Raw genomic sequence first — 57,671 nt, forward strand, 5'->3', positions numbered from 1 at the left:
GCAGCTCAATTGAGCTGCTTTTATTTTTTAGCCAAGTAACGGAAACCTACAAACGTAGACCTTTACTGTCGTTATCATAAAAACGAAGGTCTTCTTATCGAGACCGGTTCGCATGAGTCTAATAAAGGCTTAGTTCACATAGCCTTCATTAGCTTTCACTGTAAGTGGGTGATAGCCCGGTTTCGCTTCTTCAAATGCGCGTTTACCAAACGCCTTGCCTTCAGGTGTTTTTGATAGCTCACGATAAAGGGGCTTAACAAGCTTATTGCGCCCTATCGACACCAAGTAGCTATACAAACGATCATAGGCAGGCTGATAGTTATTCTCTACTGCGATCATCAACCAGCTATGAGCAATTTCGTTGTTTTTAGTCGAGGTGAGTGAAAACGCTGAATCTAGCTCAGCCAGCTGTGCGCTGCTTAGCGATTCGGGCATGTTGTTTAGAAAATATAGCCACTCGTGTACAGTCCACTGCGCGGTTTCAATATCCGCCGCTTTCACGTCGCCAGAAAGCCAAGCGCTTCGTGTGTCATCGATTTTAGTGAACGCATCAGATTCTGGCTGTGGCGCTCCCTCGGGAATGCCTGGTTCAAAAATCCACGTTTGGATGCGCTCCGCGTCTAGCTTATCTGGATACTGCTTTAACAAGGTATCATCTAAATAAGCAATAAACGTGTCGGTAGTAATGCTCTTAAAAGCAAAGTCTTTAAAGTACTGCATTAAGAAAGCATCAAAGTTTTCTCGGCCAATCTTTTGTTCAATTTCACGTAAGAACAGTGCGCCTTTTTCATAAGGAATATTTGAGAAAACATCGTCCGGATTGCGACCACGAAGGTCGATAGCCAGGATCTCATCATTTTCCTCTAATGCAGCAACATCATTCTCCAGGTCTTGATAACCGAGCACCGCTTCTTTTTTAAAACGATCGTGACCGTAGATCATTTCCATAATTCGGTAAGTTAAGTAGGTTGTGAAGCCCTCGTTTAGCCACAGATCACGCCATGTAGCGTTTGTTACCGTGTTACCAGACCAGCTGTGCGCCAGTTCATGAGCAATCAATGAAACCAAGCTTTTATCACCAGCAATGACCGTTGGGGTGATAAACGACAAACGAGGGTTTTCCATACCGCCAAACGGGAATGACGGCGGTAGAATTAATAGATCGTAACGGTCCCACTGGTAAGGTCCATAGGTCTCTTCTGTTACTTCTAACATCGCCTCAGTGTCTTCAAATTCTTTTGCTGCACTTTCAAGTAGCGCAGGCTCAGCATACACACCGGTACGCTCACCCATGGCTTTAAATTCTAAATCACCTATAGCCAGCGCAATAAGATACGAAGGGATAGGCTGTGGCATGGTGAACTCATATTCACCATCGCGCTCGGTGGTAGGATCGTTTGACGCACTCATTACCGCCAACAGCGCTTCTGGTGTCTTAATGGTCGCGTCATAGGTTACGCGTACTTGCGGTGAGTCTTGAAGCGGAATGAAGCTTCGCGCGTGAACCGCTTGCGCTTGGGTAAACAGGAACGGGTGCTTTTTACCTGCAGTTTGCGCTGGCGTTAACCATTGTACGCCAGACGCTTCAGGTGAGGTTGAATACGCAACCGTTACTGCGTTTGCGGAACTAGGTAACGTAATCGTAAGAGGTGTACCTAAATCAGGGTCAACCTCTCCCATTTCAAAAGGAACACTTTCACCGTCTACGGTAACACTTTGAATGTCCAATGCTCGCGTATCTAACACCAATGTGTTGTTGTCGGGCTTTTCACGCTTTACATCAAGCGTTACGTCGCCAACAAGCTGCTTGGTCTCAAAGTTTGCAGTTAGGTTTAGGCTGAGATGGGTAACCCGAATCTCATTAGGGTTCGCGAAGGAGTGATAATCTACCCCAGAGGCAATAGCCGCGTCAGCTTGGCTTGCTACTGCAACATTTTGTGCTTCAGTGTCTGAAGTCGAGCCTACGCTGACGGCTTGATCTTTGTCTGTCTTGGCTGCGTCTACATTGCTGTTGTCGCTGCATGCGAACAAAACAGGCGCGCATACGAATGTAGCCAGTAATCCGTATTTTTTCATATAACTTCCTAAAGGATGATTGATACGACCTCAGTGTATCAATCTGTTATATGACTGGCGACTCTAATTCGAAGAGCTGTGTTGTAACTGCGCTATATTTCGAAAAGCAGTAAGGGTTAACGTGAATAAGTGCAGGACAGCTACGCCATCTGACGAAGGCGTAGCTATCCGACGAGGGCATTAACTATCTGCGTTAACCGCTGACTCGTTTGCCGTTTAATTAAGCAAGGCTAATATCTACTTCAATGTTACCGCGGGTCGCATTTGAGTATGGGCATACTTGATGTGCAGTTTCCACCAAGCCTTGCGCTTGTGCTTTGTCCATATCGCCCAAATCTACCGTCAGTTTTACTGCAATAGCAAAGCCTTGTTCAATAGTTCCAATTGCAACGTTGCCAGTTACACTAATGTCATCGGCCAGCTTAATTTTTTGCGATGCAGCCACATGCTTAAGTGCACCGATAAAGCACGCCGAATATCCCGCTGCGAACATTTGTTCAGGGTTCGTCCCTTCTCCACCTGCACCGCCCAACTCTCTAGGTGTAGAGAGTTTAAGGTCTAGCTTACCATCACTTGATTTCGCTGTTCCTTCACGACCACCCGTTGCTGTTGCACTTCCGGTATAAACGACTTGTTGAAGTTTATGCATAGTTACTCTCCTCATAGGTTTATTTAAACAACTACTTTGCATGCAAAATAAATTATCACCAAACCAACTTGTAGATCAAGTGATTTGTATGCAAAATATTATTATTAAGAAAAAGCCGTATCGATAAGGGTTAAGCGTCATGTCAGAATTATTGAAGTTGGAAAATCAGCTTTGCCACCGTTTTTATACGCTGTCGAATGCATTCACTCGTGCTTACCGCCCCCTTCTTAAAGCGCTGGATATCACCTATCCTCAATATGTGACTTTAATGGCGCTTTGGGAAGATGACGACATTACTATTGCCGAGCTTTTAGACAGAACGGCCATAGACGGTGGTGCTATGTCGCTGATTCTCAAAAAGCTACAAGACAAAGGCTTTTTAGTTGTCACTAAAGATAAAGCCGACAAACGCGTTAAGCGCGTTCAACTCACTGAAACGGGCAAGAAGAAGAAAGCCATAGCAGAAGACGTGCCTGCGCAAATGCTCTGTAAGCTTAATGGCATGACTGCAGATGAAAGCCGTACGTTAAAAGTCCTACTGGACAAATTAGGCGGCTGTTTCGAGAATGCAGATTTAAACCAGTCCGGATAGATAATCACCACTCAGCCCTACATTCCCACGCTTTGCTAGGAAACTTGCCAGCGCCTTGTGAGTGGGCAATTATCTATGCGTATTGGTATTTTAACCTCTTTTTGTAATCTGATTGTCATCAGATTTTTGACGTTTTCTGTTATTATTTTCGCATTGAGCGAACAAGTGTGCGCTATAATTGTCCTAATGGACGTAGTAGGGAAAATGCTGAACTGCGCGCTTCAATTGAAAGCGCTAGTCGCTGAAATGCTCGCATTTCTTATCGAGAAAGTGCGACAAGAGGCTTTAAGGGCATTTACTACCCATTATTCTTAGAAATAAAAAAAACAGGAGCTGTGATGATCCAAGAACAGATTCAGACACAGGCTGTGCCGCAATCAAAAAGCATTCCTGCAAAAGCCTACTCTGTACTGGAAGAGTGGCTGAACAGTATTAGTCATGGGGTTGGCTTTATTGCTGCTATCGTGGGTTTAGTATTTATGTTGTATCGAGCGGAAGATACGCTCGCGTTAACTACTGCAGCTATTTATGGCTCTACACTCATTCTGGTGTTTTTAAGCTCAACCCTTTATCACGCCATTTACCATCAAAAGGCAAAGGGATGGCTTAAGCTATTTGACCACAGCGCGATATACTTATTGATAGCAGGTACTTACACACCATTGTTACTGGTTTCGATTGGTGGCGTGTTGGGTATTACTATGACCGCGATTATCTGGAGCTTGGCAATTGGCGGCGTGGCGTTTAAGCTCGTCGCGCAGCACCGTTTCCCAAAGGTATCCGTGATGACTTATTTGCTGATGGGATGGATTGCACTGGGTCTTATCTACCCTCTTTATGTCGCCCTTCCCGGTGCTGGCCTATGGTTATTGGTAGCAGGCGGGCTGTGTTTCAGTGTAGGCGTGTGCTTTTACGTGGCAAAAAAGGTAAAGTACACTCATGCAATTTGGCACATGTTCGTGATTGGCGGATGTAGCTGCCACTATTTTTCAATTTATTATTTTGTCGTTTAACAAAAGGCCCAAATTAAGCTGCTATGCCAAAACCATGTAAAAACTTATGCTAACAAACAAGCAAGACGCTGAGAAAAAGGAAGACAGCCCAACAGTAGAGCCGAATATCGCGTGGTTTTCTCTACGCGCAGGGCATATATGCCTGGGTAAAAAACCTGTTGAAAGTGATTTTGAACGCCTTAAGTCACTGGGTGTTACCCATATTGCAACGGTTCAGACCAGTGAAGAACATGCACCAGTTATACGCGACAATTCTGTCGCAGCTGGGCTAGAGTGGCTTTGGGTTCCTTTTTTACACCCGTCGTCAGAGTCCCCCACCGAAGACGTACACCTTCACCAATACCTTCATGAACTATCTCAAATGTTGACCGAAGGAGCGAAGATATACTTACATTGCGATGGCTCACAGCACCGCTGTAGCCTTTTGTTCTATGCACTTTGCCACTATTGCCGTGTTCCATCTAATAGCGCTTACAATGCGCTGCACAGCTTTGGCGCTAGTGCGGCAAATAACCTTAAGAGATCCGAACTCACATGGGCAGCAGAATTAGGGCATATTGCACCTAAAATGTAGGCCAATAAAAAGCGCGCCTTCGTTATCAACGTTCATTAACGAAGGCGCGCGTGCTGTTTTGACAAAGCAAAGCGCTCATAAGTGCGCCGAGCTTATTTATTTAAAACTGATAAATATTAGCGTTGGTGAGAAGTTTATTCGCGTCTATTTTTTCTTGAACACAGCGCACTATATCAGCACGAGTAAATACATAAATTCGGTCTTTGCGCTCGCGACTCTCGTCCATCTCAAAATCTTTCAGCACCATGCTGATATGTTCATTTTCCGGAAGACCGCGTAAGCCTGACCCAAATCTGCATAAGGTCTCGCTCATGCCTGACTCAAAACCGGCCAGAAACGTTTTGTAAGCTTGCTGCTGCTGCGCTTTACGCGCCTCCATTTGTTTAGTCTGCTCTTTTTCAATTGCTTTAAGTTCATCCTTCATGCTTTTTTCTTTCGCTTCTAATTGCTTAAGCTGCTCTCCAGACTGCTCTTTTTGCGCGAGTAATTCTTTTTTTCGCGCCTCGTCAGCGTGACGCAATTCAAAGGTAATATCTCGCAGTTCACGCTCTACTTCTCTTGCTTCCCAGGCAAGTTCACGCTGCATGTTGCGCAAGTCGCGTAAGCGACTATTGTTGTCAGCAAACGCCTGAGAAAAACGATGGCTGGTTTCTTCTGCGTAAGCTTCCCACTCTCTGGCTGCTTCAAACACAATGTCATCTACATCACTAAACGAATTTGCAGACGGAACTGGTGGTGCAGGCGGTGCAGGTGGTACGGTGGCAACTAATCCTTCTACCAGCGTTTCTATCTCTCGTACCCAGTTTCCGCTTTGGCCTCTTACTGAAAAAGTAAATACCGCCCCCTGCCCAGCAAGATAGCTGGTTTCAATTTGACTCACTCTCCAAGAATCAGTTGCGGCATTTTGTCGTAAGGACGTTTTGAGTACCCCAGACATTATTTCTAATTCATTCGATAGCGTGTCATATTTTTGCGCACTTTGTGCGTTCGCAAGACCACCAGCAGCAGAGCAAAGTAGTAAAGCAGTTAATAAACGTTTCATAATTTCACCTAATTACATTAATCATCTAGCGACGACTGTGGATTGTTTGTTTCATACGGCATGGTTAATGGCACTTCAGAACGCCTGTTAGGTAAACTTACCGCGCTGTACCCTATTTCAATGTCATCAATTTCATCCTGTAGACGCGTAAATTGGCGTGCATAGAATCTTTGATCGTCAATACGCTGCTCGTTGATAAATTTAATAAGCTCGGCAAAGTCGTGTTTGCGCTCTTCTCTACTCGACGCTAATAAGTACTTAGTAAGCTCTGCACTGCTTTGTTGCTGCTGTGTAGATAGCGCCTGAGCGTATTCTTTGAATAGTGTTTGGTTTGCTTGTTGATAGAAATCACGTTGCTCACCTAAAGCTTTAGCAACTTCCTGCGTAACGCGCTGCTCAACCATTTCATCCACTGTGTTGGCGCTTTTGTTTGAAAACGTAAGCGCTATACCGTTATCGCTATACGACAGCTTTGCGCCTGTGAGTACGGCTAACAGCGCACAGGCCGACATGGCCATGGCACACGCTGGCAAGCTAAACCAAGACGACAGCGAACGTGGTTCATCTTTCTTAAAAAAGGTCTGTTCTTTGTCCCACTGGGGAAGTGCCGGAGCAACGAAGCTTGCTCTTGCGCTGTTCAAACGGGCGCTATTTTCTACCGCCTGCGCAAATTCAGCATCTGCTTCGCACAACGCGTTAAACTGCTTTTCTTGCTCGCTATCAAGCGAGTTGTCCAGATAAGCTGAGAATAAGGCTTCTTTGTCATATAAGGTCATTATTCCAACTCCAACTTCAATTTTGCTAAGGCAGCGTAAAGTCGCGACTTAGCGGTATTTACTGAGATATCCATTTGCTGTGCAATTTCTTCGAACGTGAAGTGGCCGAAGAATTTCAATTCCACCACAGCTTTTTGGCCTAAAGGTAAAGTCTGCATAGCCTGCGTTAACGCTCTACTCTCTCGGTCGCTATAAAGCTGCATTTCTGGGCATGGTGCACCGCAAGGCGGCGCCTGTATGTCGTCAATGTCTGAATGCGGCTTTCGCTTGCGATACAGCTCAACACAGCGGCAGTGGGCAATGCGATAGAGCCAACTTTTAAAACTGCCCTCACCTTTAAAACAGGCAAGACTGCGAAACACAGAGATAAAAATCTCCTGCATTAAATCTGCTGCATCATGGCTATTCCCTGTCATTCGAATACCGTATTGATACATAGCGGTTTCGTAGCGAGATATAAGCGTAAACCACGCTTTTTTATTACCCTTTAATGCCTGTTCCACGAGTTTTTCATCTCGTTTATTAAACACGCCGTTCCCCGTTTTTACGCTCTGTTTTTTTACTTAACCATTAAGTCGATAGGCTTTGCAAAAAAGTTTGTTTAATTGATAAATAAATTGTCATTTAGGGAATAACGCCAATGAAACTGTGCTTTAAGCGATAGATGAAGAACTTCTTTGGGGTTGGTGCACAAGACAATAATTGATGTCAGCAATAAAAAAGCGGCTGAACCTACAGGCTCAACCGCTTTAGCTAAATATGAAAGGTAGCGCGCTCAGCGCCAAGCTTATTTTAACGTGGGAATAGGCAGCAGTGGCGAGATAATTTCACCAATACGACGAAACAGCTGCATACGCGTCGTGCCTGAACGCCATACTAAGCCAATCTCACGAAATCCCTGCTCTTCAGCGGGGAAGCTCTTAAGACCTGTGTGCTCAAGAATAGACTGGTTTATCGCAAGTTCAGGTAAAAAGGTGTAGCCCATTTTGCTATTCGCTAATTGCACCAAGGTATACAAGCTGCTAGCCGCTACGCTGCTAATTTGGTCGCTGTGCTGAAGATTGCACGCACTTACCGCATGCCCGGTCATACAGTGCTCTTGCTGTAGTAAGAAAATACTCTTTTTCGGCAAGGTTGAAATGTCGACAGGATTAGGTAGTTGCTCAGCAATATCTTTGTGCGCAATAAGATGGAACGGGTCATGCCCTAAGACCATCTGTTTACACCCTGGTGTTTCCATTGGCAACGCTAGAATAAGTAAGTCTAATCTGCCGTCGGTCAATTGCTGTAGCAACTTCTCCGTCGTGTCTTCCTGCATTTCCAAGTTGATCTCGGGTAAAAATGCAGAAAACGCTCCCATCATTCCTTCAAAAAGAAACGGCGCAATGGTTGGAATAACACCTAATTTTAAGGTGCCTCGCTGCCAATTGCCTGCGTTTTGCGCATACTCAACCAGCTCTCCCGCTTCCTGAAGTAGCACTTTACTGCGTTCAACGATATCTAGTCCCAACGATGTAAACACAAAGGTTTTATGTTCACGCTCAAGAAGCTGGCTTCCGAAGTGCTCTTCAAGGTTCTGAATGGCCGTACTCAATGTTGACTGACTTACGTTACAGCGCTGTGCAGCACGGTGAAAATGTTGCTCTTGATGTAGCGTCACCAAATAGTGCAGGTGCTTAAGATTAGGCCATTTCATGGGCATCTCACAATTATTTAAAAAGGGATTAAAAAATATTGGATTAATCTAACATAAAGATTAAATAGCGCCTAGGGTTGATACCCATGGTTAACGAGAGCGATCTTCTATTATTCACAGCTGTACATATACAACATCCTAAAAAAGAGGTAGATAATTCTGTTTATTGTGCAATCTATAAGAAGCTTTTGAGAATTTGACATTTCCCGCTGGAAAGCCCCAATAAGTAGCGTTAGGATTAAATTAAAGCGTTATACGCAACATATTTTTACAGCGAAGTAAGACCCGCTCTTGTATCATTCAGTCAATAGAGCGATTAACTATTGAGGGCAGTATGAAAGGACATTATAAGAACATTTTATGTGTATTAAGCGACTCTCATCGTCAAGATGATACGGTAGCCCAAGCACTCCATATCGCCAAAGCGCACCAAGCCTCGCTTACCATTATGCTTTCGCTAGAATCTTTGCCGCCCAACGCCAGTATGGTCATGGAGTCTTTCTCTTATGTTGATTCTCAGCAAACCATGGAAACCCAAGCCCAGCATTGGTTAAAAGAACAAGCGGAAAGCTGGGGAAAACACTATCCTGTGTCTACCGCGGTAACGGTAGGTCAGCCGCTTATTGACGTTGTGCGTTATGTAAAAAAGAACAATATCGATCTAGTAATTAAACGGGCAGAAGAGAGCTTTCTAGATAAGTTATTCGGAAGCTTAGATATGCGTTTATTCCGCAAATGCCCTTGCCCGGTTTGGATCATTAACCACAAGCCTCGCAGTCAGTACAAAAACGTAGTTGCAGCACTGGATTTGAACTATCACTATCCTCAGCATGAAGTGTCTATTAGGCGCGATCTTAATCGCGACATTTTGCGTCACGCAAGCCAAATAGCCTTGCTAGAATTTGCACAGCTGCACATTGTCCACGTTTTCGATGCGGTTCCTGAAAACATAGCAAGAGACGGGTTTATATCGGTTGATAACGACAGAATGGAAACCGATCTTGCAAAAATCCATGCCGAGCGTGAATCGGAACTAGACAAATTGCTTGAAGAACTAGGCAATGAATTGGATGACAATGTATTAGAGTATTTGAAACCTCAGAAGCACATTGTTCACGGTTACCCTCGAAGAGAAATTGCAGCCACAACCACATCCCTTGATACCGACATTATTGTTATGGGCACAGTGGCACGTTTAGGTGTGCCTGGCTACATCATGGGCGACACCGCAGAAGAAACTATCCATCAGCTTAAGTGTGCCATTGTGGGTGTTAAACCCCGTGGCTTCGAAACGCCTATCTCTATTGATTAGGTTATTAACTCAACAAACAAAAAGGCCGTGCTTCACTTCAAGCACGGCCTTTTTTAATTCTTTTCGCTTAATACGAACGTTTGTAAGCGCTGTGTTTTACGCTACGCCAAACGACGCTTTAAGAATGTAGAAGAAAATAATCGAGAGGATTGCGCCTGCAGGCAACGTAACAATCCACGATACGACGATATTTCTCACAATGCCTAGGTTAAGCGCTGATACACCACGCGCCAGACCTACACCTAGTACCGCTCCTACAAGCGTTTGGGTAGTCGAAATAGGTAAACCCGTACCTGATGCGATAACTACCGTACACGCTGCAGCGAGTTCTGCTGCAAAACCGCGGCTTGGTGTTAAGTGTGTAATACCTTGACCAATGGTCTTGATAACGCGATGTCCAAATAGCGCAAGACCCGCAACAATACCTAAACCACCAAGAGGAAGGATCCAAGGTGCAAGCGTAGTGCTAGAGTTAATTTCGCCGCCACTACTTACTACGCTAACTACCGCAGCCAATGGTCCAATAGCGTTAGCTACATCATTTGAACCGTGGGCAAACGCCATACAACAGGCTGTTACTACCATTAGAAGTGCGAATACTTTCTCAACGTTAGCCGCCTGTAGGTCTGCATCTTCAGAACCGCTGAACTTCATACGGCCGATAAACCATTTACCCAAGAAGCCCAACGCTACGGCAATAGCAATCGCCAGCACATATCCGTTAACAGCGCTTAGCTCTAAACCAACGTGCTTAAGGCCTTTCTTGATAGTAACAAGCGACATCACAAAGCCCGCTAATGCCATATAGAACGGCACATAACGCTTAGCATTTGCAAACGGAGAGGCAGTTTGGAAGATGAGCTTGTGCGCGCTCATGAAAATAAGATAAGCAATGATGCCTGAAATAGCTGGGGTTACTACCCAACTACCAACAATACCACCCACTTTGTCCCATGCTACTGCGTCCATGCTGACGCCAGTGGCAGTAAAACCGATGATTGCACCGATAATTGAGTGAGTGGTAGATACAGGCCACCCCAACCATGACGCTACCGCAAGCCAGATTCCAGCTGCAAGTAGTGATGAGATCATGCCTAATACAAGGTATTCAGGTATGTCTATAAAATAGGTTGAGTCGATAATCCCTTTTCGAATGGTAGACGTTACTTCGCCACCTGCTAGGTAGGCGCCAGCAAACTCAAATATCATTGCAATGATAATGGCTTGTTTTATGGTTAAAGCTTTAGAACCTACTGACGTACCCATTGCGTTGGCAACGTCATTCGCTCCAATACCCCATGCCATGACGAAACCAACGCCGGCGGCAAGGATTATAAGAATTAGGCCATAACTTTCAAAAAATTCCACGGATAATCGCTCCCGATCTAAACGCGATTTAGGCTGGACGCTACTTGAGTAAGTAGCATGATCTCTTCACCACAAAGGCTAGAGAATGAAGTTAAAGACAAATTGTGTTTTATCATAAGGTTCGATTAAATTTTGCACGATCTGTTCTTGGCTGCGGCGCATGATAACGTAATCATGTTAGAAGCCATAGCGAAAATCACTGAAAAACGATAAAAGTATGCGGAATTATTTGAATGCGATGATAAATCCACCAAATATTTCAGTTTTATGACAAATAAATTTCGCATGTATCCATATTTGAATATCAATACGCAAAGTCGCACTGACCATTTGGACAGGATTATGTCAAATCTTCCAATTTTTGTTGCATATTTTCCAACGGTGTATGCCTAACATCGGTACCCCGAGTAAGATAAACCACATACTCACACACATTCTTACATCTATCGCCAATGCGCTCTAACGAGCGCATTGCCCACAAAACATCCAACCAATCCTGCATGTCGTCGGTGCTTTTCTGCATTTCGGAGGTGGTATACGACAGCAGACGCTTGTATTCACTATCAATGCGGTTGTCTTGGTCGTACACCTCTAATGCCGCAGCCTCATCCTGACGAGCAAAAGCGTCGAATGTGCCGCGCATCATGGCGGCCACGCGCTCGCCAATGAGTAACATGCTGCTCTTAATGGTATCTGAGCTCGGCAACTTATTGCGCGTTACTAGTTTGGCTATACGCTCGATTTCATCGCCCATTCGCTCTATATCGGTAATGGCTTTGGAAATGGTCATAATTAAACGCAGATCGCTGGCGGTAGGATGACGTTTTGCAATAATGCGCAAGCACTCTTCGTCAATTTGAATTTCCATGGAGTTAATTTTTAAGTCGTTCAACACCACTTTTTCAGCCAGAGCGGCATGATTGTGCTTTACCGCTTTTAACGTATCCACCAGCTGCTGTTCAACTTCGCCCGCCATGGTTAATACCGAGTTACGCAAGTTTTCCAACTCGATATTAAACGTACCCGAAATATGCGTGTTTAAGGCTACCTGTCGCATGGTGTTTTCTCCTCGCGGCGTAAGCATAACGAATAACGACAATCAATCGTGCCGCTACCTGTGGCAGAACTATCGTGACAAACCGCTACATCTTGCCAAATTGAAGCATTACGGCGCAAACCCATGTTAGAACACACACCTACTGCTACGTTATCCATATCGCCCCGTTATGTAGTCTTCGGTTTGCTTCTTCTCTGGCATAGTAAACAGCGTATCGCTGTCTGCATATTCTATCAGCCTGCCCTGATGGAAAAAGGCGGTGTAGTCGCTTACCCTAGCCGCTTGCTGCATGTTGTGCGTCACGATAATAATGGTGCATTGTTTTTTTAATGCATCCATCAGTTCTTCGATAAAAAGTGTGGTTAGAGGGTCAAGGGCCGAGGTGGGTTCATCAAGAAGTAGAATGTCAGGCTTCAACGCTAGTGCTCTTGCAATCACCAAACGCTGCTGCTGACCGCCAGATAAAACATGAGCGGATTCAAATAAACGATCTTTAACCTCGTCCCACAGCGCCGCCTGTTTCAGTGCGCTTTCCACCGCGTCGTCTAAGTGTCGACGAATTTTAACGCCTTGAAGCTTAAGCCCGTAGCACACGTTCTCATAAATGCTCATAGGAAAGGGGTTGGGTCGCTGAAAAACCATGCCCACGTTCGTTCTTAGGCGTGACACATTTACTTTGCGGCTATTGATGTTTTGCCCATCAATAATAATTTCACCATCGTATTTGCAACCGTCATACAAATCGTTAAGGCGATTGAAACAGCTAATGAGTGTAGATTTACCACAACCACTTTGACCAATTAACGCTGTGATTTTGTTTTTTGGGATCCGCATGCTGATGTCGTTTAACACATGCTTGTTGCCAAACCACAGGTTGAGGTTTTTAACCTCTACCGCAGTTTGTTCTTCACCAATGTCGTTAACGTTCAGCGTATTGTGTTCAAACAACTTCAACATGTTACAAAACCTGTATTATCCTTTGAGATAGCGTTTGCGCAGGCGCGCTCTAAGTACAACTGCCAGAATATTTAATACAAACACCACCACGAGTAAAAGCAAGCAAGCGGCAAACATCATGCTTGCGCTCTTTCCATCAGTTTGGCTGTGAAACGCTCCGTCATAAATAAGCACGCCCAAATGCATAAACTGCCTATCAAGATGGAGATAAGGAAACTCTCCATCTATAGGCAAGGTTGGCGCAAACTTGACCGCCCCCACTAACATAAGTGGCGCTACTTCACCTGCCGCCCTCGCAATCGCCAAAATTACGCCAGTCATAATACCCGGAGACGCAATAGGCAATACGGTACGCACTATAGTCTCAATTTTGGTAGCTCCTAATGCGTAACTGCCCGCTTTCAATCCTTCCGGCACCCTGCGCAAACCTTCTTCAGTCGCCACAATCACCACAGGTAATGTCAAAATTGCCATGGTTAAGGCAGCCCAGAAAACGCCAGGGCTTCCCATTGTGGGTGCTGGCAGTGTGTCACTAAACAATAGCTCATCAATACTGCCGCCCAAGGTATAAACAAAGAAACCAAGGCCGAATACGCCGTAAACAATAGAAGGTACACCTGCCATGTTGCTTACACTGACACGAATAATGGTGGTAAGCGCCGTGTTAGGTGCATATTCGCTCAAGTAAATAGCGGCTAATACACCAAAGGGCGTTACGATGATGGTCATTAAAAATACCATGAGTACAGTGCCAAACAACGCAGGGAAGACGCCACCTGAGGTATTCGCTTGTTTAGGCGAATCGGTGAGAAAAACACCGATTTCCGAAAACGCCACCTGCCACTTTTCCCATGTACTTAGACGACTGACAAAATCCACATCTTGAATACTAGATATGGGAATAACAAACGGCGTTTCGTCAGCAAAACTTACCAATAAGGTATACTCGGCTCGTGTTGCTTCTAACGCTTCCACACGCTTTTGGTATTCGTTAAACGATGCCACTAAACGCTCTCTTGCTGGCGCGTCGGCAACAACATTACGTTTATCAAATTGAGATAGCGCTTCGTGAATAGGTGCAAGGTGTTGCGTATTTAAATCTTCAATTTGCGCGCTTATTTGAGCCACTTCCTCTAGCACAATATCAATGTTACCAAGAGGTTGAGGCGGTTTAGATGGCACGACGATGTATTCAGGAATTGCCAACACACGCCTGCCGTCTAACAGTTTTATTTCTGCGCTTTGGCTTGCAAGTAGAGAAGTCTCTATTTCCTCTCGAGATAACTGGATTTGAAAGCCATAAGGATGCTGAGCATCTGAGAACTTAAGTGTCACATCCTCATTTGTTGATTCATCAAATAGGTTCGCAAGCACCGAAAACCTTGTGCCGTCTTGATGCGTACCGGTAACCGTATAGATGGGCTCTGGCCAAAAATATGCCGTACCTCGAAAACTAATAAGTATAAGAACGCTAACTAGCGCAATAAGCAGCAGGCTGGTGAAAAAAGCCGTTAAGCTAATGACTAACGATTGACGCTGTACCGCACTTAACCCAAACGTTGTTCGATTAACCATAGTACGCCCTACTTCTTATACGCTGTCGCAATAGCTCTGCCATGGTGTTTACCAAGAAGGTAAACAGAAACAAAATACACGCGGTGAAAAATAGAATTTGATAGTGCGCCGATGATACATCTGCTTCTGGAAGTTCGATTGCCAAGTTAGCAGTAAGTGCTCGCAAACCTTCTATCAAGCCCCAGCTGGAGATTGGCGTATTCCCCGTCACCATAAGGACTATCATGGTTTCACCAAACGCGCGGCCGAAACCTAGCATAATCGCGGCAACAATACCCGGTAGTGCAACGTGAAGAACAACATGAAGTAAGGTCTGTAATCGTGTGGCGCCTAAAGCAAAAGAGGCGTGTTTTAAATCATTTGGAACGCCGTTTATGGCATCTTCAGCAAGGGAATAGATACTAGGTGATATGGCCACACCTAACGCTAACGCTACCACTATAGTCGTTTTCCCGATGGGACTATCGGACTCGGCCGCAAGCATTGTAAACCCGTCTACCCCCATTATCGAGAAAATAAGCGAAGGCGCATACTCCACGCTAATAAAACCTAAAAGGAACACTCCGCTTATAGCAAATAGTAGCTCTGCTCCGTGTCTTAGCTTCTTTGGTAAGTATTCCGCAACAGGGCGCTGTACCAGAGCAACGACAATAAGCACAAAAGGGATAACGATTAGGAAAAAGGCAAAGGAAAATAAAAACTGCTCAGCTTTTGGCGATAACCAAATGGCTGCGATGAAGCCAATAAGTACACTGGGAATCGCTTCGAGCAATTCGATAGCCGGCTTAATAACGTTGCGAAGGCGGCTTTTAGCAAAAAACGCGGTGTAAATTGCGGCACCGATAGCAACCGGAATAGCAATAAGCAGCGCTAAAAGAGAGGCTTTAATACTGCCTATTAATAGCGGTGTTAAGCTAAACTTTGCCTCTTGAAAATCAGAGGCACTGGTGGTTTGCCATACGGTTTCTTCCGTTTCATACCCTTCGTAATGCTGCGGTTCAAACAGAGAGGCCCATGTAGTAACGCCGCTTAAGTGCCTGCCTTCCCATACTGATAAGGTGCTATCTGAATAGCCATAAAGCTTATTGCCGTACCAAATGATATTCTCAGCAGAACGCTCTATCTGTTGTGATGCCACTACATCGCCCGATACACGGTTTACCAACAACACTCTTGCTTTATCGGTCAGCACAGCCACCAAGTTCATACTGGCATGTTCTGCCACATCCTTAACGTTCTCTCCTGGTAGCGCTACTTGGTAGGTTTGTTCAAAGGTAAGGCCTTTATCGCTTTTGCTCAGCACCCAGCGAGTAAGTACCTGTGTATTGCTGTTCATTAGGAAAAAGGTGCGGTCTTTAGCAAGTGGAAATACAATCTTCTCATCTAATGACGCTGTGATGTTTCCTGCTATTGGCAGTAGTGACGCACCTTCATCCGTGAGCCTATTTAGGAAAAGGGCATCATCCACTTGGAGTAACACGCTCTGACTGCCGGGTAACAATACGAGTCTGTCTATATTATGAAACCGTTTATCCACCACCTGTGTAGGACGAAACCGATTTACCCAACGGATAAACACTTTATTGTCTTGAACGATAGAAACCACTGCCCATTTTGAAGACAGTGCAATGCTCCAGTCACTGCGTCTCTCCCACTCATCTTTGGGAAGCGCGAACGTAATGCTGTTCGACAACGCCGCTTGCGGCGTACTTGTGGCAATATCCTCTGCGCTACCGTCGGTCATATTGAACGATCTAACCGGTAAAACTCTCACTTGGGCGTTGGGAGAAACGTCTACGATATAGTTCTCTCCCATCACACTGTGGGAAGACAGTCTATGCTCACAAGGGCGGATGTAATCGTGATTACTTACCAGAGCATCGCCTTTAAGCAACTTTAAACCTAATCTACAGTCAGACTTTCTAACCAGCAGCGGCTGGCTATTGATGATGTCACCGGCGCTGATAATTTCTTCGTTGTCTTGGGTTTTAAAGCTTGAAAGGTGTTGTAAGCTAGGGGTGTATGCCAAAGGCAGAGCTTGGCTTATTAAGTGGGTGATAAGAATAACTAACGTCAACAAAACAAGGCCGCCAAAGCCCGTCACGACATAGCGTGACCACCTGTCGCTGCGCTGGCGCTTTTTGTTTGTGCTGTTGCTGTCGAAAGTCATGCGGCTGTTTAGTAATTCTTATTTTCGAAATTCTTCATTTTTAAGAAGAATAACCCTAAATTGCACTGGTGAGCAGTGTAAGTTTTGTTATGCTAATAGCAAGTGAAAGTTTAAAGCATTACCTTCGCGCAACCTACTCTGCGCCTATGGTATTACCCAACAGGAAGACGATCAAAGTTTTTCTCTACACGCCCAATAAGGAGCATCGTATGCAATCATTGGTTATAAGCATTATGGGTAAAGACAAGCCGGGTTTAGTAGACGCACTGGCTAAATGTGTATACAAACATGAGGGCAACTGGCAAGGGTCGAGCTTTGCGCATATGGCGGGAATGTTCACCGGTTTTGTAGAAGTACATGTTGCCGATGAGAACAAACAGGGCTTAATCGATGCGCTAGACGCCATTAAAGATTTGTCGGTGCAATCTGTAGCGGTAGCTAGCAGTGAAAATAACAACACCACCAAATTGACGGTTGATGTAATGGGCAATGACAAAACCGGTATTGTCCAAGAGCTTACCTCTGTTTTAAACCAGTTCAATTTGAATATTCTCACCTTTGCTTCACACTGTGAAAGCGCGCCTAACTGGGGCAGCCTGATTTTCAAAGCAAAAGCAGAAATTGCGGTGCCAGAAGATTTTGACGACGGCGCACTGCAAGATTCACTGGAGTCGTTGGCTAACGATTTGGTGGTGGATATTACCGCGAAGCGATAAAAACAAGGGCGTATTTGTGGTGCCATACACTATCCGCGCATCACAATTACGAACTCATCATATTGAAAGTTAATGGAATAACCACAACGCAATGCGTGCGCACTTGCACCAGAATACGTGTTGTCACAGTAGTGTCACTGACTGATGGCAGTCTTTGACCATTTTTATGAACGTGAATTGAGACATTATGGATAACGACGTTTTATATTATCCCAAAGAATTAAGCTGGCTTGCGTTTAACGAACGCGTATTGCAAGAAGCCGCAGATAAAAACAATCCCGCCGTGGAGCGAATTCGTTTTCTTGGTATTTACTCAAATAACCTAGATGAGTTTTATCGCGTGCGCGCCGCTGACGTGAAACGACAAATTACCATTGCGCAAAATGACGGCAATGAAGAGGAAGCTGAACGCCAAACCGCTCTTATGGCGCTTATTCAGAAAAAGGTAGTCCAGCTTTCTGAAAAGTTCGACCAAATTCATAAGGATGTGGTTAAGTCCCTAGCTCGCTACAACATACATATTCTTCGAAAAGACGATTTAGACGATTATCAAAAGCAGTGGGTACGCAACTTCTTCGTTAACAAAGCACTGCGTCACATTGCACCTATTTTAATAGATAAGAAGACCGACCTACTTAGCCGTTTGAACGGTACGTCGGTGTATTTATATGTGGCGCTTAGAAGAAAGGACCGCAATCCTAAATTTGCGGTTATTCAGGTTCCTACCTCTGAAATGTCGCGCTTTATGCTGATCCCACCGCAAAAAAGCCGCAAGAAAAAGAGCATTATTATGCTCGATGACATGATTCAGCTGTGTATCGAAGACATTTTCCGCGGTTTCGTGAAGTTCGACGAAATTGAAGCATTCTCGTTTAAAATGACGCGTGATGCGGAATATTCTATCAACGAAGAGATTGACGAAAGCTTCGTTGAAAAGATGTCTGAAAGTATGAAGCAGCGCCTTATCGCAGAGCCTGTGCGTGTTATCTACGACACGAACATGCCAGAGGACATGAAATCTGACTTGCGCAAGCGACTTAAGATAACCAAGCTAGATACCATGCACGCTGCTGGGCACTATCGTAACTTTAAAGACTTTATTGGCTTCCCTAATGTGGGTCGGGAATATTTAGAGCATACGCCGCTGCCTGCTATCGACAGCAAGGCATTCTCTAAGTACAACACCGTTTTCGATGCCATTACTGCGCGAGACATACTACTGTACTACCCGTACCACCGCTTCCTACACTTCACCGAGTTTTTGCGTCAGGCGGCTTTCGACCCGAATGTTAAGACCATACGTATTAATATTTATCGTGTTGCCAGTAATTCACGCATTGTAAACTCGTTGATTGACGCAGTAGACAACGGCAAAAAAGTAACCGTTGTGGTAGAACTTCGCGCCCGTTTTGACGAAGAGGCAAATATCGAATGGTCTAAGCGCATGACTGATGCAGGTATACGCGTTGTACTTGGCGTGCCTACTCTTAAAATTCACTCTAAACTTTGTATTGTGACCCGTGAAGAACGGGGCAGTTTGGTGAACTATGCGCATTTCGGTACGGGTAACTTCAACGAGAAAACAGCAAAGATTTATACCGACTACAGCTTATTCACCCGTAATCAAGAACTCGCCGATGAAGGCGTGGCGGTATTCGATCTTATTCAATACCCTTACCGACGCTACAAGTTCCAGCATCTTCAAATATCGCCATTAAACGCCAGAACGAAAATTCAGTCGTTAATTCGTCAAGAAATTCAGCATTTGAACCAAGGCCAAAAGGCACAAATCACTTTCAAAATTAACAACCTTGTTGATAAAGAACTTATTGATGATTTGTACCGGGCTAGCCAGGCAGGAGTTAAGATCCGCGGTATAGTGCGCGGTATGTGCTCACTTAATCCTGGGATAAAAGGAATAAGCGAAAACATCGAAATTATCTCTATTGTTGATAGATTTCTCGAACACCCTCGCGTGATGATTTTTGAAGGTGGCGGCGATAGAAAAGTGTATATCTCTTCTGCCGACTGGATGACCCGTAACATGGACAACCGCATTGAAGTAGGTTGTCCAGTGTATGATAAAGGTCTTCAGCAGCGCATTGTTGATATAATGGAGCTACAATTTAAAGATACCCTGAAGGCTCGAGTGATTGACAAGGATCAGAGCAACAAGTACGTTCGCAGGGGAAATCGTAAAAAACTTCGTTCTCAGATAGAAATTTATGACTATTTGAAGAAGCTAGAAGACACTTTGTAGGATAGAAAATTAGTACATGACCCAGCACGAATCAGTTTTTAATGACGTGGAAACCCGCGAAGTCAATAAAGTCGCAGCACTAGACATTGGCTCAAATAGTTTTCACTTAGTAGTAGCACGCATTGTTGCTGGGTCTGTGCAGATTCTGCATAGAGTTAAACAAAAAGTTCGCTTGGCCGAAGGTCTTAACGACGACGATATCTTGTCTGATGAAGCGATGGAGCGTGGGCTTGCTATGCTAAAAGTAGTAGCAGAGAGCCTGAAAGGTTTTGAGCCCGACTCCGTGAGAATTGTCGCCACCCATACGTTGCGCAGAGCGCGTAACGCCCGCGATTTTATCAGCGCAGCAAAAGATATCCTTCCCTACCCTATCGAAGTCATTTCTGGTGTAGAAGAAGCGCGACTTATTTATTCAGGCGTTGCACATACTAACCACTCCGACGGCCAACAGCTGGTTATTGATATAGGCGGTGGCTCTACTGAGTTCGTTATTGGCGAAGGTTTTACTCCTTTACTTTGCCGCAGCCTTCAAATGGGCTGCGTAAGCTATACCAAACGGTTTTTCCCTGACGGTGAGCTAAAGCCAAAAGCCTTTGATCGTGCTATCACGGCTGCACAGCAAGAGCTTGAGTTAATAGACAATAAATATCGCAGACTGGGCTGGGTCCAGTGTATCGGTACGTCGGGTACCATTCGTTCGCTGTTTACACTTTGTCAGCAAGACAGACCCAATGGCCACGATATTCCGGTGACACTTAAAAGTTTGCGCAATTTAATGAAGCAATTCATAAGCGCAGGGCATATAGACAAATTAAGCTACCCAGATTTAAGTGAAGATCGTCGTGTGGTTATTGCCGGCGGCCTCGCTATTCTTATCGCCGTTTTCAAAGCGCTAGAGATTGAAGGCTTGGTGTACTCGCCTGCCGCCTTGCGCGAAGGCGTGCTTTATCAGATGGAAGATGAGCTTCATCACGCTGATATTCGCGGCAGAACCGCGAGTAGTTTGGCAACGCGCTACGATGTAGATACGTCCCAAGCCACTATGGTGCTTAATACAACCCTTTCACTTTTCAACGATGTTGAAAAAGCATGGAAACTTAAAGGGCGTGACTTTAAAAGCATGCTCGGCTGGGCAGCTTTACTTCACGAAGTCGGCATGCAAATTAACTCTCGAGGCATACAAAAACACAGCGCCTATATTCTTGGTAATGTGGACATGCCTGGGTTTACGCAGGAACAACAATTACTGCTAGCTACGCTCGTGCGATTCCATAGAAAGAAAATTCGAACCAATGAATTGCCCGCATTTAATCTTTTCGATGAGCAGTCGGTTAAGCATTTAATCGCGTTACTGCGTTTGGGTGTACTGCTTAATATTAAACGCCAAGAGGGTTTTGTACCTGACCTCGTTGTTAATGTAGAAAAGAACGAACTGACCATTACCTTCCCCGATGGCTGGTTAGATGAAAAACCTATTATCTCAGCTGACCTGCTACGAGAAAGCCACTACTGGAAAGCGCTTGATTTAAAACTCACAGTTGTTCCTGATATCGAGCAATTACATCCCGCGGTAGAATAAGCAAATACCGACTATCAGCACCTCAAATTGAACATTTTATAGGCAAATATCAGTATTATTTGCCTATAAAACCGGTATACTACGCATTAGCATTACCTTATCTAAAACCTCCAATTGATGTTATTTTTTATAGGTTCTTAACAGTAGTTATGTTTCGTAGTATCTGGATTTTTTTGTTGCTGATTGTAAGTTCATTTGCCTTCGCATCGTCCAACCATGTCTACTTTCTAACCGAGGTCACCCCACCCAATTACTGGATTAATGAGGATGGAAAAGCACAAGGCGTCAACGTAGACCTCGCAAACGCACTAGAACCTCTGCTGCCATTTAGCAGTTCGTTGGAACACATGCCGTGGGCCCGTGCAGTACAAGAAACCCTCGATAATCCCAATCTGGTACTTCTATCTTTATTGAAAACACCGAACAGGGAAGATGAATTTGAGTGGATTTCATCAGTGAATCATATGCAGGCCTCGCTGATCCGCTTAAGGCAGAAAGAGACAGCACACGTCAATTCCTTAGACGACGCAAAGCAGTTCCGAGTAGGCTCAATACGCGGCTATGGTTCAGCCTCTTTTTTGCAGCAAGAAGGGTTTGAAGAAAATAGAAACCTCGCTTTGGTTGCTGAGCCAGCACTACTGTGGAAGCTTTTGTATATGGGGCGCATCGACTTTGCATTAGCCAATTTTGAGACAGGAAAGTATGAAATCAGCGACGCAGGCTTTAACCCTAACGACGCAACGAGCGAATATGTTATCGAAGCATTGGGTGCTGATCTTTTTGTTGCCACTGGCCTTAAGACTGAGCAAGACAAAGTAAGCTCACTTAAACACGCGCTATCGATTTTAAAAGCGAATGGCGAATATGCTCGAATACTAAAAAAATGGGGCCTTGAACCGATTGAGTCGGCGCATTAGCCCCAATTAGTTTCAGCACACTAATTATTGAGCTTCAACTTGCGTACTTTGTGACTGCACGCTGTCGTATTTTTTAAACCACGCCAAGATATTTTCAACTTTACCAATCATTCTAGATGGCTTAGAAGCGATCCCGTGGGGCGATCCAGGTACTTTTACCAGCACGCTATCAACCTTTTGAATCTTTAACGCTTGATAGAACTGCTCGGTCTCAGACATTGGCGTGCGCTTGTCCTCCACTCCCGTGATCAGCATGGTGGGGGTCGTTACATTGCCTACTAGCGATAGCGGTGAGCGCTTCCAGTAGTGCTCTACATTATCCCAAGGCATACCCGGAAATTGGAAAGGGATTTGATATAGACCTGAATCGGCAGTCAGCACTTTCGATAACCAGTTGATAACGGGTTTAGCGACTACGGCTGCTTTAAATCGGTTAGTAAGGCCAATGGCATAGGCTGATGCAATGCCGCCTGCTGAACCACCAGTAATAAACAGTCGCTCTGGATCAGCGATGCCTTTTTCAATAAGCGCATCTACGCCCGACATATGGTCTGAGAAGTCATATTCCGAACTGTATTTCCCTTGAAGTAGCAATGCAAAGCGTTCTCCATAACCTGTACTACCTCTGTGATTATCATAAAACACCACGTAGCCCTCTGCAGCCATGCGCTGCAGCTCGGCCGTGAAGACTGGGCCATAAGCGAGATTAGGTCCGCCGTGAATTTCTAAGATAAGCGGATACGTTTTCGAACTGTCATAGTTTGGCGGCAGAATGTACCACCCCTGGATTTCTTCGCCATCAATAGAAGACGGATAGACAATTTCTTTTACTTCGCCAAGTTGCTTATGACCAAGAACGTCTTCATTGAGCGCTGTAAGCTGTCGCTCGTTTCGCGTAGTGACATACAGATCAGCGGGGCGATCGGTACGTCCTTTGGTGTAAGCCACTACATCACCGACAGCGTGATAAGTGCCAAATACGTAAGGTCGTCCTAACGTTGTACCGCCCAGCCCCTTAGCTACGGCTTTTACGTTGCCCGATAGCGATACTACATCTACCTGCGCTAAACCGCGAACCGACTGCTGAAAATAAACGTGCTTATTATCTTTCCAGTGAAAGTTAGACACTGAATTATCAACGTCTTTTGTTAAGTTTTTGGCATCTGTACCGTCACTTTTCATCACGTACAAATAGCTATTTTTATACATCACCTTTTCGTCATCTCGACGAGCGTAAGCTATGTACTTTCCATCAGGCGACACCACAGGCGATGATTCGAGGCCTTTGTCGTTGGTAAGTTGCTCGATATTTCCCATCATATCCACAGAGAAGATATCCCCCTCTACAGGCTCATATTCCCAATTGTCACTGCGGTTGGCAGAGAAATAGATTTTGTCGCTATCAGGAGAGAAACTTAAGCGCCCATTGTGGTGATAATTACCTGAAGTAAGCTGTCGTGCTGTGCCCCCATCGGAAGGAACAACGAAAACATGGGTGTAAGCGGGTTCAAGAATACCGCGACCATCTGCTTGATAGCGAGCTTTGGTAATATATTGAAAGCTAGGAGACCACTTTGCTCCGTCAGGCTTTTTAGGCATCTTAACGTCTAGTGGCTTTTCCTTGGCATCTACGCTCATGGTAAAGGCAATATGCTTACCGTCTGGTGACCATGTGATGTTGCTAGGGCTTGAGGTGACATTCGTAACGAGTGCCGTTTGCCCTGTATCCATCCAACGCACATACAGTTGTGGTTTACCTTCTTCATTAGAAAGGTAAGCCAATCGGCTACCGTCTGGAGACCAGCGAATAGAATAATAATTTTTTTTCGAAGAAAGTAAGGGACGGTTTGATTTACCATCTACCGAGGCTAGCCAAACATTGGCGCGGCTGCTGTCTGACATGATGTCGTTTGAACGACGTACATACGCGATATGTTTACCGTTTGGAGACACCTGAACTTCACTCACGTATTCCAGATTAAAAATATCTTCCGATTTAAAATAGTGTTCAGACTCGGTAGTAAAAGATTCGGTTTCATTGCTCGCAAGCACTGTGGCTGGCATAGCTAGCGCGCCTACGCTAAATAGCGCAGCCCACATCGCATACCGTTTTTTGACTGACGGGTACCTGTGATTTCTAGTAAAAGACATATCTCACCTTAATTATTCGTTTTTATCCGATCATTTTTATGGGGTGATCACTTTGCCGTGATGCATTTAACTTTCCCATACTACTGAATTAATTCTGGCAATGAAGATTAAACGTCGAGCGACATCATCTAGGCGATTAAGCGCATAAGCCTGCCTTTGAACTTAGCCGAATGATTAGTTGCGTGCTGACAGTTAGGTGCTAAGTTTTAAGTAAGGCTTGAAGGTATTCCCCATGAATAATCCGCACGGCGAATTTGAATGTAGCGTAAGCGGTCAACTGCTGCTTTTCTCAGCAAGGGGCCCGTGGAACGATGAAACCATGCGAAATGGCGTGGTTAAATTGTCTTCCGACATTTCGAAATTTGAACAAGGCACCAAGTGGGCACAAGTAAGCTGTCTTTACGGTGAAAGCCTGATGCCCCCTTCCACCTTTGATATTTTTGTAAAGCAAACCCAGGTAAGAAAAACCCGCGGCCTGTCGTTTCTTGCCGTTGTGATACTAGATACCGATATTATGCTTACAACTAAGCATCAAATTTCTCAGTGCTACGACGCTGCCGAGGTTCCTTATGGCTTCTACGATACGGTAGAAAATGCATTGCAAGCGATGACAGATATGGGCTATGAATTTGATAGTGAAGAAGCTGAACGCTTTTTTAACCGTTTTAACTTTACGCAGTAAAAGCGAGGACAAAGATGCATTTTGCTAGTATCGAAAGTTAAGATAAGAATTCGACACCAGTTTCTGACAAAGGCAAATATAAAAGGAGAGCTAAAGCTCTCCTTATTGTTTTAAGACTGCCATCCGCCTCCGAGTGCCTGATACAAATCGACCAGCGCGGCCATTTGCTGCTGACGGGTTTCTATAAACTCGCTACGCGCTTCCAGTGCTTCTCGCTGTGCAAGCAGCACCTCTAAATATTCACCATGAGCTGACGAAAAAAGCCTATTGGCAATATCAATCGACTGTTCCAGTGAAGCAATTTGATGTCGCCTTGCTTCAGCACTTTTCTCCAAATTATCAAGCTTCGATAAACTGTTTGTTACTTCAGCTACCGCCGTTAAAACGGTCAGTTCATATTCGTAAGCCGCTTCAATTTTTTCGGCGCTGGCATTTTGATAAACCGCCTCAATCGCCCTGCGGTTTATTAATGGCGCAAAAACATCACCAGATAAAGAATATGCCAATGACTCAGGCACATTAAACAAGTAGCGACTATCAAACGCCGATAAACCTACCCCTGCTTTTAGCTCAAAAGAAGGGTAGAAGTTGGCTTTAGCCACATCGATATTTAACTCTGCTGCCTGGAGCGTGAGTGCAGCTTGTTTTATATCAGGGCGATTGTCTAATAGCGCAGAGGGTACACCCACCTGCGGGCTAATGATTTCAGCACTAAGTAACACATCACTGTTTCTTTTAATAGGTTGTGGAGTGCGCCCCAACAACAGATTAAGCGTGTTCTCTTTCTCTAGGATTTCCTGCTCAATCAAGTAACGCTCGCTCTCGTTTTTCTTCACTTCCGCGTTAAAGCGCGCAACGGGTAGCGATGACGCCCGCCCGTATTCTTTCAACGCATTAATAGTGTGAATAACATTGCGCTGTAGCGAAATGGTTGAGTCGAGGTTCTCTAGCTTGTTATCTAACGCCAGTAGTTCATAGTAAGTACGCGCAACTTCAGATACTAACTGGGTAACGAAAAAGTTCTTACTTTCAACCGACGCCAAGTATTCGAGTGAAGCTACTTTGGAGGCATCTCTTAACTTATGCCAAACGTCAATTTCCCACGACGCATTAAGGCCTAGCTTTAAGTTTGCCAGCGGGTCGGGAAATTCTTTATCCTCCTTGATATTTAACTGTTCTTCTACTGCGCCTTCCCGGGTATATTCGCCAACCTTTTCGGTTTCAGCGGCTCCCCCCGCAGAGAGTCGAGGCAAATATTCCCCTTCCCGTGCGTACACTTCATTCGACGCCATATTAATGCGTTGAATTAATATAGACACCTCTTGGTTGTTCTTAACCGCCGTATCCACCAGCGCAGAAAGCGTAGGGTCGTTAAACCACTCACTCCATTGAATATTTGCTTGTGTACTCTGTTTAATCCCTTGACCAGCCTGAGTATCCACTTGCGAAACTTTCGCGTTAAACTGCTCTGGCAAATCTAGATTAGGGTTTCGCGTTTCAATGGTAGGGATGGCACATGCCTGTACTAACAACGCACTACTAAGCGCTAACCACAGCGGCTTATAAGTAAATCGCTTTTTATTTATCATCGCTTAGCACCTCATCGTTATAGTGGTAAGTTTCAGTAAGAGGGACATGATCTTCGTTTTTGATTAATGACTTACCTTCTTCAAGTTTGGCGAACAAGTAGTAAAGCCCAGGAATAACCAGCACACCAAAAATAGTGCCGAACAAAGTACCGCCTAAGGCAGAAGCACCAATAGTTCTATTTCCCACTGCGCCTGCCCCCGTTGCAATAACAAGCGGAATTAGCCCTGCTACAAACGAGAACGATGTCATTAAGATTGGACGGAAGCGCTGTTTGGCCGCTTCAACAGCTGCGTCAGCAATCGATAAGCCCTGCTGATTTTTTTGCACTGCGTATTCCACAATAAGCACGGCATTTTTGCCGAGTAACCCAACCAGCATAACTAAGCCAAGCTGCGCATAAACGTCGTTGGCCAGCCCCATTCCTTTTAGAAACAGGAATGAGCCGAGAATACCGGTAGGTAGTGAAAGAATGACTGCAAAAGGTAGAAGCAGACTTTCGTATTGTGATGCCAGCACGATATATACAAACAACAATACTACGGCAAAGATAACGATGGCTTCATTGCCTCGTTTAGCCTCGTCAAATGACAGGCCTTCCCAACCTATGTCATATCCTTTTGGCAGGGTTGCAGCCGCGACTTCCTCAACTGCTTTTATCGCTTGCGCCGAGGTATACCCTGCTGCAGGCTCTGCACGAATTGCTGCCGAGGTATAAAGGTTGTAGCGTGTAATTTCATTAGGGCCTTGGGTTTTAATCAGCTTCATAAAGGCCGAGTAAGGCACCATTTCACCCTCTTCGTTTTTCACGTAGTAATCCAATAGGTCACTGGGATAACGACGATATTCCGGTGCACTTTGTGTGTACACTTTGAAGAAGTTATTAAAGCGCGTGAAGCCTTGCTCATAAGTACTACCAATAAGAATATTCAAATTCTCCATGGCCGCGCCAATAGATACCCCTTTCTGCATTGCAGCTTGGTTATCTATCTCAATTTTGTATTGAGGATAATCGGCCGCGTAAAACGTGAATAAACCTTTTAGCTCATCACGTTTACCGAGTTCTTCCATGAAGGCTTTGTTGATTTGGTCGAACTCTTGATAGTCGGTAGTGTTGGTTTTATCGAGTAAACGAAATGATAACCCCGACGACGCGCCATAACCCGGCACAACAGGCGGTTCGAAATACTCAATCACTGCACCTAAGTGGTGTGTCTTGGCTTCCAGTTCTTCAATGATGTCACGTACCGACTGTTCGCGATTAGCCCAATCTTCAAGGTTAATCAAGCAGGTGCCTGCATTTGAACCTCGACCTTCCGTAAGGATTTCATAGCCAGCAAGCGAGGACACCGAGGAGACGCCTTCAACGTCCAGCGCCAAGCTTTGCAGCTCTCGCGCTACTGTATTCGTCGCTTCAAGGGTACTACCTGGCGGTGTTTGAATAATGGCATAGATTTGCCCTTGGTCTTCACCGGGAATAAAGCCGGTAGGTAATGCCTGATTAACGCCAAAGGTACTTACCACAAAGCCCGCAAGCAGCACTAAAGTAACACTGCGGCGTGTAACGATAGCTTTGATAATGCCTGTATAACGACCGGTTAACTTATTGAAATAATGGTTAAACCCATCAATAAACTTGCTTAATGGCGTTGCTTTTCTTGTGTGTGAATGAGGGTTTTTAAGCAACATTGCACACAGCACTGGCGTTAATGAAAGCGCCACAATACACGAGATGATAATTGACGATGACATGGTAATAGAGAACTGGCGATAGAAGACACCTACCGGGCCCGTCATAAAAATAAGGGGCACAAAAACCGCCGTCATCACCAGTGTAATCGCGATAATAGCTCCCCCCATTTCGCCCAGTACTTGTTGGGTCGCCATATAAGGGGTTAGGCTGCTGCTCTCTTCCATTTTCGCGTGAACGGCCTCCACGATAACAATAGCGTTATCTACCACAATCCCTATAGCTAGTACCAATGCGAACAGAGTAATAAGGTTTATGTTCACCCCTGTGGCCTGCATGCAGAAAAACGTCCCTACCAGTGAAACCGGCACAGCCAGAAGCGGGATCAATGTGGAGCGCCAGTCACCCAGAAAGATGAACACCACCAAGGAAACCAAAATAAAGGCTTCAAACAAGGTATGCAGCACTTGTTCAATAGAGGCATCTAGAAACTTGGAAACATCGTAGTTGATTTCGTACTTCATGCCTTCTGGAAACGTTTTTTCTAGTTCAGCCATAGTGGCTTTCACCTGAGAAATCACCTCGTTGGCACTGCTTCCATAGTTCTGCTTTAGCACTATCGCAGCGGAAGGATACCCGTCTTTGTTTGAGTAAATATCGAAGAATTCACTACTTAACTCAACATCAGCAATGTCACCTAATTTGAGCAAGCGACCGTCGGAGTCGGCGCGAATAATGATATTTTTATATTCTTCAGGCTCGTCATAACGTCCTTCATAAATAAGTACGTATTCCTTTGATTGAGCGGTAATGCCTGAGCTTCTGCCAAGTCGTCCCGGGCGTCCAATCAAGCTTTGCTCGTCTATCGATTCCATGATCTCATCCACGGAAACATTGTAGGCACGCATGCGATCAGGCTTTAGCCAAATTCGCATGGCGTACTGACGGCTTCCCAATATTTTTGCACTGGCAATACCGTTTACCCGCTGTATTTCCGGTATGAGGTTGATATTGGAGTAGTTGTACAGAAACTTTTCATCAGCCGTTTCATCCGTGCTATAAACGTTTATGTACATCAACATGCTGGGCTGAACCCGCTCTAGTACCACCCCTTCTAACTGCACGAGCTGGGGCAGACGGTTCATGATCTGATCAAGCCGCGTTTTTACATTAATTAGCGCTTGATTCGGATCCACATCTAAATCGAAGATAACTTGAATAGTGGCTTCACCCGCGCTCGTCGCATCAGACACTATGTATTTCATGCCCGGCACACCGTTGATTGAACGCTCAATGGTAACCAGCGATGATTTCACTAGCACATCAGCACTTGAACCGGGATATGCCAGAGAAATAAGCACCCGCGGCGGAGCAATATCCGGAAACTGTGACGTGGGTAGGCTAAAAACCGACAACACGCCCAAAAATATAATCATCAGCGATAGCATGATGGCCATCACTGGACGTTTAATAAAAACTCCAAACATAGCGCCCCCTTATTCTGCGTGCAGTGACAGTTCAGCTAATGTGTCGCTGGCTGAAATAAGTTCAGGCTCTATCTCATCCCCGTTCGAGACTCTTCGCAGTCCTTCAATCAAAATAGTGTCGTCCGGCGCTAATCCGTCTGAAACCAGATAGATGTTAGGGAGTTCTGCAGCGATGTTAATGTGGCGGGTTGCTAACTTGTTCTCGCTATCCAGCACATACACAAAGCTTTGATCGAGAATTTCGAACGTGGCCTTCTGAGGAATAACCAGCGCATCTGGATAGGCAATATCCACCATGACATTTCCGGTCTGCCCATGTCTTAGCAGCTGGTCTGGGTTAGGGAAAGACGCACGCATTTCTATGGTACCGGTATGATTATCAAAATCGGCTTCAATGGCATCTATCACGCCTTGGTGCTCGTAAATACTGCCATCGGCAAGCTTTAATCGCACTGGCGTTTGTTTGTTTGACGGGTTGTTTTGCGCGTATTTCAAATACTCAGATTCAGGTACATTGAAATACACCCACATGGTGCTGATATCAGATAGCGTGGTAAGCAACTCACCCTCATCAAGCAGACTTCCCGTTCGAGCTTCCAGACGGTCCATTTTGCCGGTGAACGGTGCTTTAACGTCAGTAAACGCTAGGTGGGTCTTCGCCAGTTCAACTTCTGCCTGTGCTTTTTGAAGCTGCGCTTCAATCACGGCGAGTTCGTTAGGAGAAACAATGTTTTGCTCAACAAGCGACTTTGTATTTTTGTACTCCATCTCGACCGCTTTAGCCTCGGCTTCAGCGCGGTGTAGTTCAGCTTCATACACGTTCGGCATTATTTTAAACATGGGCTGACCACGTTCTACCGTTTGTCCCTCATCAACAAAGGTCGATTGAAGATAGCCTTTTTCCATAGCTCTAACTTCAATATGTTGAATGGCACGTATCTGACTGACGTACTCTTTTACCAGCGTTGTGTCTTGTACGATAGGATGAGTAACGTTGAATTGAAGTTTTTCGTGATGCGCAGCATGTTCTTCATGTCCACAACCACCTAAAAGTGCGGAAACAATGCTTACTGCAAGAAGTGCTTTTTTGCTCATAATGTAAATTCGTAATAAAAAGGCTAATCGTGACATGCCTTATAAAAAGACAGCATGCCACTAGCGCGCTTTCAGCAAATAGGTTCACCGCTGATAATTAAGCACGCAAAAACATCCAGCAAAGCGCTGGCGCGTTGTTAGGAATATCGAATTAACGAGTTTTTTAGGTAGCCAATAACCGCTAAACCTAAAAAACTAAGCAATAGGCGGCGCTCGGGTTAACGGCGTTGCGTAGTTAAGGAATGTTTTGAAAAGCCCACGCGGACGTGGTTTTGCGGTATCCGTGAAGGAGTCCGTAAGATAATCCAGCACAACATTTTGTGGCGGGACGGGCTCTTCCGGTGCACTTTCCTCAGTATCAAATTCAAAGGAATATTCTGAGATAGAAGCATCAAAATGATGCTTGAACGTGATCGGCTTGTAATCCTGTTTAAGTCCAGATAAGCAAGTAAACAACAACGCAATTAATGCGTATATGGTGTACTGCTTCATGTACTGATGATTATTCACCGATGATTATTCCAGGAATTCAATTATATAAGGAAAATTGCGGCGTTATGCTACACAGGCAATTACGCTTTTACAAGAAACATTCTTGCTAGTAAACGCGGGCAATAAGCGATTGCACGTTTTCAGAATCGACAAAAGCGGAATGGAATAGGAAGTGACAAAACCGCACAACGAAAAAGAGCGCCATTAGGCGCTCTTTACAATCAATTTAAAAGGAGAGGATCAAGCTTTAGACGCTTGGTAGATACCTTCAATTGCAGTATCAAGCGTTGCTTCAAACTCTTCTTGAGTTTGCTGTGCAGATACGCCTTCTGTCAGTGCGCGAGAGAAACTCGCGATCATACCTTGGTTTTCTGCCAGCTTCGCGTTTGCTTCCTCGCGGCTATAGCCACCAGATAGCGCCACTACTTTAAGTACACGAGGGTGATCAACAAGCTCTTTATAAAAGTTTGCCTCTGTCGGAAGCGTAAGCTTAAGCATGACTTCCTGACCTTCGTTTAGCAGATTAAGCTGCGTCAAAATCTCTAGCTTAAGTAATGCTTCTGCTTCCGCTTTTTGTGGACTGTGAATATCCACTTCTGGCTCAATGATTGGAACAAGGCCCGCGGCTAAAATTTGCTTACCCACTTCAAATTGCTGAGCAACAACGTCTTTAATACCTTGGTGATTCGCAAGCTTAACAACACTTCGCATTTTAGTGCCAAATACATCTTGCGCCACCGCTTTAGCTAGCAGTGCATCAAGACCTGGCATTGGCTTCATTACCTGCACGCCGTTGCTTTCTTCAGCTAATCCTTTATCTACCTTTAGGAACGGAATTACGCGCTTCTTCTGCCATAAGAAATGTGCAGAAGACATGCCTTCAATTTCTCTATCAAGGGTGTTTTCAAACAAGATTGCGCCAAGAACGCGCTCGCCGCTAAAAGGGGTGCTGGTGATAATGCGTGTACGCATTTCGTGAACAAGATTAAACATCTCTTCGTCTGAGCTATACTCTGACTCTTCGATGCCGTATAAGCGCAACGCTTTAGGGGTACTACCGCCGCTTTGATCTAACGCTGCAATAAAACCGGTTTGCGTCTTCAGTTTATCCAGCATTGCCTGCTGAGCTTGTGATGCCATTGCAACACTCCTTTTGTATATTACTGCCTTAATAGACAGGTGTAGGGTTTATTGTTATACCAATTCTATTAAAGATCTGTTTGTCTCAGACGCAGCATGCCAGCACCTTAAGTAAACACATCTGTAATAAAGTTGGTATTTATGCCTGCGTACTTCACTGTTTCGCAGGTGTAATCGTTTCCGATTAAAAGGTCACGCTCAACAATGCTGTTACTGAGCGTGACACTTATGGGGTAACGTTTGTACTAGGCCTTAGCTATCTAGAGCTTTAAAACGCTGCGTTTACATGCAGCGCCCAGGCTTATTTATTTTTTTCTTCTAGTACTGCTACCGCTGGTAGTGTTTTGCCTTCCAAGAATTCTAGGAACGCGCCACCACCTGTTGAAATATAAGAGACCTTATCGGCAATCCCGTATTTATCAACTGCTGCTAGTGTATCACCACCACCTGCGATTGAGAATGCGTCGCTTGCCGCAATCGCTTCAGACAGCGCTTTTGTTCCAGCACTGAACTGTTCAAATTCAAATACGCCTACAGGGCCATTCCATACAATGGTTCCCGCGTTCTTGATAATGTCCTCTAACGCCTTTGAAGAGTCTGGACCAATATCAAAAATCATATCGTCGTCGGCAACGTCACTGACTACTTTTAGCGTCGCTTCGGTATTCTCATCAAACGCTTTGCCCACGACAACATCTGTAGGTACTGGAATATTACCGCCATTCGCCTGCGCTTCATTCATAAGCTGCGTGGCTTGCTCGGTAAGGTCCATCTCTACTAGTGACTTACCTACATTATGGCCTTGAGCAGCAATGAAAGTGTTGGCAATACCGCCACCAACAATCAGCTGGTCAACTTTTTCAGCCAATGTTTTTAACACGGTCAACTTGGTAGACACTTTAGAGCCACCCACAATAGCAACCATTGGACGCTTAGGGTTGTCTAGCGCTTTGCCAAGTGCGTCTAATTCTGCAGCAAGTAATGGGCCAGCACAGGCTTTTGGTGCAAATTTAGCAACGCCATGAGTAGACGCTTGTGCGCGGTGAGCAGTACCGAACGCATCCATAACAAAGATGTCGCAAAGTGCTGCGTACTGTTTTGCTAACGTTTCGTCGTCCTTCTTTTCGCCGTTATTAAAACGTACGTTTTCAAGGATAACTAATTCGCCGTCTGCAAGCTCCACGCCATCTAGGTAATCTTTTACAAGCTTAACCGGTACGTCTAGGGCGTCATTAAGATAATCAACAACAGGTTGAAGAGAGAATTCGTCTGCAGGCTCGCCTTCAGTAGGACGACCAAGGTGAGACATCACCATAACTGCCGCACCTGCGTCTAGGGCTGCTTTAATCGTAGGGATTGATGCTTTGATACGCGCATCAGAAGTTACTTTGCCGTCTTTTACCGGCACGTTTAAATCTTGTCTAATTAATACGCGCTGACCTTTTAGGGCCATATCGCTCATGCTTGGAATTGCCATCGTCTTTCCTATGTTAATTTAAATTCAGTAGAGCGTGTTTTGAAGGTAAGACACGCTCAAATTAACTGTGAAAGCTGCGCGGGCTGGTGCTACCAACCCTTGGCAGCATCAATGCTTTATTTTGCGTCGAACATCACTTTTGCGGTATCGAGCATACGGTTTGCAAAACCCCATTCGTTGTCACACCATACTAGTGTTTTAACCAGTTGTTTGTGACTGACTCTTGTTTGTGTGCCATCTACAATACACGAGTGAGGGTCGTGATTGAAATCTACCGACACCAAAGGCTCTTCGGTGTAGTCCAAAATACCCTGTAAACGCCCCGCTTTTGCATTGCGAAGGGCTTGGTTCACTTGCTCAATCGTTACCTTAGATTGAAGCGTTACACTTAAATCCATGGCAGTAACATTGATAGTTGGCACTCGAACCGCAATGGCTTCGAATTTTCCCGCAAACTTAGGCAGAATGCGCTCTATACCGGCAGCAAGTCGGGTATCAACGGGAATAATCGACTGACTTGCAGCACGGGTTCTGCGCAAATCTTCGTGATAGGCGTCGATAACTTGCTGGTCGTGCATAGACGCGTGAATGGTTGTGATCGTACCACTTTCAACACCGAACGCAGCGTCTAGCGCTTGGATAACAGGAACAATGCAGTTTGTGGTGCAAGAGCCATTGGAGACTAATTTTTGTTCACTGGTCAACGTGTCTTCATTGGTTCCGAAAATGACCGTATTGTCTAAATCTGGTGACCCGGGTGACGAGAAAAGCACTTTGCCAGCGCCGGCATCTAAATGTGCTTGCCCCGACGCTCTGTCATCAAACTTGCCCGTACACTCAAGCACAATATCAACGCCCAAATCTTTCCAGGGTAGGTCTTTAATATCGCTTATCGCGAGCAGTGTAATATCGTCGCCCGCGACATTTAGCGTGTTATTTTCTAAGGCCACATCAAAACGGAACCGCCCGTGGGCGGTATCGTATTTAAGTAAATGTGCTATGCCTTCGGGTTTAGCAATGTCGTTAATGGCCACCACGTTAAATTCGTTGTTGCGCCCACTTTCATACAGCGCGCGCAACACGTTACGACCAATACGACCAAACCCATTTATGGCAATATTTACCATAGGCTTATCTATTACCTCTTACAGAGACAGTGCAGCCTCTACTACAGCGTCAGTGGTAATGTTGAAGTGCTTAAACAGGTCGCCAGCAGGTGCAGATTCACCAAAGGTGTCCATTCCCACGATAGCGCCATTAAAGCCAACGTACTTGTACCAGCTATCTTTAGACAGCGCTTCAACCGCTACGCGTTTAACAACGCTAGAAGGCAGTACGCTTTCACGGTAATCAGCAGACTGACGGTCGAATACGTCAGTTGATGGCATAGACACTACACGAACGGCTTTGCCTTGCTCGGTTAGTTTCGCTGCGGCTTCAACGGCTAGCTGAACCTCAGAACCAGTACCGATAAGAATAAGCTCTGGCGTACCTTCACAGTCTTTAAGTACGTAACCGCCTTTGGCAATGTTAGCCACTTGGTCAGCCGTACGCTCTTGCTGCGCTAAGCCTTGACGCGTGAAAATCAGCGTTGTTGGGCCGTCAGTGCGCTCAATAGCAGACTTCCACGACACAGCAGACTCAACCTGATCACAAGGGCGCCAGTTATCAAGGTTAGGCGTTGCACGTAGCGCAACCACCTGCTCCACCGGCTGGTGTGTTGGGCCGTCTTCACCTAGACCAATTGAATCGTGGGTGTAAACGAAAATTGCAGGCTGCTTCATTAGTGCGGCCATACGTACCGCATTACGTGCATATTCCATAAACATTAGGAAGGTTGCACCGTATGCCTTGAAGCCACCGTGAAGGGCAATACCGTTCATCATGGCCGACATACCAAATTCACGTACACCGTAATAAATGTAGTTACCTGATGCATCGTTTGCTTCAACGCCTTTGCTGCCTTCCCAAATAGTGAGGTTAGAACCAGCAAGATCAGCAGAGCCGCCTAATAGCTCAGGAAGTAGCGGACCAAACGCATTCAGTGCATTTTGTGACGCTTTACGTGACGCGATATTTTGTGGGTTAGCTTGAAGTTCAGCGATGATAGCGTCTGCTTTTTCGCTGAAATCTGCTGGCAACTCGCCATTTACACGGCGTTTGAATTCTGCTGCAAGCTCTGGGTAGGCGGCTTCGTATGCAGCGAAAGCGTCATTCCACGCGCTTTCCGCGTTTGAACCTTTCTCTTTAGCATCCCAACCAGCGTAAATATCGTCTGGAATTTCGAACGCGCCATGGCTCCAGCCAAGCTTCTCGCGAGTAGCGACAATTTCGTCCTCACCTAGTGGTGCACCGTGACAAGACTCGGTACCTTCTTTATTAGGTGAACCGAAACCAATGGTGGTTTTACAACAAATAAGCGTAGGTTGCGCAGTATTCGCCTGTGCCTTTTCAATAGCGGCTTTTACTTGCTCTGCATCGTGCCCGTCAACGCCATCGATCACTTCCCAACCATAGCTCTTGAAGCGTGCTGGTGTATCGTCGGTGAACCAACCTTCCACTTCGCCATCAATTGAAATGCCGTTGTCATCCCAAAACGCGATAAGCTTACCAAGGCCTAGTGTACCGGCTAGTGAACAGGTCTCGTGTGAGATACCTTCCATCAAGCAGCCGTCACCTAGGAATGCGTAGGTGTGGTGGTCAACAATAGTGTGACCATCTTTGTTAAATTGTGCCGCTAGTACTTTTTCGGCAAGCGCCATGCCCACAGCATTACTGATACCTTGGCCTAGTGGGCCAGTGGTCGTTTCAACACCTGGCGCATAACCGTACTCTGGGTGACCTGGCGTTTTTGAATGCAATTGGCGGAAGTTCTTTAACTCTTCAATTGGCAGTTCGTAGCCTGATAGGTGAAGAAGAGAGTACAACAGCATCGAGCCGTGACCATTTGAAAGCACAAAGCGATCGCGGTTAGCCCAAGATGGGTTTGCAGGGTTGTGTGATAAGAAATCACCCCATAGTACCTGTGCGATATCAGCCATCCCCATTGGGGCACCTGGGTGACCAGATTTAGCTTGTTGAACGGCATCCATGCTTAATGCACGGATTGCATTGGCGAGTTCACGACGAGAGGGCATGTTGTCTCCTGATTTATTTTGTATCTTTTGTTTCGTATCTTAGCGGGCTAGGCAAGCTAGACGAGCGTAGAGGTAAGGCGTTCGCTCTACTTCTTTATACGAATGAATGTGGCGTTATTCTTACCTATGCCACCTTTCAGTTCAATGGGTTTTCATTGCCAATAGCGAAAGTCATAGTAAAAAATGGTCTATACCCTGACCATCACGTATTCCCATTACAGCAAAAACAGTTATATCTGACGCCTAGTTTTACAAATACATCATTAACTTCGACAATTACGACCTGAATAACCCTATAAGTGATCGGGTTGTGTCAACTATTCGTAACGAAGAGACTTTTAGACGTCTAGAAGTAAAGACTGGTATTTATAACTTGTTTTAGTACAATATACGACTATTTTGATAATTTAACGCTTACGGAGCATTTATGGCCACGCATTTATTCACATCCGAGTCAGTGTCTGAAGGACATCCGGACAAAATTGCTGATCAGATCTCAGATGCGGTTCTTGACGCTATTTTAGAACAAGATCCTCGCGCTCGGGTGGCCTGCGAAACGTATGTAAAAACCGGTATGGTTTTAGTGGGTGGTGAAGTAACTACCTCTGCATGGGTAGATATTGAAGAGCTTACCCGAAAAACAGTTAAAGAAATTGGCTACACGCACTCAGATATGGGCTTCGACGCTGATTCATGTGCGGTATTAAATGCTATTGGCAAACAGTCACCTGACATCAATCAAGGTGTTGATCGCGCAAGCCTTGAAGAACAAGGTGCGGGTGACCAAGGTCTAATGTTTGGCTACGCTAGCGACGAAACTGACGTACTAATGCCTGCGCCAATCACGTACTCTCACCGCCTTGTTCAAAAACAAGCCGAAGTGCGTAAATCTGGTAAGCTAGACTGGTTACGCCCAGATGCGAAAAGCCAAATTACTTTCAAATATGAAAACGACAAGCCTGTTGGCATCGACGCGGTTGTGCTTTCAACCCAGCACTGCGATTCAGTAAGCACTGAAACAGTTCGCGAAGCGGTAATGGAAGAAATTATTAAGCCAGTGCTGCCTAGTGAATGGATTGATGGAAATACACGCTTTCACATTAACCCAACGGGACGATTCGTTATCGGTGGTCCAATGGGCGACTGTGGCTTAACAGGTCGTAAAATCATTGTTGATACTTACGGTGGTATGGCCCGTCACGGTGGTGGCGCGTTCTCTGGTAAAGATCCATCAAAAGTAGACCGCAGTGCAGCATACGCGGGTCGTTACGTTGCTAAGAACATTGTTGCAGCAGGACTTGCTAAGCGTTGCGAAATCCAAGTGTCTTATGCAATCGGTGTGGCAGAGCCAACGTCTATCAGCATCGATACCTTCGGTACAGGTGTGGTAGATGAGAAAACATTAGTGGCACTGGTCCGTGAACATTTCGACCTACGCCCGTATGGACTTATTCAAATGCTAGACCTTGAGCGCCCTATTTATCGCCCAACGGCTGCGTACGGTCACTTTGGTCGTGACGAATTCCCATGGGAAGCAACAGATAAAGCAGAAGCGTTAAAAGCATCGATTTAATTCGATAACCAAATAACGCTTTTAAATACGCCGCTCAGTTTTTATAACGCTTTGCAAAAAAGTGTTGGTATAAACTAGCGGCGTTTTTATTTGGCTCGCAAAATCAACGAAACAAATAAAAAACAGCAAAGAATATTTTCATCATCTATTTTTTGCAGCTATGCTTAAATAACGAACACACTATCGCTTGTAGTTTCTGGTTGTTTACAAGCCATGATAACAACAACTTGGGCTCTTCCATGAATGTGGTTACTGGAATTCTTCTGGCACTTACTTTGGCTGCGTCTATGGCGGCTTCCCCCGTGCTCGCGGAAATAAATGCTCCCCACTACAGTCCTATCCAATTCAAAAGCAAAAAAATAGCGCGGTGGCAGCTAAATAGTATGTACCGCATTCAATCTACAACCGAAACTTATCTATACGACAACAGTTATACCTACCCAGCGGGGTCACAAGGTATGTTTAGCGCCAGCCGGCGGTTTAACACTTGGGTTCCGCAAAAGGTCTATGCAACGTACAAAACCAACAATACCGCCTTTCAGCATTACGCAGAGTGGCTTTATTTACCTCATGATGTAGGTACTTTTACTCGGTTGGGCTGGCTGCTTGGCAAAAGCGAGGGTTTAAACATGGCGGTAGAACTTGAACATAGGCAAGTTGGGGAAGAAGAGAATATGGCTCTCTCATTAGGCGTCAATTACTTGTTTTAAGTCATCCTTGTTTTAGGTCACCGCTACATTGCATTCACAGTGCGCTTTTAGTATTACACCCCATCATAAAGACGAAACGTAGTTGCCGTTATGCCAATGATAAGGTTTTTGCGTAAGTCTGTTGAATTACCATCGCGTCGGAACTCGCTCTATGACGCTTAACATCAAGTTGGCTCGCAAGGCGGCTTTTCACCTCATGCCATTGATTCATTTGTGCTTCAGACAAAATATATTCCAATGCTCTACACGTGAAAGACATTTCTACCTGCGCTGCGGCGTAGAGCTTAATTAGCCACGGGTTATCAACGACCCAACCGTCACTGTAAACAACCGTATTGCCAAGGAAGTTATTTAACTCAACACAGACTTTTCGAGGCTCTTCTCCTCGAGTTTGCAGCATCTGCTGCGTTATGCCGTGCAGTGACTCCGCTTTTCGATCCCAGTGAACCCACGAGTCAAAAGGCCGAAGTAGCTTACACCACTTTGCACCATCATAGCGCACGATACCTATCTCAATAGGGTAACTCGCTGCGCCAAATCCACTTGCTTCAATGTCTATTATTGTTGGCAGGGTATTCTTTCGCACTCACGCTCCAAACCGCTGTTTATCCTTGCTTGCAACATACGCAAACCATTTTTATCAGGCGGTTTTACTGCTACCTCGTCACCAGAGGAACAACTAAACAACGTCGAGCACTGTTTAGCAAATGTACAACCACTCTTCTCGAAATATAAGCTAATAGTAGAATCGTGCCACAATTAATGCGCACTCGTTTAGTACACCAACCCGTCGCCAGCGCTCAAAAATCTCGTAAAAGCTCTCAAAAAAGCATCAAACTTATACTAAAGGATAAGACGTTTACGCTAAAAGACTGAGCACATTGCTATACACTTTTAAGGTTAACATTTAGGTAGCCTATTCATGCGTGCACTTTCTATCTTTCTCTCGCTGGCTTGCGTCTTTTCAATTTTTACTGCAAGTAAAGCATTAAGTTCAACGGAACCTCTGGTGATTGGTATTGATGCCGATCTTTCAGCGGTAGCTGTTGAAGGTGGCATCGCTATTACAAGAGGGGTCGAGCTTGCCGTCGACGAAATAAATGCCGCTGGTGGGATTCTAGGTCGTCAAATAAAAGTTATTGCGAAAGACCATCGCGGCAACCCAGCTCGAGGTGTATATAACATTGAGCAATTTTCCCAAACTCCCAATTTACTTGCGGTAGTAGGCGGCGTTCATACACCTGTAGTTCTCGCTGAAGTCGACCCAATACACGAAAAAAACATTTTGATGTTGGTTCCTTGGGCAGCGGGGACGCCTATTATCGACAACGGGCACTCACCGAATAACATATTTCGCGTGTCGGTACGCGACGCTGAAGCAGCGTCAGTCCTAATTAATCACGTCAAATATATGGGGCTTTCAAATATTGCGTTAGTACTGGAAAGAACAGGATGGGGACGCTCAAACCTTGAATCATTAACACAAGCTGCAAGTAATAATGATATTGATATAACAGCAACCCATTGGATAAATTGGCAGCAGAAAGACTTTTCTGAGGATATCGCGGCAATAAAAAGCGCGAAAGCGGAAGCGATCATTCTTGTCACTAACGTTCCTGAAGGTGTTGTGGTACTCGATGAGATGGCAAAACAAGGCATCGCCTCTCTCCCAGTTGTGTCGCATTGGGGAGTCGCGTCGGGTCAGTTCGCCTCTTTACTTGCAAAGCCCATCGCTAACTACAATGTGTCAGTACTTCAAACCTTCCACTTCAACCACCAGAAAAATACCAAGGCAAAAAGCTTGTTAGAAGCCTATTATAATAAGTATGGCTTGGTGGATGCGACTGCGATTGGTGGTGTGACAGGTTTGGCTCATGCTTATGATTTAACTCATTTAATCGCGGCAGCTGCCGCGAAAGCTGGTAGTATAGAAGTAGACGCATTACGCGGTGCGCTAGAGTCTCTTCAAAATGTGCAAGGTGCAGTGAAGCACTACACAGCTCCATTTTCAGAGGACAGACACGATGCACTCTGGGCAAAGGATTATTTTATGACTACGTTTAACGAAAAAGGTCACTTGGTAACAACGGGCGTGCAATGATGCAGCAGCCCCCAAGGTTACGCTCTCTTCTGCTTTCAAGCATGCTACCGCGACTGGTTTTACTCGTCGCGGTTTTGTCTATCATTCTATTTGCTCTCTCTTTTCACTTCATTGTTAAACAAACCGACCAGCTTCAACAACAATCTGTTGATGGTTTAGAACAAGATATCAATTACATTGTTAGCGATACCACTAGACAGCTAGCAGACTTGGCAGCTAACGATATCATCATCAATTCCTTGGTTGATTTCGAGCAAAGGGATAATTACCTTCCCATGTTTTTCCGCTCGTTAAATTTAACTCAGGCGAAAAGTGTCGAGTTTGCGCTATTTGATTTTGCCGGGAACCGGGTGATTGATAAAAACTGGAATGCTGTTATCCCCGAGTCGCTCAGTAGTGCATGGCGCCAGCAAACCCTTGGTTCATCGAATGCATACTCCTCGGTATCAAAGTACGGCGTATTAATAAGCGTTCCAGTGTTACTTAGAGGCGTAGCGGAAGGCGCACTTGTCATGTATGTGGATAGCTTGCAGTCTTTGCTCGCGCCCTATCCCAGACTGACTAACCAGCTTGTTACCGACTCTAGTGGGCATGTCCTGTTTAGCAGTGAGCCCTCACTCATTGCTCCCAACTCAAGCTTTTCCGATTTTGATGACAGCGGCTACGCTATAAAAAAGGCTGATTGGCAAAATCTAACCTTGTACAGCGTTAAACCCACCATCACCGCATACAGAGAAGCCGCATGGACTGGGATTGTATTGCTGGCAATGATCGTAGGCTTCGTATTTATCATTTTGCATATGGTGAGTATGACGGGAACGCTTGCCGAGCGAACACTTTCGACTTTGTACAATGACATTAAGAATCGACTAAACAGTGATGATAAGACCTCACTACGCCTTGATAGTGACGTTGAGGCCCAAGAACTTGCGGATATTCGCGAAGCGTTTGACAAACTGATTTGGGATTTGACAGAGGTTTCGCTGTCTAACGAACAGTTTTCCAACGTGTTGGAGTCAATGGGCGATATGCTTGTAGTGGTTGATCAAGACAAGCAAACTTTACTTTCTAATAAGCGCTTCGACGACTTTTGTCATGACCAGTACGGTGAAAAGAACGGTATTTTGAAGTTCATTATGCAAAAGCTTGCTTCTTCACAGAGCAATGAACTTACACACTTTTCGGTATCAACCGGCCAAGAGCGGTTTGTTCATTGGACTAAAACATCACTGGCCGATGCTAATGGTAATATTCGTGGTGATATCTATGTTGGTAGCGACGAAACTGAACAACGCTCTCTTGAAAGTCACGTTAAAGTGCTCACTCACGCTATGGATGAAGCAACGGTGTCGATCATCATTTCGGACATTAAGCGCGTCGGCCAACCAATAATATACGTAAACAGTGCCTTTGAAGAGCTTACAGGCTACAGTCGTGAAGAAATAATCGGTCATAACTGCAGGTCGATGCAGGGCGATGAAACCAGCAAGCAGACAGTTGACCAAATCCGCAAGGCTATTGCAGTGCGCGAGCCTATTGAAACGACGCTGCTCAACTATAAAAAAGACGGCAGCGCCTTTTATAATCGTTTGAATTTAACGCCGGTAAAAATAAATGGTGAAGTCACTCACTATATCGGGTTTCAACAGGACGTTACTCAACAACGACAAACCGAACAGTATCTTCAGGATGCGCGAGAAAAAGCGGAAGAGTCTGCCCGTCTTAAATCGAGCTTCCTCGCTAGTATGAGCCATGAAATACGCACGCCAATACACGGTATTTCTGGTGTTTTGCAGTTAATGGCTAGCTCTGAACTCACTGAGGAGCAAAAGCACTACCTGTCTCTTGCTAAGTTTAGTATCCAGGGCCTTTTACATATCGTAAATGATATTTTGGACTTCTCTAAAATTGAGGCAGGCCAACTGCAAATTGAAGAAAACCCATTCGACATTTTAGAGTCGCTTGAAAACCTTCAAAGTCAGTACGCGATTATGTGCCAAGAAAAAGGGTTAGCGCTACATTTTCACTTTGATTTACAAGGCTTTCACGTTGTACAAGGCGATGATGTACGCTTTAGACAAATACTCTCGAACTTGTTAGGTAATGCCGTGAAGTTCACCGACAGTGGATGTATTGAAGTCACCACCAGCATTCAGCAAAATGCAGATAACAGCCTTAAGCTTTTATGTAGCGTAAAAGACACCGGCATTGGCATCGCACAAGACAAGCAAAGTACAATCTTTGATGTCTTTACCCAAGAAGACCTTTCTACAACTCGCAAATTCGGCGGAACAGGCCTTGGCCTTTCTATTAGCAAACAATTATGCGAACTCATGGGCGGCGATATAAAACTTGAGAGCGTTAAAGGTCACGGAAGCACGTTCTCTTTCACTATTATGCTTGAACAAGCCGACGAAGCCCTGCTTAAGCCAGTTCACCACTCCTCAGGAGTGAAACGGGAAAAAGGGAAAAAACGCAAAGTATTAATTGTCGAAGACAACGACATTAATCAGGTTATTGTTAAACAGCACCTAAACAACCACACTACATTGAGTGCCAAATCAGGCCTAGAGGCACTTGAAGCGTTGAACAAAATGAAAGTGACCTTTGATGTTGTCTTGATGGACTGTCAAATGCCAGAAATGGACGGCTTTGAAGCAACTAAACGCATAAGAAATGGTGAGGCCGGAGAACGCTATTTGAATGTGCCGATCATCGCACTAACCGCCAATGCCATGAAAGGTGACAAAGAGCGCTGCGTTAACGCCGGAATGGACGATTACCTAAGTAAACCTTTTGATGCTATTGACCTCATCGACAAAGTTGAGCATTGGGCAAGCATTGAAAGAAATAGTGAAGAAAGCGCCGTTCATTAACCTATTGTAGTGGAACATCTTGAGTGAACGCCTTAGCGAGATTAGCCCCTCACATCAAAAAAGTTATTTCGTTTATCTTATTGATTAACGTTTCGCTTTTAGGCGGTGGCGCGACTGCCGATGAAGTACTGCGATATAATCTTGGAACGTCAGGCAGCTCTATCCCGTACGAAAATGCTGTCGACGAAGATAGGGCCGGTATTCTAGTTGAAATCCTTCCCCTTATTATGAATAGAGCAGGTATTAAGACAGAAAAAGTCATGCTCTCTACCAAACGTGCCATGCTTGCATTTAAAACAGGCGCTCTTGATTTCGACTTTTTCAGTCCAAGCTGGCTGTCTAAAGATGAGCCCGCGGGCGACTTCACTTTCTCAGATCCCATTATAGACATCACAGAATACTTTATTACTCTGCCTGAAAACCATAGCCGATACCAAACCGTCGCCTCTATCTACGGTGAAACCGTAGGGATGATCTCCGGCTATGTCTATTTTGATTCTGATAAGTTCGTCAGAATGGACTTTCAAGCCGAGAGTAACCTTATCTTAGCCCTTGGCATGAAACGGATAGATGTCATCATAATGGAGGAAGCAGCGGCGCGTTACTGGTCTTCAATGCACAACATAAAAATAGCGCTGGGCCCCATCCATACCGCAGGCAAAATGGCGTTGCGTATTCACAATCGACATAAAGATAAGCTCCCCGCCATTAACCGCGCCATTGCTGAATTAAAACAAACGGGTCAAATTGATAGAATACTTAACAAGTATTCTGACTTTTCATTATAAGCCACACGCAGTTTCAACATTACGCCGTTGCTTTTTTGCCATAGCGCTTTAAAGCAAAGGGAAATTTTATCGATTGGATTAAAAGGCAAAGACACACCAGCGTCATGCCAACCCACCCCACCGGCTTGAATACTTCGCCAATTAGAAAAATAGCGAAAAGTGTCGCAACCAGTGGCTCAATTAACGTAATAAGCGTAGCTTTACTCGCTTCGGTAGTGCGAAGACCATAGCCAAATAGCAAATAACCAAGAAACATCGGCACAACAGCCATATAGAGTGAAACGCTAATGTGGATAGTGTTAGCAAACAAGTTTTGACCGGTAAACCAGAGGGAAGGCAACAGAGCAACGGCAGCGCAACCGAAAAGTCCGGCCATGGCAGATTTTGAATTTGCGCCAGCGTCAATGTGTTGCTTCGCAGCCCATGAGTATCCAGCGTAAGTTAAACCGGCAATTAAACCCAATATAACGCCGAACACCTGATCATCTTTAGATGCTGACAACGCCATTGCGTCGTGTGCCTTACCCATGGCTAACATGCCAATCCCAAACGCACCAAACACAAAACTAATAAACCATTTTAAAGACACGGGCTTTTTACTTAAAAAATACTCTAAAAGCGCAGCGAATAGTGGTGCACTGGCGATAGAAACCACGGTGCCTATAGCAACGCCTGACAAACGCATTGAGCTGTAAAAGGCCAGCGGATAAATTGCAACACATGCACTGCCAAACAGAAAGGTCAGTGGTGTAGAAAAAAGAATAGGTGCATCCTTTACCAGTGATTTTCGGGCACTAACACAAAGCAATACACCACCTATACCCATTGCAAAGGCACCGATTGCCAGAGGACTGATTTCTGGAGCGAACTGAGCGGCAGTGCCTGTTGTCCCCCACAGAAAGCTTGCGATAACAATTGCTAAGACCCCTTTTACTACATCGCTTGTATTCACTGCCTTCTCCACTCTATTACTCACCTTCTTAGCGTTAACTGTTGAACAATGCTTTCATGTTGTACTTTCTAATTAACCCATCAGCTTTTACTGTGACGCTGATATAAACCGATTGCTGCCGCTTGCTTTTATCGCCCAGTCATTTTTGCTCTTAGGGTCAACACCTCTCTCATAAAGATGATACTTAGATTATTGCTTTTGTAATTAGCCAGATAGACGCTTCTTTTGACCTTTTAGACGCACATCCCCCACACACTCCCAATTAACACAAAGTTAACAAGCAAAACGTACCGCATTAGATACAACAAGAAATGAAATATTTGTTTCGCAAGTTATGGAAATAACCCTACTTTTTTGCCACATTACGGCCTTGCCTGATAACAAAATAGAAACAACCAACCTGGATGGACTTATGTTTAAAATAGAAAAATCGTCGTTTAGACGAAGCACACTTAGCGTTGCGGTAATGGGGCTGCTTAGCTCCGGTGCAATGGCGCAGGACACACAACAAAAGGATGACGATGACTTTGAGCAGATCATAGTAACTGCAACAAAGCGTGCAGAATCCATTGAAGACATTCCTTTTTCAATCAACGCACAAACGCAGCGAGACTTTGAACGCAGCGGTGCAGGAAACTTAGAAGACGTCGCAAGAAACGTGGCGAGCGTCTCAATTCAAAACTTAGGACCAGGCCAAAGCCAAGTATCTATGCGTGGCGTTTCAGCGGGTCAAATTGTACGAGACCAACCAGGCGTCAAGGAGCAGGTCGGCGTATACCTCGATGAAAGCGTGATCTCGCTGTCTTTATTTACTCCAGATCTCGACCTTTTCGACCTTAACCGCATTGAAACCCTGCGTGGTCCGCAAGGTACGCTTTTTGGATCTGGCTCTATCGGCGGAACCCTTCGCTACATCACCAATCAGCCCGAGTTAGATACCTTTGAAGGTAAGTTTGAAGCTAATCTTAATAGTGTGACAGACGGTGGCGTGGGCGGTCACGTTAAGGGCATGGTAAACGTACCTATTTCCGACACCATTGCCATGCGCGCGGTGGTATACCGCACTGATTACGCAGGCTTTATAGATGCGTTAGGTGAAAACGGCGCGTTTAGCGAAGACGTTAACGACGGCGATAGAACTGGCGGACGCGTAGCGTTCATCATCGCCCCAAACGATAAGCTCACCATTACACCACGACTTATCTTCCAAGAATTGGAAATGAACGGGTTTAACAGGCAGGAAGTGTATAACGTGTTTGCTAACCCTTACACAACGACCCGCCCAGCTATTCAATTGGGTGAACGAGAACAGTACCTGCTGCTTGAAGAAGGCTTCTCTGACGATACCTTGATTGCTGACGTAACTGCTGAATATCAAGCCGACGTTGCTGATTTTACCTTTGTTTATAGCTATACCGACCGCGATATTCTTGTAAGTCGTGATGCCAGCGCGCTTTCGGGCTCAGTAAGTATCGACTTAGGTTTTCCTGATGAAGCCGTACTATTACCGTCGAACTTATTAGACAGAACGGAAGTAGAGCAAGATACCTTTGAGCTTCGCGCCGCATCCAATGGCGATGGCGCGCTAGACTGGCTAGTTGGCGCTTTCTACTCTTCTACAGAGCGTGTTTACGACCAATCACTCCCTACCCCTGGGTACGACGCATTTACCGACGCCACCTTAGGTGAAGGCACGTCGGCAGCGGTTGCCAATGGTTTTGAAGCTGATTCTCCCTACAACGCCTATTTACCGTACGACTTGAAGCAGCTTGCTGTGTTTGGTGAAGTGAACTATCAAGTGAACGATGACTTTAAAATGACCGTGGGCTCTCGTTTTTACGATTATGAAGAAGAGCGTCAGTTTATCTCTGGGGGCTTATTTGCCAACGGCGACAACCAGACCGATTCTACAGAATCAGATGGCTTTACTTCTCGTGTTATCGGCCAGTATAGCGTAAACGAAAACGTGAACTTAAATGCTCAGGTGTCTCAAGGATTTAGACTTGGCGGTGTAAATGACCCGCTAAATAGAAGCTTGTGTACCGACCAAGATGAAGCAATCTTTGGTTCGTTCCAAGACTATGACGATGAAAAGCTCACCAACTATGAGATCGGTATGAAATCATCAGGTCGTGGATGGTCAGCTAACATCTCGGCTTTCTATAACGATATTGAAGATCTTCAGGTTACATTGGATGCTGGTTCTTGCTCTTCACGTGTATCATTTAACGTGCCTGACGCCCACACCCAAGGTATTGAATTTGAGCTTACGCGTCAGTTTACTGACCAGCTCTTTTTCTCATTAACGGGTAGCATCATTGAAGCCGAGTTCGATTCAACCGTTGTTGATGGTGATGGTGCGGTACTAGGTGGCGTAGAAGACGGTAACCGCCTAGCTTCAGTACCTGAAGAGAGCTTTGCCATCGCATTTACCTACGATTTAGCGCAGCCTTTATTCTCTTCAAACAGCACCTATTTCCAAGGCTCTTACCAGTACGTGGGAGACCGTATAACCCAGCCTAGTGACCAAGTTGCAGGCGCAGGTATATTCACTTCAGGCCTTGCCTTTGGCGGTGCCACTGGCGCAGAAACAACGGAATTAGACTTGTTGTTAGACGACTACGGCACGCTTAATATGAGCTTCGGTCTTACCTACGATGACTATGAAATATTACTGTATGCAAACAACCTGTTCGACGAAAACGCGCAGCTATCCTTTGATAGAGAACGTGGTGGACGAGCTCGACTTGGATTTACGGTGAACCAGCCACGCACCATTGGTGCGACGTTCCGCTATTTCTTTCAGTAAAGAGTGATAAATGTCTCTGCCTGAGGAAATATCCCTTCAGGTAGAGGCTTCACTTTCTTTTGGGAAAAGAGTGGAGTTGGCCGTAAGCCGGGTTCTGTCGTGGGCAACCATTCCTCTAGATCAGCAATCGCTCACTGATTCAAGCAACCTACCCGATCCCCATGCGGGCCACACGTTGAGGGATCCTATTTGGTCTTGCTCCGGGTGGAGTTTACCTTGCCACACTCTGTTACCAGAGGTGCGGTGCGCTCTTACCGCACCCTTTCACCCTTACCGGCATGTAAACATGCTTAGGCGGTCTTCTCTCTGCTGCACTTGTCGTCGGCTCACGCCGCCCAGACGTTATCTGGCACCCTGCCCTTTGGAGCCCGGACTTTCCTCCCCTTTCTTACGAAAGCGGCGATTGCCTGGCCAACTCCGCGGCGCATTCTACATGAAGTCCCCTACAATAGCACCCTATTCCTGCTCGCTGTAAAAGCAGTGCTCAACGGCGCTTTTATCGAGCAGTTTGGTGATAATGAAAATTTGATCGCCCATTTCTATTTTGGTACTTCCTTTAGGTATAAGGGTTTCTTCACCGCGGGCAATCATCGCCACTACCGTATTATCGGGAAGGGCTAATTCGCTAATGGTTTTATGTAGTGCTGGCGATAACTTCGAAACCTCTATTTCTATAAGCTCGCGCTTGCTCTTAGCGACTTTTACAATCTCCAGCGTGCTCGATTCCTTTACTTCATCGTCCAATACTAAGCCTAACTTACGCGCCGCATAAGGTAAGGTGGAACCTTGCAACAAGGCAGAAATAAGCACGATAAAGAACACCACATTAAAAATGAGCTCGGCGTATGGCATGCCGAATATTAGCGGAAATATAGCGAGTATAATTGGCACCGAACCACGTAAGCCTACCCATGAGATTAGCATTGATGCTTTGAACGAAAATTTCGAAAGCAACAAAATAGGCATAACCACCAGCGGACGTGCAATAAAAATAAGCACAAACGCAATTAAAAGGCCTTCTTTCCAATTAACAAACAGCTCGGTGGGCGTTACCAACAAACCTAAGATAACGAACATGGCAATTTGCCCAAGCCACGCCAGCCCATCCAGAAACACAAACGTATTACGCTGATAAGCAAAGCGGCTGTTACCCACGATAACACCCGTAATAAAGGTAGCGAGAAAGCCGCTGCCATTTAAGTTCGCAGCAAGGCCAAAAGACAATACACCAAACAACATCACAAATACCGGGTACAAACCGATGGCCATTAAGGTGACGCGTCTGAAAAGCCATACTGCAATACCGCCGATGGCAAGGCCCACTATCGCTCCCGCTCCCATTTGACTGGCAAACAGCGAAAGTAAGTCAACTGGCTTAGTGGTGCTGTCTTGAATAAGCGTTATAAGGCCAATTGTGAGGAATATGGCCATTGGATCATTCGACGCACTTTCTAGTTCTAGTGTGGATTTTATTTTTGAAGGAATGCGTATACCAGCGTTGCGCAAAACAGAAAACACTGCTGCGGCATCTGTCGACCCGACAATAGCACCAAGCAATAAGCCCTTATAAAGCGGTAAATCGAGAATAACCATAGCAGCGATACCGGTGACCACTGCCGTACCAATTACGCCAAAAGTGGCGAGTAACGCGGCGGGTTTCCACGCCTGCGCTATGGACTTTTTTGACGTTTGTAGACCGCCATCAAATAGGATGAGAATAAGCGCAAATGTACCAATGGCATGCGCAGCATCAGCATTATCGAAGAAGATTCGGCCGATACCATCTTCTCCAGCCAACATACCTACACCAAGGAATAAAACTAAAACAGGTACGCCAAAGCGCGGGGACAATTTACTGGCCAGCACGCCCAAAATGGCAAGCACTGCACTGAGTAAAATAATGTGATCAACTGCAAACATTATACGTTCCTTATTGCCCTTGATGCTCTCACGCAAATTATTCGGGTATGCGTGAGAGCATCAAGGGTTCCTGTTAATACTGCTACCTTACCGCGTTTTTGCACCAATGTATTGAGGTACAAGAGCCCGCTGAGGTATTGGGGTTAAGGAACTTGTGCCGCCTAAGGGATGTGCGACAACGAAGCCTTAATCTCTTCTGCAGTAGGCTTTAACTGCGCTTTACCTTGTTTCTCTCTTCTGCTGCCCAACAAATACAGCAGCGTAGAGGTGATAAACAAGGTCGATGACGTGCCAATCACGACAGCAAAAACCATAGGGACTGCAAAACTTTCTACTGCATCACCGCCAAAAATAGCCATTGGTAACAACGCCAACAGCGTGGTAACGGAAGTGAACACCGTGCGGCTTAGCGTGCTGTTCACGGCCTCATTAATAGTATCTGCCAATGGCTTGTTTGGGTCTAAACGCAATAATTCACGGATGCGATCAAGCACCACCACCTTATCGTTTATAGAGTAACCAATGAGCGCCAACAGTGCTGCGACAGCCGTTAAGTTAAATTCGATGCCCGTAAGCGCGAAAAAGCCTATGGTTTTGGTTAAATCGAGTATCACGGTTAGCAGCGCTGCGCTCGCAAAATGCGCTTCAAAGCGTGCCCACAGATACTCCAACATGCCGCCACCTGCGATAAGCAATGCTAGAATGGATAGCTCGGCAAAGCCTCCGCTGACTTTGGGTCCAACCATATCAATTTTATCAAAACTTACCTCACTGTCGGCTTGCGAAATCGCACGCTTTAGTGCGTCAGTCTGCTTTGCGTTACTATTTTCAAGCTCGCCACTGCTATCTAGAACAGGGGCTCGCAATAAATAGTGATGTTCACTGCCATATTCTTGAATTGCTATTTGATCAAAGCCATTGCTTTCAATCACATTCCTTAGCTCATCGGTACTAAGGTTTGGTGCGGTCAACTCAATCATGGTGCCACCGGTAAAGTCGACGCCATAATGTAAGCCAGGCTTAGCAAACAAGCCGATTGAAAGCACTGTTAGCACTACCGAAACAGCGAGTGCAATTTTACGCTTTGCCAGAAAATTAATACCGCTTAGCTTATCGCTTAACCGCAAAAGCGGTGATGAAAAGCGCAAAGGAACGCGCTGCTGCGCGCGATCTTGCGTATTCTTGTGCTTCGACTTAACCACTCTTAGCATTAACATTTTAGTTAGAGCTACAGCAGTAAATACCGAAGACACCAGACCAAGGGCAATTGTAATTGCAAACCCTTTAATAGGGCCGCTTCCAAACATAAACAACAAACTTACCGCTATTAGTGTGGTGAAGTTTGAATCCACAATAGTCGCGAACGCTTTATCAAAACCCACTTCTATTGCACTGGCTGCCGGACGACCTTTTTTACTTTCTTCACGAATACGTTCATTAATCAAAATGTTCGCATCGACCGCCATGCCCATGGTTAGGATCAAACCTGCTATGCCCGGTAACGTCAGGGTTGCGCCAAACAGGGTTAATGCGCCAAACACCAATGCCATATTGATACAAAGAGCAAAACTTGCGATAGCGCCCCACCTGCCGTAAATCGCTACCATAAATGCCAATACCAGTAATGCACCTGCCACGCCGCTTTCCACTCCGGTTTGAATTGCATCGCTGCCTAAATCTGGCCCTACCGTGCGTTCTTCTATAATGGTAAGTGGCACAGGTAGCGCACCTGTGCGAAGCATTAATGCGGTGTTGCCCGCCTCCGGCAATGTAAAGTTACCGGTTATTTCACCACGACCACCTGGGATCACGCTATTTATGACGGGGGCTGTAACCACTTTGTTGTCAAGGACGATAGCAAGCACACGGCCGATGTTGTCACGTGTCATAGTGGCAAACTGCTTGGCACCTGCGCTGTCTAATCGGAACGTCACTACTGGCTGGCCATTTTCACTACTTAAGACACCTGCCGCATCAGTAATATGTTCACCTTCTAGCGCCACTTTTTGCTCTAAGCGATAGGTATTACCCGCCGCATCTTGCTTATTCATAACCTGCTCAGACTGGCTATTCGCGGCCCAGTGAAAAGTCATTTGTGCGGTAGTGCCCAATAATTTTTTAACTTGAGTGGGGTCAGACATACCCGGCATCTGAACTAAAATGGCGTCTTTACCTTGTAGCGTAACGCTAGGCTCAGTAAGCCCCGTTTCGTTCAAACGCTTTCGAACTACTTCAACACTTCGGCTTAACGTGTCTTTAACCAGTTGTTCGGTGTATAGCTCGTTAAGCCTAAGGGTAACGGTGCTTTGCTTTATCTCTACATCAAGTGCGCTTGAACCATTTGGCTGAGCGGAAATTTGATATGCGGTGTCTTTTACCTTTCTCGCATCATCTGCACTACGCAATGTAAAGACGACACTTCCAGAACGACTATCTTTATGAGTGAGTGAATGAGACGTTTTTGTATAGCGCACGTTTTGACTGCGCAATTCGCTAAGTAAGTCGCTCGAAAAGCTGTTGAGTTGCTTTTCAAACAAGGCGTTGGTGTCTGCGGCTAATAGCAGATGCGAACCACCTTGCAAATCTAAGCCTAAAGATAGTGTGGAAGTGGTGTACCACGTAGGTAACTGCTGTTTAATTGATTGTGGCAATATGTTGGGCGCAGCGCTCAGTAAACCGAGCATAACGATGAGCACATACACAAAGCCACGAAATGAAAATCGTGCCATTTTAGAATCCTGAATAATTAAGTTTTTAAAGCGCCTTAATATGCAGCTAAGCGAACGTGCTAGCGCATTAAGACAAAAAGAGAATTAGCTCAGAGATAAAGGTGGGCCGCGAGAAGGTTGGCGGTAGTGTTTGCGAGCACGGGGTACAACATTTGCCATACCCAAACACGACACAATAGCCAGAGCAATAAACCCCAAGGTCAATTCAACAATTGCCTCAAGTCCATCGCCTTGATCGTCACTGTTTTCTAGCTTAGTGCCGGTAAACCGTAACGAATAGCTTTTGCCCGCGTAGTTAAATTGGGCAAGTGGTGACTGCTGACTTACTTCAACTTCATTATTAATTTGACCACTTTGGAAGCTTGCACTAAGGATGAGACACGAGAGTACCCATGCCATGAATAGCGGCATGTAGGACGAAAACCCGTGGCGAAAGTTTAGTGCTCTCAAAGTAGTGAATTGTCTATCTGTGAAGGAAAAGTCGCGCTATAAAACACGCGCTGTTTTATAGCGCACATATTGGGATGAGTATACATTATTCAATATCGTGAGTAACGAGATTACCGTTGAAGCACATAATTTTTGGGTTTTACATTTCTGCCCATCGTTTCTTCTTGTAAGTTTACTCACTTGGATATAAGGTGATTTTTTGTGCTGTTTGTATATCAATTGGCAATGGAGCCATAGCATGACATAACAGGAAATCGCGAGCCATTTTAGGCCATTTATAATGAATACAGCGAGAAGAATGTCGTTAATTTCCTTACGGTAGACACACGCAATCCGTCTTCCATATTGAATTCGCTTCAATACGCAAGAGATAATGCGCGCACAATCACAGACGTTATTCCAACAGAAGTTATAAGTAAACGCTGGAAATGGAAGCCAGAACATAAAAGTAAGAAAACAAAACAAAGCCCGCGCTAAGCGGGCTTTGTTATAATCATTGCAAGCTTGTGTTGTCAGGTATTACACAACCGCGATCACATCTTCTTTTGCAAGGCGTGCTTTCGGTAAACCATGGTTCCAATCTTGCTCTGTATCTGGGTAGCCCATGGCAAGTGCCACTTCGCAAACGTGGCCGTCTAGCTCATCTTTAAACTGTTCGCCAAGCAATTCGGCGTCAACACCTTCCATCGGCGTAGACGCTATGCCTAAACGCGCCAGCGTGTGAAGAACATTGCCTAGCGCTAGATAAACTTGCGCTTTGGTCCAAGCCGCGTTGTTACCGTTCTCATCGGTGTTCGCTTCAGCAAATGCGTAAGCGCCCATGAAGTTTTCACGCATATCTTCGGGTAAATGACCAGACGATACTTCTGCATCGACACGCTTTACAAATTTCTCTTTCGTAAATTTAGGATCATAAGCAAACAGAATAGTATGCGATGCTTCTTTAGCGTGATGCTGATTGAACTGATGCTTGTTGGCAAAGCTTTCGTGTAAACGCTGCTTGGCTTCATCACTTTCAACAACCACAAATTTCCATGGCTGAGAGTTGATTGAAGACGCAGATAGTCTCAACGCCTCAAGAATTGTCGCCAGATCATCAGCTGAAATGCGTTTACTCGCATCGTACTGTTTAACCGTGTAACGCTTATTTAAATCTTCAATAATTGGATGAGACACAACTAACTCCTCAATACGTCTGCTATTTGTTGTTCACGCATGAATGCTGCGAACAGAAAATTAAAGTACTCAATGAATATGGCGTGTATGGTATAGATTCAGCTTTTCAATGATAAGCCCCACAAAAAACGAATCAGTTTCAAATATTTTTTGATAATAAAAATTCGATAATAGCTAGTATCGCCAGCAGCGTGCATTTCACAATTCATGGATTAAGCGCTATGCTGATAAATAGAATTACAAAAAACAATTTAAAAACATTAGGTTTACCTTATGATTAAGCATTTTCTCCTCCCTCTTTTTCTCGCATCTTCTCCGGTACTTGCAGACAGTGGCTCTCGCTTAATTGCATCCGGTGGTATTACGAGTTTCGAGGGCACTGCGGGTGGCGGCATTACGCCTTGGGCATTTATTGGCGGATACGCGAGTAAAGAAGAGGTCAGTTATTCGGCAAATATTCAATACTTAAGCCTAAGCGATTATTCCCTTACAACGGCAGGAGCAAGTGCTAGTTTGTTTGACCGTGTAGAGCTTAGCGTGCAGCGACAGCGCCTCGATATTGCTTCAGGGTTAACAAGTAACGTTTTCGCCTCACTCACAGAAGGTGCTATCACAAACGCCAACAGTACCACCATTGAGCAAGATATAATCGGTGCAAAAGTTAAGGTTCTTGGCGATGGCGTCTTTACTCAAAACTCATGGATACCCCAAGTATCCATCGGCGCACAATACAAGAAAAACAGAGACTACGACAGCTCTCTTTCGCTACCCGACGGTACGACCCCCTTGCCCGGCGTGGGCGTTCCAATGCTGCTAGGTGCGACAGACGACAGTGGTACCGACGTTTACCTTTCAGCCACGAAACTGTGGCTAGGCACCCCCTCAGGTTATAATTTACTCACCAATCTTACCGCACGATATACAAAGGCGAATGTGTTTGGCTTACTTGGATTTGGTTCTGAAAACAACGATAGCGCTAAGCTCGAATGGGAGGGCTCTGTAGCGATATTAATTAGCCCTACCACGGCAATTGGCACAGAGTTTAGAACGCAAACCAATCGATTAGGAGGTTTAGCTGAAGAAGACACCGTTGTTGATGCCTTTATTGCCTACTTCCCAAATAAATCTATTTCAATTACCGCTGCCTATGTAGATTTGGGCAATTTGCCTTTGCAAGAAAGTTCTTCAGGATTTTATCTAACGGTAAACAGCACTTTTTGATAGGGGAAAGAAATGATCAGACACGACTTCCGGTTAATGGTAATTGCTGCGTTAAGCGCATTAATAGCCGCATGCGCCAGCGCTCCTGAAAAAACCCTTTATGAAGAAATTGGCGGCCATAAGACGCTCAATACCATATACGGTGTAGCGATTACACGAATTTACACTGACCCCGTAATTGGTCATTATTTCAAAGGTGTTCCCAAAAAGCATTTAAGAGATCAACTTGTATTGCAAACATGCGAGCTTATTGGCGGGCCTTGCGAATATGATGGAAAAACAATGTTGGAATCTCACACGGGTCTCAATATTAAGGAGCGTGAATTTTACATATTGGTGGAGTATGTCCAAGGCGCGATGCGCGATGTGGGGCTAACCTATCAACAAGAAAACCGCATTCTTAAGCTGCTAGCGCCAATCAAATACGAAACAGTATACCTGTAGGGAAGCGTGTATTTATCTGTCCTGTACACGTTGAATAAAGCAGGTACGTTAACGTTCTAGTTCTTTTTATAGATACAACAATAAAAAACCCTCGTCTTAGCGAGGGTTTTTATATCAATCTAAATTAGCTGAAGCTTAGTTAGGCGTAATCGCGTTGTGGTAAACGTCTTGCACGTCATCACAGTCGTTAAGCATGTCCATGAATTTTTCAAACATCGGCATGTCTTCTTCGCTTATCTCAGTTTCGGTCTGAGGCATCCAGCTCATTTCTTCTGCAATAAAGCTAATGTCTGGGTAGGCTTCAGTTAGCGCTGTTTTTACTTGATAGAATTCAGTGTGTGGCGCGTAAACTGTAACTTTACCGTCTTCAACTTCAACATCAGTTACGTCTACGTCGGCTTCCATTAGCACTTCTAGGATAGCGTCTTCGTCGTCACCTTCAAACTGGAATACCGCTTGGTGGTCGAACATATGCGATACCGCACCCTGTGCACCAAGTTTCGCGTTGGTTTTAGTAAAGCAGTTACGTACTTCAGTGATGGTGCGGTTTGCGTTGTCAGACAAGCAGTCAACAATGACCATGCAGTTACCTGGGCCAAAACCTTCATAACGCATAGGCTGGAAGTCTTCGCCAGCGCCACCAGCGGCTTTATCA

Annotated in this window: 45 protein-coding genes and 1 other RNA gene (1 of these 46 running past the window's edge); 18 read left to right on the top strand and 28 right to left on the bottom strand. The window is 45.3% G+C overall.

Annotation, left to right across the window (positions count from 1 at the left end; translation table 11 throughout):
• Positions 1-129 precede the first annotated feature (129 nt).
• Positions 130-2,076: a M1 family metallopeptidase gene (locus ACFI6L_RS15830; protein WP_462574396.1), complete on the bottom strand. Its 1,947-nt coding sequence runs from the start codon at positions 2,074-2,076 to the stop codon at positions 130-132.
• 220 nt (positions 2,077-2,296) lie between these two features.
• Positions 2,297-2,725: an organic hydroperoxide resistance protein gene (locus ACFI6L_RS15835; RefSeq protein WP_462574397.1), complete on the bottom strand. Its 429-nt coding sequence runs from the start codon at positions 2,723-2,725 to the stop codon at positions 2,297-2,299.
• A gap of 139 nt (positions 2,726-2,864) precedes the next feature.
• Between ACFI6L_RS15835 and ACFI6L_RS15840 the strand changes: the two genes are divergently transcribed.
• The 3 genes from ACFI6L_RS15840 to ACFI6L_RS15850 all read left to right on the top strand — a co-directional run bounded on the left by ACFI6L_RS15840 (position 2,865) and on the right by ACFI6L_RS15850 (position 4,904).
• Positions 2,865-3,317, top strand: a complete 453-nt coding sequence (locus tag ACFI6L_RS15840; protein ID WP_075176036.1) for a MarR family winged helix-turn-helix transcriptional regulator — start codon at positions 2,865-2,867, stop codon at positions 3,315-3,317.
• A 338-nt stretch (positions 3,318-3,655) separates the two neighbouring features.
• Positions 3,656-4,330: a PAQR family membrane homeostasis protein TrhA gene (gene trhA, locus ACFI6L_RS15845; protein WP_462574398.1), complete on the top strand. Its 675-nt coding sequence runs from the start codon at positions 3,656-3,658 to the stop codon at positions 4,328-4,330.
• A gap of 46 nt (positions 4,331-4,376) precedes the next feature.
• Positions 4,377-4,904 carry a protein-tyrosine phosphatase family protein gene (locus tag ACFI6L_RS15850; RefSeq protein ID WP_156077947.1) on the top strand — a complete coding sequence of 176 codons (528 nt, stop codon included), beginning with the start codon at positions 4,377-4,379 and terminating at the stop codon, positions 4,902-4,904.
• 100 nt (positions 4,905-5,004) lie between these two features.
• On the opposite strand, the gene ACFI6L_RS15855 is transcribed toward ACFI6L_RS15850, so the two are convergent.
• The 4 genes from ACFI6L_RS15855 to ACFI6L_RS15870 all read right to left on the bottom strand — a co-directional run bounded on the left by ACFI6L_RS15855 (position 5,005) and on the right by ACFI6L_RS15870 (position 8,418).
• Positions 5,005-5,946: a hypothetical protein gene (locus ACFI6L_RS15855; protein ID WP_014978448.1), complete on the bottom strand. Its 942-nt coding sequence runs from the start codon at positions 5,944-5,946 to the stop codon at positions 5,005-5,007.
• Positions 5,947-5,963: 17 nt separating this feature from the next.
• Complete coding sequence (locus ACFI6L_RS15860) at positions 5,964-6,722, bottom strand: anti-sigma factor (RefSeq protein ID WP_156085983.1); 759 nt, start codon at positions 6,720-6,722, stop codon at positions 5,964-5,966.
• Complete coding sequence (locus ACFI6L_RS15865) at positions 6,722-7,252, bottom strand: RNA polymerase sigma factor (RefSeq protein WP_156085982.1); 531 nt, start codon at positions 7,250-7,252, stop codon at positions 6,722-6,724. The genes ACFI6L_RS15860 and ACFI6L_RS15865 overlap by 1 nt, the downstream gene beginning before the upstream one ends.
• 257 nt (positions 7,253-7,509) lie before the next feature.
• Entirely contained in the window at positions 7,510-8,418 is a 909-nt protein-coding gene (locus tag ACFI6L_RS15870; protein ID WP_156085981.1) for a hydrogen peroxide-inducible genes activator, read from the bottom strand.
• A 334-nt stretch (positions 8,419-8,752) separates the two neighbouring features.
• Here ACFI6L_RS15870 and ACFI6L_RS15875 point away from each other — a divergent pair, with 334 nt between their 5' ends.
• A complete protein-coding gene (locus ACFI6L_RS15875) occupies positions 8,753-9,730 on the top strand; it encodes a universal stress protein (RefSeq protein ID WP_462574400.1) in 978 nt (325 codons plus the stop codon).
• A gap of 96 nt (positions 9,731-9,826) precedes the next feature.
• Here the strand turns inward: ACFI6L_RS15875 and ACFI6L_RS15880 are convergent, their stop codons facing one another.
• From ACFI6L_RS15880 to ACFI6L_RS15900, 5 genes are all read right to left on the bottom strand, one after another.
• Positions 9,827-11,098 (bottom strand): inorganic phosphate transporter, encoded by a 1,272-nt coding sequence (locus ACFI6L_RS15880; RefSeq protein ID WP_039224609.1) that lies wholly within the window; start codon positions 11,096-11,098, stop codon positions 9,827-9,829.
• Positions 11,099-11,438: 340 nt separating this feature from the next.
• On the bottom strand, positions 11,439-12,155 hold the full coding sequence (gene phoU / locus ACFI6L_RS15885; protein ID WP_462574402.1) for a phosphate signaling complex protein PhoU: 717 nt from the start codon (positions 12,153-12,155) through the stop codon (positions 11,439-11,441).
• Between the two features lie 150 nt (positions 12,156-12,305).
• Positions 12,306-13,112 (bottom strand): phosphate ABC transporter ATP-binding protein PstB, encoded by an 807-nt coding sequence (gene pstB, locus ACFI6L_RS15890; protein ID WP_014948402.1) that lies wholly within the window; start codon positions 13,110-13,112, stop codon positions 12,306-12,308.
• A gap of 15 nt (positions 13,113-13,127) precedes the next feature.
• Positions 13,128-14,687 carry a phosphate ABC transporter permease PstA gene (gene pstA, locus ACFI6L_RS15895; RefSeq protein WP_423083023.1) on the bottom strand — a complete coding sequence of 520 codons (1,560 nt, stop codon included), beginning with the start codon at positions 14,685-14,687 and terminating at the stop codon, positions 13,128-13,130.
• Positions 14,680-16,857, bottom strand: coding sequence for an ABC transporter permease subunit (locus tag ACFI6L_RS15900; protein WP_462574403.1), 2,178 nt, complete (start codon positions 16,855-16,857; stop codon positions 14,680-14,682). Before ACFI6L_RS15900 ends, pstA begins: the two co-directional genes overlap by 8 nt.
• A 209-nt stretch (positions 16,858-17,066) precedes the next feature.
• Here ACFI6L_RS15900 and ACFI6L_RS15905 point away from each other — a divergent pair, with 209 nt between their 5' ends.
• The 4 genes from ACFI6L_RS15905 to ACFI6L_RS15920 all read left to right on the top strand — a co-directional run bounded on the left by ACFI6L_RS15905 (position 17,067) and on the right by ACFI6L_RS15920 (position 22,329).
• Positions 17,067-17,573: a glycine cleavage system transcriptional repressor gene (locus tag ACFI6L_RS15905; RefSeq protein WP_014975755.1), complete on the top strand. Its 507-nt coding sequence runs from the start codon at positions 17,067-17,069 to the stop codon at positions 17,571-17,573.
• 187 nt (positions 17,574-17,760) lie between these two features.
• Positions 17,761-19,833 carry a polyphosphate kinase 1 gene (gene ppk1, locus ACFI6L_RS15910; protein ID WP_014948398.1) on the top strand — a complete coding sequence of 691 codons (2,073 nt, stop codon included), beginning with the start codon at positions 17,761-17,763 and terminating at the stop codon, positions 19,831-19,833.
• Positions 19,834-19,849: 16 nt separating this feature from the next.
• Complete coding sequence (ppx, locus tag ACFI6L_RS15915; protein ID WP_039224606.1) at positions 19,850-21,412, top strand: exopolyphosphatase; 1,563 nt, start codon at positions 19,850-19,852, stop codon at positions 21,410-21,412.
• Between the two features lie 149 nt (positions 21,413-21,561).
• The gene (locus tag ACFI6L_RS15920) at positions 21,562-22,329 is read left to right on the top strand and encodes a transporter substrate-binding domain-containing protein (RefSeq protein WP_462574404.1); all 768 of its coding nucleotides are present in this window, start codon (positions 21,562-21,564) and stop codon (positions 22,327-22,329) included.
• 24 nt (positions 22,330-22,353) lie between these two features.
• On the opposite strand, the gene ACFI6L_RS15925 is transcribed toward ACFI6L_RS15920, so the two are convergent.
• A complete protein-coding gene (locus ACFI6L_RS15925) occupies positions 22,354-24,480 on the bottom strand; it encodes a S9 family peptidase (protein ID WP_462574406.1) in 2,127 nt (708 codons plus the stop codon).
• A gap of 232 nt (positions 24,481-24,712) precedes the next feature.
• Here ACFI6L_RS15925 and ACFI6L_RS15930 point away from each other — a divergent pair, with 232 nt between their 5' ends.
• Positions 24,713-25,162 (top strand): hypothetical protein, encoded by a 450-nt coding sequence (locus ACFI6L_RS15930; protein ID WP_462574407.1) that lies wholly within the window; start codon positions 24,713-24,715, stop codon positions 25,160-25,162.
• A 110-nt stretch (positions 25,163-25,272) separates the two neighbouring features.
• Here the strand turns inward: ACFI6L_RS15930 and ACFI6L_RS15935 are convergent, their stop codons facing one another.
• From ACFI6L_RS15935 to tkt, 8 genes are all read right to left on the bottom strand, one after another.
• Complete coding sequence (locus tag ACFI6L_RS15935) at positions 25,273-26,751, bottom strand: TolC family protein (RefSeq protein WP_462574408.1); 1,479 nt, start codon at positions 26,749-26,751, stop codon at positions 25,273-25,275.
• Positions 26,741-29,926 (bottom strand): efflux RND transporter permease subunit, encoded by a 3,186-nt coding sequence (locus ACFI6L_RS15940; RefSeq protein WP_423083019.1) that lies wholly within the window; start codon positions 29,924-29,926, stop codon positions 26,741-26,743. Before ACFI6L_RS15940 ends, ACFI6L_RS15935 begins: the two co-directional genes overlap by 11 nt.
• 9 nt (positions 29,927-29,935) lie before the next feature.
• Complete coding sequence (locus tag ACFI6L_RS15945) at positions 29,936-31,021, bottom strand: efflux RND transporter periplasmic adaptor subunit (protein WP_462574409.1); 1,086 nt, start codon at positions 31,019-31,021, stop codon at positions 29,936-29,938.
• A 195-nt stretch (positions 31,022-31,216) separates the two neighbouring features.
• On the bottom strand, positions 31,217-31,531 hold the full coding sequence (locus tag ACFI6L_RS15950; protein WP_231506410.1) for a hypothetical protein: 315 nt from the start codon (positions 31,529-31,531) through the stop codon (positions 31,217-31,219).
• Between the two features lie 222 nt (positions 31,532-31,753).
• Complete coding sequence (locus tag ACFI6L_RS15955) at positions 31,754-32,653, bottom strand: fructose bisphosphate aldolase (protein ID WP_014978432.1); 900 nt, start codon at positions 32,651-32,653, stop codon at positions 31,754-31,756.
• A 301-nt stretch (positions 32,654-32,954) separates the two neighbouring features.
• Positions 32,955-34,130, bottom strand: a complete 1,176-nt coding sequence (locus ACFI6L_RS15960) for a phosphoglycerate kinase (protein WP_014975742.1) — start codon at positions 34,128-34,130, stop codon at positions 32,955-32,957.
• A 116-nt stretch (positions 34,131-34,246) separates the two neighbouring features.
• Complete coding sequence (epd, locus tag ACFI6L_RS15965) at positions 34,247-35,257, bottom strand: erythrose-4-phosphate dehydrogenase (RefSeq protein WP_014948384.1); 1,011 nt, start codon at positions 35,255-35,257, stop codon at positions 34,247-34,249.
• A gap of 18 nt (positions 35,258-35,275) precedes the next feature.
• On the bottom strand, positions 35,276-37,267 hold the full coding sequence (gene tkt, locus ACFI6L_RS15970) for a transketolase (protein ID WP_187446897.1): 1,992 nt from the start codon (positions 37,265-37,267) through the stop codon (positions 35,276-35,278).
• Positions 37,268-37,694: 427 nt separating this feature from the next.
• On the opposite strand from tkt, the gene metK reads away from it, so the two are divergent.
• Together metK and ACFI6L_RS15980 are read left to right on the top strand one after the other, a co-directional pair.
• On the top strand, positions 37,695-38,840 hold the full coding sequence (gene metK, locus ACFI6L_RS15975; protein WP_014948382.1) for a methionine adenosyltransferase: 1,146 nt from the start codon (positions 37,695-37,697) through the stop codon (positions 38,838-38,840).
• A gap of 239 nt (positions 38,841-39,079) precedes the next feature.
• Entirely contained in the window at positions 39,080-39,550 is a 471-nt protein-coding gene (locus tag ACFI6L_RS15980; RefSeq protein WP_014948381.1) for a hypothetical protein, read from the top strand.
• A gap of 88 nt (positions 39,551-39,638) precedes the next feature.
• Here ACFI6L_RS15980 and ACFI6L_RS15985 read toward each other — a convergent pair whose 3' ends face one another.
• A complete protein-coding gene (locus ACFI6L_RS15985) occupies positions 39,639-40,136 on the bottom strand; it encodes a 3'-5' exonuclease (protein ID WP_014948380.1) in 498 nt (165 codons plus the stop codon).
• Positions 40,137-40,472: 336 nt separating this feature from the next.
• Here ACFI6L_RS15985 and ACFI6L_RS15990 point away from each other — a divergent pair, with 336 nt between their 5' ends.
• From ACFI6L_RS15990 to ACFI6L_RS16000, 3 genes are read left to right on the top strand one after another with little or no spacing between them, the layout of a single operon-like run.
• Entirely contained in the window at positions 40,473-41,651 is a 1,179-nt protein-coding gene (locus ACFI6L_RS15990) for an ABC transporter substrate-binding protein (RefSeq protein WP_014948379.1), read from the top strand.
• The gene (locus ACFI6L_RS15995) at positions 41,648-44,527 is read left to right on the top strand and encodes an ATP-binding protein (protein ID WP_170826495.1); all 2,880 of its coding nucleotides are present in this window, start codon (positions 41,648-41,650) and stop codon (positions 44,525-44,527) included. The genes ACFI6L_RS15990 and ACFI6L_RS15995 overlap by 4 nt, the downstream gene beginning before the upstream one ends.
• A gap of 23 nt (positions 44,528-44,550) precedes the next feature.
• Positions 44,551-45,315 (top strand): substrate-binding periplasmic protein, encoded by a 765-nt coding sequence (locus ACFI6L_RS16000; protein ID WP_014948377.1) that lies wholly within the window; start codon positions 44,551-44,553, stop codon positions 45,313-45,315.
• A gap of 19 nt (positions 45,316-45,334) precedes the next feature.
• Here ACFI6L_RS16000 and ACFI6L_RS16005 read toward each other — a convergent pair whose 3' ends face one another.
• Entirely contained in the window at positions 45,335-46,279 is a 945-nt protein-coding gene (locus tag ACFI6L_RS16005) for a DMT family transporter (protein WP_156079092.1), read from the bottom strand.
• Between the two features lie 400 nt (positions 46,280-46,679).
• Here ACFI6L_RS16005 and ACFI6L_RS16010 point away from each other — a divergent pair, with 400 nt between their 5' ends.
• A complete protein-coding gene (locus ACFI6L_RS16010; protein WP_170826494.1) occupies positions 46,680-49,076 on the top strand; it encodes a TonB-dependent receptor in 2,397 nt (798 codons plus the stop codon).
• 68 nt (positions 49,077-49,144) lie between these two features.
• On the opposite strand, the gene rnpB is transcribed toward ACFI6L_RS16010, so the two are convergent.
• The 4 genes from rnpB to ACFI6L_RS16030 all read right to left on the bottom strand — a co-directional run bounded on the left by rnpB (position 49,145) and on the right by ACFI6L_RS16030 (position 54,124).
• Positions 49,145-49,495: RNase P RNA component class A (gene rnpB, locus ACFI6L_RS16015), an RNA gene on the bottom strand.
• A 37-nt stretch (positions 49,496-49,532) separates the two neighbouring features.
• Positions 49,533-50,996 (bottom strand): potassium/proton antiporter, encoded by a 1,464-nt coding sequence (locus tag ACFI6L_RS16020; RefSeq protein WP_371342779.1) that lies wholly within the window; start codon positions 50,994-50,996, stop codon positions 49,533-49,535.
• 161 nt (positions 50,997-51,157) lie between these two features.
• Positions 51,158-53,725, bottom strand: coding sequence for a protein translocase subunit SecD (secD, locus tag ACFI6L_RS16025; RefSeq protein ID WP_462574411.1), 2,568 nt, complete (start codon positions 53,723-53,725; stop codon positions 51,158-51,160).
• A gap of 84 nt (positions 53,726-53,809) precedes the next feature.
• Positions 53,810-54,124 (bottom strand): hypothetical protein, encoded by a 315-nt coding sequence (locus tag ACFI6L_RS16030; RefSeq protein ID WP_371342781.1) that lies wholly within the window; start codon positions 54,122-54,124, stop codon positions 53,810-53,812.
• Between the two features lie 324 nt (positions 54,125-54,448).
• Here ACFI6L_RS16030 and ACFI6L_RS16035 point away from each other — a divergent pair, with 324 nt between their 5' ends.
• Positions 54,449-54,652 (top strand): alpha-E domain-containing protein, encoded by a 204-nt coding sequence (locus ACFI6L_RS16035; protein ID WP_462574420.1) that lies wholly within the window; start codon positions 54,449-54,451, stop codon positions 54,650-54,652.
• A gap of 42 nt (positions 54,653-54,694) precedes the next feature.
• On the opposite strand, the gene ACFI6L_RS16040 is transcribed toward ACFI6L_RS16035, so the two are convergent.
• Positions 54,695-55,351, bottom strand: coding sequence for a nitroreductase family protein (locus ACFI6L_RS16040; protein WP_462574413.1), 657 nt, complete (start codon positions 55,349-55,351; stop codon positions 54,695-54,697).
• A gap of 273 nt (positions 55,352-55,624) precedes the next feature.
• Here ACFI6L_RS16040 and ACFI6L_RS16045 point away from each other — a divergent pair, with 273 nt between their 5' ends.
• Positions 55,625-56,572 (top strand): DUF3034 family protein, encoded by a 948-nt coding sequence (locus tag ACFI6L_RS16045; RefSeq protein WP_462574414.1) that lies wholly within the window; start codon positions 55,625-55,627, stop codon positions 56,570-56,572.
• 12 nt (positions 56,573-56,584) lie between these two features.
• Positions 56,585-57,016, top strand: a complete 432-nt coding sequence (locus tag ACFI6L_RS16050) for a group I truncated hemoglobin (protein WP_462574415.1) — start codon at positions 56,585-56,587, stop codon at positions 57,014-57,016.
• Positions 57,017-57,151: 135 nt separating this feature from the next.
• Here ACFI6L_RS16050 and ACFI6L_RS16055 read toward each other — a convergent pair whose 3' ends face one another.
• A protein-coding gene (locus ACFI6L_RS16055) for a YebC/PmpR family DNA-binding transcriptional regulator (protein ID WP_014948360.1) crosses the window boundary here: on the bottom strand, positions 57,152-57,671 show its 3' portion. Its footprint extends 203 nt past the window's final position; the window shows 520 of its 723 coding nt (coding positions 204-723); its start codon lies off the right edge, out of view — the gene reads right to left on this strand; the stop codon is at positions 57,152-57,154.

This window comes from Alteromonas sp. G4i35 (genome assembly GCF_054960375.1).

Coding starts and splice junctions, on each gene's coding strand:
- ACFI6L_RS15830 (WP_462574396.1), bottom strand. CDS start 2,076: ATGAAAAAATACGGATTACTGGCTACATTCGTATGCGCGCCTGTTTTG.
- ACFI6L_RS15835 (WP_462574397.1), bottom strand. CDS start 2,725: ATGCATAAACTTCAACAAGTCGTTTATACCGGAAGTGCAACAGCAACG.
- ACFI6L_RS15840 (WP_075176036.1), top strand. CDS start 2,865: ATGTCAGAATTATTGAAGTTGGAAAATCAGCTTTGCCACCGTTTTTAT.
- trhA (WP_462574398.1), top strand. CDS start 3,656: ATGATCCAAGAACAGATTCAGACACAGGCTGTGCCGCAATCAAAAAGC.
- ACFI6L_RS15850 (WP_156077947.1), top strand. CDS start 4,377: ATGCTAACAAACAAGCAAGACGCTGAGAAAAAGGAAGACAGCCCAACA.
- ACFI6L_RS15855 (WP_014978448.1), bottom strand. CDS start 5,946: ATGAAACGTTTATTAACTGCTTTACTACTTTGCTCTGCTGCTGGTGGT.
- ACFI6L_RS15860 (WP_156085983.1), bottom strand. CDS start 6,722: ATGACCTTATATGACAAAGAAGCCTTATTCTCAGCTTATCTGGACAAC.
- ACFI6L_RS15870 (WP_156085981.1), bottom strand. CDS start 8,418: ATGAAATGGCCTAATCTTAAGCACCTGCACTATTTGGTGACGCTACAT.
- ACFI6L_RS15875 (WP_462574400.1), top strand. CDS start 8,753: ATGAAAGGACATTATAAGAACATTTTATGTGTATTAAGCGACTCTCAT.
- phoU (WP_462574402.1), bottom strand. CDS start 12,155: ATGCGACAGGTAGCCTTAAACACGCATATTTCGGGTACGTTTAATATC.
- pstB (WP_014948402.1), bottom strand. CDS start 13,112: ATGTTGAAGTTGTTTGAACACAATACGCTGAACGTTAACGACATTGGT.
- pstA (WP_423083023.1), bottom strand. CDS start 14,687: ATGGTTAATCGAACAACGTTTGGGTTAAGTGCGGTACAGCGTCAATCG.
- ACFI6L_RS15900 (WP_462574403.1), bottom strand. CDS start 16,857: ATGACTTTCGACAGCAACAGCACAAACAAAAAGCGCCAGCGCAGCGAC.
- ACFI6L_RS15905 (WP_014975755.1), top strand. CDS start 17,067: ATGCAATCATTGGTTATAAGCATTATGGGTAAAGACAAGCCGGGTTTA.
- ppk1 (WP_014948398.1), top strand. CDS start 17,761: ATGGATAACGACGTTTTATATTATCCCAAAGAATTAAGCTGGCTTGCG.
- ppx (WP_039224606.1), top strand. CDS start 19,850: ATGACCCAGCACGAATCAGTTTTTAATGACGTGGAAACCCGCGAAGTC.
- ACFI6L_RS15920 (WP_462574404.1), top strand. CDS start 21,562: ATGTTTCGTAGTATCTGGATTTTTTTGTTGCTGATTGTAAGTTCATTT.
- ACFI6L_RS15925 (WP_462574406.1), bottom strand. CDS start 24,480: ATGTCTTTTACTAGAAATCACAGGTACCCGTCAGTCAAAAAACGGTAT.
- ACFI6L_RS15930 (WP_462574407.1), top strand. CDS start 24,713: ATGAATAATCCGCACGGCGAATTTGAATGTAGCGTAAGCGGTCAACTG.
- ACFI6L_RS15935 (WP_462574408.1), bottom strand. CDS start 26,751: ATGATAAATAAAAAGCGATTTACTTATAAGCCGCTGTGGTTAGCGCTT.
- ACFI6L_RS15940 (WP_423083019.1), bottom strand. CDS start 29,926: ATGTTTGGAGTTTTTATTAAACGTCCAGTGATGGCCATCATGCTATCG.
- ACFI6L_RS15945 (WP_462574409.1), bottom strand. CDS start 31,021: ATGAGCAAAAAAGCACTTCTTGCAGTAAGCATTGTTTCCGCACTTTTA.
- ACFI6L_RS15955 (WP_014978432.1), bottom strand. CDS start 32,653: ATGGCATCACAAGCTCAGCAGGCAATGCTGGATAAACTGAAGACGCAA.
- ACFI6L_RS15960 (WP_014975742.1), bottom strand. CDS start 34,130: ATGGCAATTCCAAGCATGAGCGATATGGCCCTAAAAGGTCAGCGCGTA.
- epd (WP_014948384.1), bottom strand. CDS start 35,257: ATGGTAAATATTGCCATAAATGGGTTTGGTCGTATTGGTCGTAACGTG.
- tkt (WP_187446897.1), bottom strand. CDS start 37,267: ATGCCCTCTCGTCGTGAACTCGCCAATGCAATCCGTGCATTAAGCATG.
- metK (WP_014948382.1), top strand. CDS start 37,695: ATGGCCACGCATTTATTCACATCCGAGTCAGTGTCTGAAGGACATCCG.
- ACFI6L_RS15980 (WP_014948381.1), top strand. CDS start 39,080: ATGAATGTGGTTACTGGAATTCTTCTGGCACTTACTTTGGCTGCGTCT.
- ACFI6L_RS15990 (WP_014948379.1), top strand. CDS start 40,473: ATGCGTGCACTTTCTATCTTTCTCTCGCTGGCTTGCGTCTTTTCAATT.
- ACFI6L_RS15995 (WP_170826495.1), top strand. CDS start 41,648: ATGATGCAGCAGCCCCCAAGGTTACGCTCTCTTCTGCTTTCAAGCATG.
- ACFI6L_RS16010 (WP_170826494.1), top strand. CDS start 46,680: ATGTTTAAAATAGAAAAATCGTCGTTTAGACGAAGCACACTTAGCGTT.
- ACFI6L_RS16020 (WP_371342779.1), bottom strand. CDS start 50,996: ATGTTTGCAGTTGATCACATTATTTTACTCAGTGCAGTGCTTGCCATT.
- secD (WP_462574411.1), bottom strand. CDS start 53,725: ATGGCACGATTTTCATTTCGTGGCTTTGTGTATGTGCTCATCGTTATG.
- ACFI6L_RS16030 (WP_371342781.1), bottom strand. CDS start 54,124: ATGGCATGGGTACTCTCGTGTCTCATCCTTAGTGCAAGCTTCCAAAGT.
- ACFI6L_RS16045 (WP_462574414.1), top strand. CDS start 55,625: ATGATTAAGCATTTTCTCCTCCCTCTTTTTCTCGCATCTTCTCCGGTA.
- ACFI6L_RS16050 (WP_462574415.1), top strand. CDS start 56,585: ATGATCAGACACGACTTCCGGTTAATGGTAATTGCTGCGTTAAGCGCA.